This is a genomic window from Kitasatospora sp. NE20-6 (assembly GCF_045862635.1).
This window is the reverse complement of sequence record NZ_BPRL01000020.1, coordinates 113699-169437: the sequence shown is the minus strand read 5'-3', so window position 1 is coordinate 169437 and position 55739 is coordinate 113699. Positions and strand designations below refer to the sequence as shown.

The 55739-nt window shown below is 74.6% G+C and carries 53 protein-coding genes and 1 pseudogene (2 of these 54 running past the window's edge); 19 read left to right on the top strand and 35 right to left on the bottom strand.

Annotated elements, in window-relative coordinates:
- Positions 1–758, top strand: partial view of a hypothetical protein gene (locus SNE206_RS17965; RefSeq protein WP_407914392.1) — the 3' portion only. Its footprint begins 43 nt before the window's first position; 758 of the gene's 801 nt are visible here — the last part of the coding sequence; its start codon lies off the left edge, out of view; the stop codon is at positions 756–758.
- A gap of 12 nt (positions 759–770) precedes the next feature.
- Here the strand turns inward: SNE206_RS17965 and SNE206_RS17960 are convergent, their stop codons facing one another.
- The 3 genes from SNE206_RS17960 to SNE206_RS17950 form a co-directional block, all read right to left on the bottom strand.
- Entirely contained in the window at positions 771–1418 is a 648-nt protein-coding gene (locus SNE206_RS17960; protein ID WP_407914391.1) for a response regulator, read from the bottom strand.
- Positions 1411–2562: a GAF domain-containing sensor histidine kinase gene (locus SNE206_RS17955; RefSeq protein ID WP_407914390.1), complete on the bottom strand. Its 1152-nt coding sequence runs from the start codon at positions 2560–2562 to the stop codon at positions 1411–1413. Before SNE206_RS17955 ends, SNE206_RS17960 begins: the two co-directional genes overlap by 8 nt.
- Before the next feature lie 155 nt (positions 2563–2717).
- The gene (locus SNE206_RS17950) at positions 2718–5255 is read right to left on the bottom strand and encodes an FHA domain-containing protein (RefSeq protein WP_407914389.1); all 2538 of its coding nucleotides are present in this window, start codon (positions 5253–5255) and stop codon (positions 2718–2720) included.
- 230 nt (positions 5256–5485) lie between these two features.
- Between SNE206_RS17950 and serB the strand changes: the two genes are divergently transcribed.
- Positions 5486–6751 carry a phosphoserine phosphatase SerB gene (gene serB / locus SNE206_RS17945; RefSeq protein WP_407914388.1) on the top strand — a complete coding sequence of 422 codons (1266 nt, stop codon included), beginning with the start codon at positions 5486–5488 and terminating at the stop codon, positions 6749–6751.
- Positions 6752–6818: 67 nt separating this feature from the next.
- Here serB and SNE206_RS17940 read toward each other — a convergent pair whose 3' ends face one another.
- The 3 genes from SNE206_RS17940 to SNE206_RS17930 all read right to left on the bottom strand — a co-directional run bounded on the left by SNE206_RS17940 (position 6819) and on the right by SNE206_RS17930 (position 8899).
- On the bottom strand, positions 6819–7346 hold the full coding sequence (locus SNE206_RS17940; RefSeq protein WP_407914387.1) for a SixA phosphatase family protein: 528 nt from the start codon (positions 7344–7346) through the stop codon (positions 6819–6821).
- A gap of 87 nt (positions 7347–7433) precedes the next feature.
- Positions 7434–7556 (bottom strand): SGM_5486 family transporter-associated protein, encoded by a 123-nt coding sequence (locus SNE206_RS17935; protein ID WP_407914386.1) that lies wholly within the window; start codon positions 7554–7556, stop codon positions 7434–7436.
- A gap of 77 nt (positions 7557–7633) precedes the next feature.
- Entirely contained in the window at positions 7634–8899 is a 1266-nt protein-coding gene (locus SNE206_RS17930; protein WP_407914385.1) for an MFS transporter, read from the bottom strand.
- Positions 8900–9009: 110 nt separating this feature from the next.
- On the opposite strand from SNE206_RS17930, the gene SNE206_RS17925 reads away from it, so the two are divergent.
- Entirely contained in the window at positions 9010–9690 is a 681-nt protein-coding gene (locus SNE206_RS17925; protein WP_407914384.1) for a FadR/GntR family transcriptional regulator, read from the top strand.
- Between the two features lie 112 nt (positions 9691–9802).
- Here SNE206_RS17925 and fabI read toward each other — a convergent pair whose 3' ends face one another.
- Together fabI and fabG are read right to left on the bottom strand one after the other, a co-directional pair.
- Positions 9803–10570, bottom strand: coding sequence for an enoyl-ACP reductase FabI (fabI, locus tag SNE206_RS17920; protein ID WP_407914383.1), 768 nt, complete (start codon positions 10568–10570; stop codon positions 9803–9805).
- A 2-nt stretch (positions 10571–10572) separates the two neighbouring features.
- Positions 10573–11292 carry a 3-oxoacyl-[acyl-carrier-protein] reductase gene (fabG, locus tag SNE206_RS17915; protein ID WP_405011061.1) on the bottom strand — a complete coding sequence of 240 codons (720 nt, stop codon included), beginning with the start codon at positions 11290–11292 and terminating at the stop codon, positions 10573–10575.
- Positions 11293–11585: 293 nt separating this feature from the next.
- On the opposite strand from fabG, the gene SNE206_RS17910 reads away from it, so the two are divergent.
- The 7 genes from SNE206_RS17910 to SNE206_RS17880 all read left to right on the top strand — a co-directional run bounded on the left by SNE206_RS17910 (position 11586) and on the right by SNE206_RS17880 (position 17633).
- Entirely contained in the window at positions 11586–12731 is a 1146-nt protein-coding gene (locus tag SNE206_RS17910; RefSeq protein WP_407914382.1) for an MBL fold metallo-hydrolase, read from the top strand.
- Positions 12713–12946 carry a hypothetical protein gene (locus tag SNE206_RS17905; protein WP_407914381.1) on the top strand — a complete coding sequence of 78 codons (234 nt, stop codon included), beginning with the start codon at positions 12713–12715 and terminating at the stop codon, positions 12944–12946. Before SNE206_RS17910 ends, SNE206_RS17905 begins: the two co-directional genes overlap by 19 nt.
- Before the next feature lie 111 nt (positions 12947–13057).
- Positions 13058–14590, top strand: coding sequence for a TldD/PmbA family protein (locus SNE206_RS17900; protein WP_407914380.1), 1533 nt, complete (start codon positions 13058–13060; stop codon positions 14588–14590).
- The gene (locus tag SNE206_RS17895) at positions 14590–15987 is read left to right on the top strand and encodes a metallopeptidase TldD-related protein (RefSeq protein WP_407914379.1); all 1398 of its coding nucleotides are present in this window, start codon (positions 14590–14592) and stop codon (positions 15985–15987) included. Before SNE206_RS17900 ends, SNE206_RS17895 begins: the two co-directional genes overlap by 1 nt.
- A gap of 32 nt (positions 15988–16019) precedes the next feature.
- Positions 16020–16565: an RNA 2'-phosphotransferase gene (locus SNE206_RS17890; protein ID WP_407914378.1), complete on the top strand. Its 546-nt coding sequence runs from the start codon at positions 16020–16022 to the stop codon at positions 16563–16565.
- A 91-nt stretch (positions 16566–16656) separates the two neighbouring features.
- Positions 16657–17106 (top strand): DUF3099 domain-containing protein, encoded by a 450-nt coding sequence (locus SNE206_RS17885; RefSeq protein WP_407914377.1) that lies wholly within the window; start codon positions 16657–16659, stop codon positions 17104–17106.
- A 281-nt stretch (positions 17107–17387) separates the two neighbouring features.
- Positions 17388–17633: a hypothetical protein gene (locus SNE206_RS17880; RefSeq protein WP_407914376.1), complete on the top strand. Its 246-nt coding sequence runs from the start codon at positions 17388–17390 to the stop codon at positions 17631–17633.
- A gap of 88 nt (positions 17634–17721) precedes the next feature.
- Here SNE206_RS17880 and moaA read toward each other — a convergent pair whose 3' ends face one another.
- From moaA to SNE206_RS17860, 4 genes are all read right to left on the bottom strand, one after another.
- Positions 17722–18711: a GTP 3',8-cyclase MoaA gene (moaA, locus tag SNE206_RS17875; protein ID WP_407914375.1), complete on the bottom strand. Its 990-nt coding sequence runs from the start codon at positions 18709–18711 to the stop codon at positions 17722–17724.
- A 99-nt stretch (positions 18712–18810) separates the two neighbouring features.
- Entirely contained in the window at positions 18811–20421 is a 1611-nt protein-coding gene (locus SNE206_RS17870) for a cation acetate symporter (protein WP_407914374.1), read from the bottom strand.
- Positions 20418–20834: a DUF485 domain-containing protein gene (locus SNE206_RS17865; protein WP_407914373.1), complete on the bottom strand. Its 417-nt coding sequence runs from the start codon at positions 20832–20834 to the stop codon at positions 20418–20420. The genes SNE206_RS17870 and SNE206_RS17865 overlap by 4 nt, the downstream gene beginning before the upstream one ends.
- Before the next feature lie 283 nt (positions 20835–21117).
- Positions 21118–22161: a zinc-dependent alcohol dehydrogenase family protein gene (locus tag SNE206_RS17860; RefSeq protein ID WP_407914372.1), complete on the bottom strand. Its 1044-nt coding sequence runs from the start codon at positions 22159–22161 to the stop codon at positions 21118–21120.
- A 166-nt stretch (positions 22162–22327) separates the two neighbouring features.
- Here SNE206_RS17860 and SNE206_RS17855 point away from each other — a divergent pair, with 166 nt between their 5' ends.
- The 4 genes and pseudogenes from SNE206_RS17855 (at position 22328) to SNE206_RS17840 (ending at position 25816) form a co-directional block, all read left to right on the top strand.
- Positions 22328–23338, top strand: coding sequence for a DEDDh family exonuclease (locus SNE206_RS17855; protein WP_407914371.1), 1011 nt, complete (start codon positions 22328–22330; stop codon positions 23336–23338).
- A gap of 17 nt (positions 23339–23355) precedes the next feature.
- Positions 23356–24153: an SURF1 family protein gene (locus SNE206_RS17850; RefSeq protein ID WP_407914370.1), complete on the top strand. Its 798-nt coding sequence runs from the start codon at positions 23356–23358 to the stop codon at positions 24151–24153.
- Positions 24154–24313: 160 nt separating this feature from the next.
- Positions 24314–24748, top strand: a pseudogene (locus SNE206_RS17845) (carbohydrate binding domain-containing protein); the annotation flags it as partial.
- Positions 24749–24802: 54 nt separating this feature from the next.
- Complete coding sequence (locus SNE206_RS17840) at positions 24803–25816, top strand: right-handed parallel beta-helix repeat-containing protein (protein ID WP_407914407.1); 1014 nt, start codon at positions 24803–24805, stop codon at positions 25814–25816.
- A gap of 20 nt (positions 25817–25836) precedes the next feature.
- Here the strand turns inward: SNE206_RS17840 and SNE206_RS17835 are convergent, their stop codons facing one another.
- Entirely contained in the window at positions 25837–26382 is a 546-nt protein-coding gene (locus tag SNE206_RS17835) for a hypothetical protein (RefSeq protein WP_407914369.1), read from the bottom strand.
- Between the two features lie 131 nt (positions 26383–26513).
- Between SNE206_RS17835 and SNE206_RS17830 the strand changes: the two genes are divergently transcribed.
- On the top strand, positions 26514–27275 hold the full coding sequence (locus tag SNE206_RS17830; protein ID WP_407914368.1) for an SDR family oxidoreductase: 762 nt from the start codon (positions 26514–26516) through the stop codon (positions 27273–27275).
- Between the two features lie 7 nt (positions 27276–27282).
- On the opposite strand, the gene SNE206_RS17825 is transcribed toward SNE206_RS17830, so the two are convergent.
- From SNE206_RS17825 to SNE206_RS17785, 9 genes are all read right to left on the bottom strand, one after another.
- The gene (locus SNE206_RS17825) at positions 27283–27906 is read right to left on the bottom strand and encodes an alkaline shock response membrane anchor protein AmaP (protein ID WP_407914367.1); all 624 of its coding nucleotides are present in this window, start codon (positions 27904–27906) and stop codon (positions 27283–27285) included.
- A complete protein-coding gene (locus tag SNE206_RS17820) occupies positions 27903–28406 on the bottom strand; it encodes a DUF6286 domain-containing protein (protein WP_407914366.1) in 504 nt (167 codons plus the stop codon). Before SNE206_RS17820 ends, SNE206_RS17825 begins: the two co-directional genes overlap by 4 nt.
- Positions 28407–28642: 236 nt before the next feature.
- Positions 28643–28978, bottom strand: coding sequence for a hypothetical protein (locus tag SNE206_RS17815; protein ID WP_407914365.1), 336 nt, complete (start codon positions 28976–28978; stop codon positions 28643–28645).
- Positions 28978–29169: a hypothetical protein gene (locus SNE206_RS17810; protein ID WP_407914364.1), complete on the bottom strand. Its 192-nt coding sequence runs from the start codon at positions 29167–29169 to the stop codon at positions 28978–28980. The genes SNE206_RS17815 and SNE206_RS17810 overlap by 1 nt, the downstream gene beginning before the upstream one ends.
- Before the next feature lie 107 nt (positions 29170–29276).
- Positions 29277–29744, bottom strand: coding sequence for an Asp23/Gls24 family envelope stress response protein (locus tag SNE206_RS17805; protein WP_405011080.1), 468 nt, complete (start codon positions 29742–29744; stop codon positions 29277–29279).
- Between the two features lie 183 nt (positions 29745–29927).
- The gene (locus tag SNE206_RS17800) at positions 29928–30734 is read right to left on the bottom strand and encodes an enoyl-CoA hydratase/isomerase family protein (RefSeq protein WP_407914363.1); all 807 of its coding nucleotides are present in this window, start codon (positions 30732–30734) and stop codon (positions 29928–29930) included.
- Between the two features lie 240 nt (positions 30735–30974).
- A complete protein-coding gene (locus SNE206_RS17795) occupies positions 30975–31208 on the bottom strand; it encodes a helix-turn-helix domain-containing protein (protein WP_407914362.1) in 234 nt (77 codons plus the stop codon).
- Positions 31209–31528: 320 nt separating this feature from the next.
- Positions 31529–33127: a ribosomal protection-like ABC-F family protein gene (abc-f, locus tag SNE206_RS17790; RefSeq protein WP_407914361.1), complete on the bottom strand. Its 1599-nt coding sequence runs from the start codon at positions 33125–33127 to the stop codon at positions 31529–31531.
- A 199-nt stretch (positions 33128–33326) separates the two neighbouring features.
- On the bottom strand, positions 33327–34247 hold the full coding sequence (locus SNE206_RS17785; protein ID WP_407914360.1) for a hypothetical protein: 921 nt from the start codon (positions 34245–34247) through the stop codon (positions 33327–33329).
- A 315-nt stretch (positions 34248–34562) separates the two neighbouring features.
- On the opposite strand from SNE206_RS17785, the gene SNE206_RS17780 reads away from it, so the two are divergent.
- Positions 34563–34820: a neutral zinc metallopeptidase gene (locus SNE206_RS17780; protein WP_407914359.1), complete on the top strand. Its 258-nt coding sequence runs from the start codon at positions 34563–34565 to the stop codon at positions 34818–34820.
- Between the two features lie 68 nt (positions 34821–34888).
- Entirely contained in the window at positions 34889–35980 is a 1092-nt protein-coding gene (locus tag SNE206_RS17775) for a glycoside hydrolase family 26 protein (protein ID WP_407914358.1), read from the top strand.
- On the opposite strand, the gene SNE206_RS17770 is transcribed toward SNE206_RS17775, so the two are convergent.
- The 9 genes from SNE206_RS17770 to SNE206_RS17730 form a co-directional block, all read right to left on the bottom strand.
- A complete protein-coding gene (locus tag SNE206_RS17770) occupies positions 35957–37111 on the bottom strand; it encodes a GNAT family N-acetyltransferase (RefSeq protein ID WP_407914357.1) in 1155 nt (384 codons plus the stop codon). The genes SNE206_RS17775 and SNE206_RS17770 overlap by 24 nt on opposite strands.
- Positions 37108–37743, bottom strand: a complete 636-nt coding sequence (locus SNE206_RS17765) for a lipopolysaccharide biosynthesis protein (RefSeq protein WP_407914356.1) — start codon at positions 37741–37743, stop codon at positions 37108–37110. The genes SNE206_RS17770 and SNE206_RS17765 overlap by 4 nt, the downstream gene beginning before the upstream one ends.
- 33 nt (positions 37744–37776) lie before the next feature.
- A complete protein-coding gene (locus SNE206_RS17760; protein WP_407914355.1) occupies positions 37777–38919 on the bottom strand; it encodes a glycosyltransferase in 1143 nt (380 codons plus the stop codon).
- Positions 38916–39713 carry a polysaccharide deacetylase family protein gene (locus tag SNE206_RS17755; protein ID WP_407914354.1) on the bottom strand — a complete coding sequence of 266 codons (798 nt, stop codon included), beginning with the start codon at positions 39711–39713 and terminating at the stop codon, positions 38916–38918. The genes SNE206_RS17760 and SNE206_RS17755 overlap by 4 nt, the downstream gene beginning before the upstream one ends.
- The gene (locus SNE206_RS17750) at positions 39703–41412 is read right to left on the bottom strand and encodes a lipid II flippase MurJ (RefSeq protein WP_407914353.1); all 1710 of its coding nucleotides are present in this window, start codon (positions 41410–41412) and stop codon (positions 39703–39705) included. Before SNE206_RS17750 ends, SNE206_RS17755 begins: the two co-directional genes overlap by 11 nt.
- Positions 41409–42722 (bottom strand): O-antigen ligase family protein, encoded by a 1314-nt coding sequence (locus SNE206_RS17745; protein ID WP_407914352.1) that lies wholly within the window; start codon positions 42720–42722, stop codon positions 41409–41411. The genes SNE206_RS17750 and SNE206_RS17745 overlap by 4 nt, the downstream gene beginning before the upstream one ends.
- Before the next feature lie 2 nt (positions 42723–42724).
- On the bottom strand, positions 42725–44215 hold the full coding sequence (locus tag SNE206_RS17740) for an exopolysaccharide biosynthesis polyprenyl glycosylphosphotransferase (protein ID WP_407914351.1): 1491 nt from the start codon (positions 44213–44215) through the stop codon (positions 42725–42727).
- 279 nt (positions 44216–44494) lie between these two features.
- The gene (locus SNE206_RS17735; RefSeq protein WP_407914406.1) at positions 44495–45652 is read right to left on the bottom strand and encodes a glycosyltransferase; all 1158 of its coding nucleotides are present in this window, start codon (positions 45650–45652) and stop codon (positions 44495–44497) included.
- Positions 45653–45781: 129 nt separating this feature from the next.
- A complete protein-coding gene (locus tag SNE206_RS17730) occupies positions 45782–46222 on the bottom strand; it encodes an SRPBCC family protein (RefSeq protein ID WP_407914350.1) in 441 nt (146 codons plus the stop codon).
- Between the two features lie 128 nt (positions 46223–46350).
- Between SNE206_RS17730 and SNE206_RS17725 the strand changes: the two genes are divergently transcribed.
- Entirely contained in the window at positions 46351–47244 is an 894-nt protein-coding gene (locus tag SNE206_RS17725) for a HipA family kinase (RefSeq protein WP_407914349.1), read from the top strand.
- A gap of 145 nt (positions 47245–47389) precedes the next feature.
- On the opposite strand, the gene SNE206_RS17720 is transcribed toward SNE206_RS17725, so the two are convergent.
- Both SNE206_RS17720 and SNE206_RS17715 read right to left on the bottom strand, forming a co-directional pair.
- On the bottom strand, positions 47390–48880 hold the full coding sequence (locus SNE206_RS17720; RefSeq protein ID WP_407914348.1) for a S8 family peptidase: 1491 nt from the start codon (positions 48878–48880) through the stop codon (positions 47390–47392).
- A gap of 183 nt (positions 48881–49063) precedes the next feature.
- Positions 49064–51985, bottom strand: coding sequence for a glycoside hydrolase family 48 protein (locus tag SNE206_RS17715; RefSeq protein ID WP_407914347.1), 2922 nt, complete (start codon positions 51983–51985; stop codon positions 49064–49066).
- Positions 51986–52205: 220 nt separating this feature from the next.
- Here SNE206_RS17715 and SNE206_RS17710 point away from each other — a divergent pair, with 220 nt between their 5' ends.
- On the top strand, positions 52206–53786 hold the full coding sequence (locus SNE206_RS17710; RefSeq protein ID WP_407914346.1) for a cellulase family glycosylhydrolase: 1581 nt from the start codon (positions 52206–52208) through the stop codon (positions 53784–53786).
- A gap of 20 nt (positions 53787–53806) precedes the next feature.
- Here SNE206_RS17710 and SNE206_RS17705 read toward each other — a convergent pair whose 3' ends face one another.
- On the bottom strand, positions 53807–54883 hold the full coding sequence (locus SNE206_RS17705) for an amidohydrolase family protein (protein ID WP_407914345.1): 1077 nt from the start codon (positions 54881–54883) through the stop codon (positions 53807–53809).
- 3 nt (positions 54884–54886) lie between these two features.
- Positions 54887–55739: the 3' portion of a glutamine synthetase gene (locus tag SNE206_RS17700; protein ID WP_407914405.1), read on the bottom strand. It continues 596 nt past the right edge of the window; only the last 853 of its 1449 coding nucleotides appear in the window; its start codon lies off the right edge, out of view; it ends in the stop codon at positions 54887–54889.

Sequence of the window (55739 nt, the reverse complement as noted above, 5' to 3'; positions counted from 1 at the left end):
CGGCCCGGCTCACCGCCTGGGGCAACGCCCTCCTCGCCGGTGCCGCGTCACCGGACGACGCCGCGACGGCCGTGCTCGGCCACGACGACTCGCACCGTGTCACCGGGCTGCCCGGCGACGCCGACGGCGAGCTCCACGCGCTGACCTGGGCCATGGGCCGGCTCCGGGTGATGGGCGTGAAGGGCCTGCGGCTGGCCCTGCCGGCCGCGGGGCACCCGCTGGGACTCACCGGCCCGGCGGCCTTCAACGCGGCGGCGCTGGTGGCCGGGGAGGCGGTGCTCGCGGTGGGGGCGCCGATCGGGTTCGTGCCCGAGGTCACGGAGTTCGGCCCGGCCGGGGACCGCTCGGCGACGGTGCTGTGGCGCTGCTCGGCGGTCGGTGACGGTCCGCCCGCCGACGTGCCGTCGCTGGACGAGGCCGAGCGGGAACTCGCGGAGGGGCTGCGGCAGGCCACCGTGCTGCTCGCCCGGCTGGACGTGGCGGGCGCCGGACCGGAGGCGCTGCGGGCGCTGGAGGCGTACCGGCGGCGGGGTCACGACGAACTGCTGGCACCCGGCTACCCGCCGCGGGCGGTGCGGGTGCTGCAGTCGGCGCGGCAGGTCGGGGCGCTGCTGTCGATCGCCGCGGGCGGGCACGGCGCCGCCGTGTCGGCGTCCGAGATGGCGGCCCGCCGGGAGGTGCTGGCGCCGCTGGAGCGGACCGCGCGCCGGGCCCAGACGGCGGCGTACAACGCGCTGGTCGACGAGGAGCGGCGCTGAGCGCGGCGGGGCTCAGGCCTCGCCGTTGCGGACCGCCCACAGGGCGGCCTGGGTGCGGTCCGCCAGGTCGAGTTTCATGAGGATGTTCGAGACGTGCGTCTTCACCGTCTTCTCCGACAGGTGCAGGCTGCGGGCGATCTCCCGGTTGGAGCGGCCGTCGGCGATGTGGCCGAGCACCTCGCGCTCGCGCTCGGTGAGGGTGCCGCCGCGGCCCTGGGCGGGCCGCGGGCCGTCGTCGGAGAGCAGGGCTTCGGCGAGCTCGGGCTGGAGCAGCACGTGCCCGGCGTGGACTGAGCGGATCGCCCCCGCCAGCGCCTCCGGGTCGACGTCCTTGTAGACGTAGCCGGCGGCGCCCGCGCGCAGGGCGGGCACGACGGTGCGGTGCTCGGTGAAGCTGGTGACGATCAGCACGCGGGCGCGGGAGCCCTGGTCGCGCAGCATCCGCAGGGCCTCGATGCCGTCGACGCCGGGCATCTTGAGGTCCATCAGCACGACGTCCGGGGCGAGCTCCTGGGCGCGGGCGACGCCGTCGGCGCCGTCGGCGGCCTCGCCGACCACCTCGATGTCGTCCTGCACCTCCAGGAAGGTGCGCAGTCCGCGCCGCACCACCTGGTGGTCGTCGACGAGCAGCACCCGGATCGGTGCGGAGCCGTCAGGCACCGGGAACCTCCATCTCCACGACCGTCCCGCTGCCGGGGGCCGACTCCAGTGTGAGGGTGCCGCCGACGGACGCCGCGCGGTCGCGCATCGAGACCAGGCCCAGGTGGCGGCCGGCCCGCCGGACGGTGTCCGGGTCGAAGCCGTGCCCGTCGTCGGCGACCCGCAGCACCGCGCCGCGGGCGGGGGTGCCGGTGAGCGACACCTCGACGCGCTGCGCGCCGGAGTGCCGCAGCGCGTTGTGCAGCGCCTCCTGGGCGACCCTCAGCACCGCCGCCTCCTGGGCGGCGGGCAGCGCCCGGACGTGCTGCGCGCCGAACGTGACGGCGGCGGTGTGCGCCCGGTCGAGCACCTGCACCTGGGAGGCGAGGGTGGCGGTGAGGCCGTCCTCCTCCAGGGCTGCGGGGCGCAGCTCCACGACGACGGCGCGCAGTTCGTCGGCGGCCTCGGCGGCGAGCCGGGCGACCTCGGCGAGTTCGGCGCGGGCCCGGGCGGGGTCGCGGTCGACGAGGGTGGCGGCGGCCTTGGCGGTGAGGCGCAGCGAGAAGAGCTTCTGCGAGACGGCGTCGTGCAGGTCGTGGGCGATCCTGGCGCGTTCGCCGGCGAGGGTGAGTTCGCGGCTGCGCTCGTACAGGCGGGCGTTGGCGAGGGCGAGGGCGGCGTGCGCGGCGAGGATGCGCAGCAGTTCCTCGTCGTGGGCGGTGAAGCCGCCGGCCTTGTTGGCGAGGAAGACGGCGCCGAGGACCTCGCCGCCGTCGACGATGGGCATGCCGAGGAAGTCGGTCATGTCGGGGTGGGCGGCGGGCCAGCCCTCGAAGGCGGGGGCCTGCCGGACGTCGGCGAGCCGGGTGGGGGTGGTCTCGTGGAGCATGGTGGCGAGCACGCCGTGCTGGCGGGGCAGCGGGCCGATCGCGCGCCACTGCTCGTCGGTGACGCCGTCGACGACGAACTGGGCGAAGCCGCCGTGGTCGTCGGGCACGCCGAGGGCCGCGTACTCGGCGCCGAGCAGCGAGCGGGCGGAGGCGGTGATGCGCCGCAGGACCTCGCGGACCTCCAGGTGGCCGCTCATGGCGAGCACGGCGGTGCTGATGGCCTCGATCCCGCCGAGGCAGGGATCGCAGGCGGGGGCGGGTTCCTCGGGCGGCATGGTGCCCACGCTACCGCCGGGCGCGGGGGCGGGTCATGGGTCGGCGGGTGTAGGACCAGGGGTGTACGCCGACGGGCGGCACTCCCCCGTGCCGGGGGTGTGCCGCCCGTCGTGCCGCCCGTCGTGGCGGTGCGGTGGTGCGGTGCGGTGCCGGGTCAGCCCTTCTGCATGACCTCGGGCTCGTGGCGGCGCAGCAGGCGCTGGACGAGCAGGGCGAGGCCGGTGGAGATGACCATCAGGGCGAACCAGTTGAGGAAGAGGTGGCCGATCGAGTGCTCCCACAGGCCGTCGATCAGCGGCACCCGGTTGGTGTAGCTGACCGCGGAGGTGTGGGCCAGGTCGAGGGTGTTGCCGCTCGCGGCGAGGCCCCAGCGGCCGGGCATCAGCCAGGCGAACTGCTCCAGGCCGGGCTTGTCGAAGACCTGGAAGATCGAGCCGGTGAAGACCATCTGGACGATGGCGAACATCACCAGCAGCGGCATGGTCTTCTCGGAGGTCTTCACCAGGGCCGAGATGGTGAGGCCGACCATCATCGAGGTGAAGCTGAGCAGGATGACGCCGATGGCCATCTCGACCGCGGGGAAGTTCGTGAGCAGCAGGCCCTCGGCGGGCAGCTCGCGGACCTTGAAGGCGATCGCGGAGATGACGGCGCCCTGGACGAAGCTGACCAGGCCCAGCACGACGATCTTGGAGACCAGGTACGCCGACCGGGAGAGGCCGGTGGCGCGTTCCCGTTCGTAGATCGCGCGTTCCTTGATGAGTTCGCGGACGGAGTTCGCGGAGCCGGAGAGGCAGGCGCCGAACGCCACCACCAGGAGGATCATGCGGGCGATGTCGTTGCGGCCGTTGGCGCAGGCGACGAGCCCGCAGTCGCTGGGGATGAACGCCGAGACGCCGCCGAGCACCAGGGGCAGCAGCAGCGAGAGCAGCATGAAGCCCTTGTCGGAGGCGATCACCGCGAGGTAGCGGCGGATCAGCGTCCACAGCTGGGAGCCCCAGCTCTGCGGCTTCGGCGGGCGCACCTGGGCAGCGGGCACGCTCGGGGTGGCGTGGTGCACCGGGGCGTCGACGTCGGCCGAGTACTGCCGGTAGTGGACGGAGCCGCGGTAGCGGCCGGCCCAGTCGTGGTCGGGGTAGTTCTCGAACGCCTGGAAGACGTCGGCCCAGGTCTCGTAGCCGAAGAAGTGCAGGGCCTCGGACGGCGGGCCGAAGTAGGCCACCGAGCCGCCCGGCGCCATGACGAGCAGCCGGTCGCAGAGGGCGAGTTCGGCGACCGAGTGGGTGACCACGAGCACGGTGCGGCCGTCGTTGGCGAGGCCGCGCAGGGTCTGCATGACCTCGCGGTCCATGCCCGGGTCGAGGCCGGAGGTGGGCTCGTCGAGGAAGATCAGCGACGGCTTGGTGAGCAGTTCCAGGGCGACGGAGACGCGCTTCTGCTGGCCGCCGGAGAGGGCGGTGATGCGGTTGTCGGCGCGCTTGTCGAGGCGCAGCTCGTACAGCACCTCGTCGATGCGGCGCTCGCGCTCGGCGGCCTCGGTGTCGCCGGGGAAGCGCAGCCGGGCGGCGTACTTGAGGCCGCTGCGGACGGTGAGCTCCTTGTGCAGGATCTCCGACTGCGGCACCAGGCCGATGCGGGAGCGGAGCTCGGCGAACCGCTGGTAGAGGTTGTGGCCGTCGTAGAGCACCTCGCCGCGGTCGGCGGGGCGGTAGCCGGTGAGGGCGCGCAGCAGGGTCGACTTGCCGGAGCCGGAGGGGCCGATGACGGCGACGAGCGACTTCTCCGGCACGGAGAAGGAGACGTCGTTCAGCAGGACCTTCTTGCCGCCCTTGAAGTCGACCTCGACGGTCAGGTGGCGGGCGGAGAAGGTGACCTCGCCGGTGTCGACGAACTCCTGCAGCTGGTCGCCGACGAGCACGAAGCTGGAGTGGCCGACGGTCAGGCGGTCCTGCGGGCCCATCAGCTGGCGCTGCACCGGCTGGCCGTTGAGGAAGATGCCGTTGTGGCTGCCGAGGTCGACGATCTCCCAGCGGCCGTCGGCGAGCTGCCGCAGCTCGGCGTGGTGGCGGGAGACCTGCAGGTCGGAGACGACCACGTCGTTGTCGAGCGCGCGGCCGATGCGGATGGTGCGCATGCCCGCGGTGAGGTTGCGCACCACGGTGGGGTTGCCGAGCCCGCCGGGCACGGACGGCTGCTGGGCCTGCGGCGGCACGTGCGGCTGCTGGGCGAAGGGCTGCTGCGGGGCGAAGGGCTGCTGCGGCACGGCGGGCTGCGGGGCCGGGGTGTTCCACTCCTGGTGGACCGGCGGCTCCTGCGGGGCCCACGGCTGCTGGGCGAGCTGCCCGGGCTGGGCGCGGCTGGTGGCGGCGGAGTGCAGGTCGGCGGCGTGCGGCTGGGCCGCGACGGGCGCCGAGAAGGCGAGCCGGGGCCCGTTCTGGGCGTTGCCGAGGTGGACGACGGCGCCCGGCGCGAGCGGCACGTGCTGGGTGCGGGCGCCGGCGGTGTAGGTGCCGTTGGTGGAGCCGTGGTCGACCAGCTGCCACGCGGTGCCGTCGAACGAGATGGTGGCGTGACGCCAGGAGACCCGCGCGTCGTCGAACGGGAAGTCCGAGGCCGGGTCGCGTCCGATGGTGTACGCGCGGCCCGGATCCAGCACGCGCTGCTGCCCGTTGAGCTCCAGTACGAGTTGCGGCACTGTCCGCTGCCCCGCTCTCTCGGTCCCCCGATTGGCTCCCCGCCCGGGGAGTCGTGCCTGTGATCTGACGGGGGAATCATTCCAGCCCCGCCGCCGTACCTGAAAGTCACCCGGGCCTGTTGTGACCGGCCGGCAACGAAACCGGGCCGCCGGGCGGACCTGCGCCGTCGTCCCACCGTGCGGACGCGGGACGTGGCGCCCGGGACGGGCCCGGTAGCGTGGGAGGCACCATGAACGTGACTGATCCGGCCGCAGAGCCCCTCCCCGCCCCGCAGCCGCGGACCGACGACGAGCGCACCCTGCTGGTCAAGGTGTTCGGCAAGGACCGCCCCGGCATCACCGCGGGCCTGTTCGCGACGCTCGCCGGGTTCGGCGTCGACGTGATCGACATCGAGCAGGTCGTCACCCGTGGCCGGATAACGCTGTGCGTCCTGGTGACGCCGCCGGACTCGCCGGGCGCCGAGGGCGGGCTGCGGGTGACCGTGCACCGCTGGGCGGAGTCGCTGAAGCTCCAGGCCGAGGTCATCTCCGGCACGGGGGACAACCGGCCCCGCCGTGAGGGCCGCTCGCACGTGACCGTGCTCGGCCACCCGCTGACCGCGGAGGCGGTGGCCGCGCTGGCGGGCCGCATCAGTGAGGCGGGCGGCAACATCGACCGGGTGTTCCGGCTCGCGAAGTACCCGGTGACCGCGGTGGAGCTGGCCGTCTCCGGCCTGCCGACCGAGCAGCTGCGGGCCGGGCTGGCCCCGGCGGCGTCCGCGCTGGGCGTCGACATCGCCGTGGTCGGCGCGGGCCTGCACCGCCGGGCGAAGCGCCTGGTCGTGATGGACGTCGACTCGACGCTGATCCAGGACGAGGTGATCGAGCTCTTCGCCGCGCACGCGGGCTGCGAGCAGAAGGTCGCCGAGGTGACGGCCGCGGCGATGGCCGGCGAGCTGGACTTCGCCGAGTCGCTGCGGGCCCGGGTGGCGCTGCTGGCCGGGCTGGACGCCGACGTGGTGGAGAAGGTCCGCTCCGAGGTCCGGCTGACCCCGGGCGCCCGCACGCTGATCCGCACGCTGAAGCGGCTCGGCTACCAGGTGGCGATCGTCTCCGGCGGGTTCACCCAGGTCACCGACCACCTGGTGGAGCAGCTGGGGCTGGACTTCGCGGCGGCCAACACCCTGGAGGTCGCGGACGGGAAGTTCACCGGGCGCGTCACCGGGGAGATCGTGGACCGGGCGGGCAAGGCCCGCTGGCTGGCGAGGTTCGCCGAGCAGGCCGGGGTGCCGCTGGCGCAGACGGTCGCGATCGGCGACGGCGCCAACGACCTCGACATGCTGAACGCGGCCGGCCTGGGCGTGGCCTTCAACGCCAAGCCCGTGGTCCGCGAGGCGGCGCACACCGCGGTGAACGTGCCGTTCCTCGACACCGTGCTCTACCTGCTGGGCATCACCCGTGACGAGGTCGAGGCCGCCGACGAGCTGGACGGCGGCACCGCACCGTCCGGCGACTGACGCACCCGGCGGCGCGGGGGCGGCGGGGGCCGGAGCTCTCCCGCCGCCCCCCGCGCCTCCGCCGCGGTCAGTCCTGCGGCGTGTGGTACGACTCCAGCTTGGCGACCCCCGGCTCGACGGACTTCCACGGGCCCGCGAAGCTCAGCACCGCCACGGCGGACGTCGGGAAGCTGGTGAGGCGCAGCCGGTTGAGCGCGTCGCGGTCCCCCTCGTCCCCGGCGAGGACCTGGGTGAGACCGAGCACGCCGGGGTTGTGGCCGACCAGGATCAGGTCGGCGAACTCGTCCGGGGTCTCCTGGATCACCGCGATGATCTCCCCGGGGGCGGCCTCGTAGACGCGGTCCTCGTAGACCGTGCGCCGGGCCCGCTTGGGCAGTTCGTGCGCGGCGAGCTTCCAGGTCTCGCGGGTGCGCAACGAGGAGGAGCAGAGCACGTAGTCGGGGTTGATGCCGGAGTCGGCGAGCCAGCGGCCCGCTTCCGGCGCCTGGTGGCGGCCGCGGTCGGCCAGCGGCCGGTCGTGGTCGGGCACCTGGTTCGGCCAGTCGGCCTTGGCGTGACGGAAGACGATGATCCTTCGGGGTGTGTCGGCGCTCATACCCCTAGAGCTTTGCAGAAAATGCGCCGCCGGGCGCGTGGTCCCGGTCGGCGCCACCCGCGGGTGTGCCGCCGGGCCCGGCGGCGGTCAGCCGATCCGGGCGGCGACCATCGCGACGACGGCGACGAGCACGACCACGCCGGCGATCACCCCCATGAGCTGGAGGAGCTTCTTCTGGCCGTCCTGCGGATCCGGTTCGAGCACTGGCATGGGCCGAGTGTCGCATCCGGACGGCTGCGCGCCGGAACCGGGGTCGGGCTCAGGGCGGGGTCGGGCCGGGACCGGGCTCAGGCCGGGACGGCGGCGGCCGGCACCTCGTCCTCGACGTGGCGGTCGCGGCCCGCGCGGCTGCCGACGAGCATCTGCGGGAGCAGCAGCAGGGCGAGCAGGCCGAGGGGCAGGTACCACCGGCCGGTGGCCTGGTAGAGGCCGCCGACCAGGATCGGGCCGGGGATGGAGATGAGGTAGCCGACGCCCTGCGCGAAGGCGGAGAGCTGGGCGACGCCGCCGGGGGTGCGGGCGCGCAGGCCGATCATGGTGAGTGCCAGCGGGAAGGCGCACATGGACAGGCCGATCAGGCAGGCCCACAGCCAGGACGCCGTGCCCGCGGCGAGGGCGAGGCCGGTGTAGCCGGCGATGCCGCACAGGCCGAGCACGACGACGAACAGCCGCTGGTCGCCGCGGCGGACGGCGAGGCTGGGCAGGACGAAGGAGGCGGGCACGCTGACGGCCATCACGAGGGCGAGGAGGATGCCCGAGGTCGCGTCGGGGACGCCGGCGTCCTGGTAGATCTTGGGGAGCCAGCCCATCGTGGCGTACGCGCCGGTCGACTGGAGGCCGAGGAAGACGGCGAGCGCCCAGGCGGTGCCGGAGCGGGCGATCGGCAGTCGGCGGGCCCGGGCCTGACCGGCGCTCTCGCCGCCCTCGCGGTGGCGCAGGGCGAGGGCGAGCCAGAGGACGAGGGCCGCGGCGGCGAGCACGCTCCAGAGGCCGAGGCCGGCCCGCCAGCTGCCGCCGAGGGCGCCGGTGAGCGGCACGGTGGCGGCGGCCGCGACGGCGGTGCCGACCGACAGGGCCATCGAGTAGAGGCCGATCATCGGGCCGACCCGGTCGGGGAAGTAGCGCTTGATGACGACCGGGAGCAGCACGTTGGCCAGCGCGACGCCGGCCAGGGCGACGGCGGTGAGGAGCAGGAAGGCCGCGGTGCCGCCGGCGAAGGCGCGGGCGGCCACGCCGACGGTGACGGCCCCGGTGCCGGCGGCGATCGCGGCGATCGGGCCGATCCGGCGGGCGAGGCCGGGGGCGGCGAGGCCGAAGACGGCGAAGCAGAGCGGGGGGACCGCGGTGAGCAGGCCGGCGACGCCCGCGCTCATGCCGAGGTCGGCCCGGACGTCGTCGAGGAGCGGGCCGAGGCTGGTGACCACGGGCCGCAGGTTGACCGCGGCGAGGGCGACGGCGGCGGCGAGGAGCCAGCCGAGGAGCCGGGGGCGGGCGGGCGCGGACGGCGGGGCCTCGGCGCGGGTGGGGGCGGCAGGCCCTGCTGCGGTCGACATGGGCCCATCATAGAATGATGGGATGAATTGGTGCACCCGGTTCGGCGGAACACGGCCGAAGCCCGGAACGGCTAGGGTCTGAGGCCCCCGACACAGAATCAGGAGTCCCCGTGGCACTGTCGACCACCCGCCGCACACCGCTGTCCGATCAGGTGATCGCACAGCTGCGCGCCCAGATCACCTCGGGCGAGTGGCCGGTCGGCTCCCGCATCCCCACCGAGGCCGAACTGGTCGAACAGCTCGGGGTCGCCCGCAACACCGTCCGCGAGGCCGTCCGCGCCCTCGCGCACAACGGCCTGCTCGACATCCGGCAGGGCTCCGGCACGTACGTGCAGGCCACCAGCGAACTCGCCGGCGTGATGCACCGCCGCTTCGCCGACGCCGCGCAGGAGCAGGTCGCCGAACTCCGCGCCAGCCTGGAGATGTCCGCCGCCGGGCTCGCCGCCGCCCGGCGCACCGCCGCCGACCTGGAGCTGCTCTCCGGCGCCCTCGACCGGCGCGACCGGGCCTGGGGGTCCGGCGACCCCGAGGCGTTCGTCCAGGCCGACGCCGCCTTCCACCAGGCCGTGGTGGCCGCCGCGCACAACGACGTGATCGCCGCCGTCTACGCCGACCTCGGCGAGGTCATGCGCGCCCACCTGCGGCGCGACGTCGGCCCCGAGCTGGTCCCCGAGCGGTACGTCCCCCACGACGGCATCCTCGACGCCGTCCGCGCCGGGGACGCCGTCCGCGCCTCCGCCGAGGCGGGCCGGGCCATCGGTGCCTGCGGCGCCCTCGACACCACCGGCTGACCGCGCCGCTCCCCCGGGCCCCCGCCGCCCCCGCCGCCCCCGGACACGCGAACGGCGGCGCGGGGAGCCGGGCTCCCCGCGCCGCCGTGGCCGCCCCCGCGGGCGGCGGACGTCAGGCGCCGATGGCGTGCAGGCCGCCGTCGACGTGCACGATCTCGCCGGTGGTCTTCGGGAACCAGTCCGACAGCAGGGCGACGACGCCGCGGCCGGCCGGCTCCGGGTCGTTGAGGTCCCACTTCAGCGGCGAGCGCTGGTTCCAGGTGTCGGCCAGCTCGCCGAAGCCCGGGATGGACTTCGCGGCCATCGACCCGATCGGGCCGGCCGAGATCAGGTTGCAGCGGATGTTCCGCTCCCCGAGGTCACGCGCCAGGTAGCGGTTGGTCGCCTCCAGCGCGGCCTTCGCCGGGCCCATCCAGTCGTACTTCGGCCACGCGAACTGCGCGTCGAAGGTCAGGCCGACCACCGAGCCGCCGTCCTGCATCAGCGGCAGCAGCGCCATGGTCAGCGACTTCAGCGAGAACGCCGAAACCTGCATCGCGGTCGCGACCGACTCCCACGGGGTGTTCAGGAAGTTGCCGCCGAGCGCGTCCTGCGGCGCGAAGCCGATCGAGTGGACGACGCCGTCGAGGGTCGGCAGGTGCTCGCGGACCTGCTCCGCGATGCCCGCCAGCTGCTCGTCGCTGGACACGTCCAGCTCCAGCACCTTCACGGGCTTCGGCAGCTTCCTCGCGATGCGCTCGGTCAGGCTCGGCCGCGGGAACGCGGTGAGGATGATCTCGGCACCCTGCTCCTGGGCCAGCTTCGCGGTGTGGAACGCGATGGACGACTCCATCAGCACACCCGTGATCAGGATGCGCTTGCCCTCAAGGATTCCACTCATGGTCAGTGCCCCATGCCCAATCCGCCGTCGACGGGAACGACGGCTCCGGTGATGTATGCGGCCTCGTCGGAGGCGAGGAAGCGGACCGCGGAGGCCACCTCGGCGGGCTGGGCGTAGCGGCCCAGCGGCACCCCGGCGACGATCTCCTTGCGGCGCTCGTCGCTGAGCACCGCGGTCATGTCGGTGTCGACGAAGCCGGGCGCGACCACGTTGATCGTGATGTTGCGCGAACCCAGCTCGCGGGAGAGCGAGCGGGCGAAGCCCACCAGGCCGGCCTTGGAGGCCGCGTAGTTCGCCTGGCCGGGCGAGCCGGTGAGGCCCACCACCGAGGAGATCAGCACGACGCGGCCCTTGCGGGCGCGCAGCATCTTCGCGGCCGCGCGCTTGACCACGCGGAAGGTGCCGGTGAGGTTGGTGTCGACGACGGAGGTGAAGTCCTCCTCGGACATCCGCAGGAGCAGCGTGTCCTTGGTGATGCCGGCGTTGGCGACCAGCACCTCGACCGCGCCGTGCTTCTCCTCGATCTCCGCGAAGGCCGCGTCGACCTGGGCGGCATCGGTGATGTCGCACTTGACGGCGATCACCTCGTGGGCGGCGAGCTCCGCCGGGACGTCGCCCGAACGGCTGGTGATGGCGACCTTGTCGCCTGCCTCCGCGAAGGCGCGGGCGATCGCGAGGCCGATGCCCCGGTTGCCTCCGGTGACGAGAACCGAGCGGCTCAACGATCCACCTCTCTCCCTGGTTGGCTGGGCCCGTCGGGAGGCGGCCGGTGGCCGCCGGGCCGCTGCGGTACGCCGTGACGCGTACGCACTGTGACGCTATCGGTCCCCGTCGGCCCGCGACGAATCGACGTCCCACAGGTCCGTCCGGCGGGAACTGTGACATCCCGACAATGGCTCCCCCGTGCGGGAACAACCGACACCGCCGTACCCGTTGCCCTCTGGGCGTACGCATCACGCGCGGCGCGCGGAGCGAGGCCCGGCACACGGTCGGTGACAAGGAAGCGGGAGCACGGATGACCGAGGCACAGCCCCCCAGGACGACCGGGCGGCGCGGCCGCCTGCTGACGCTCACCGCCCTCGCCGCGGCCGTGGGGGCCGCCGCATGGGCCCTGCGCGACCTGCCCGCGGCATTCGGCGGACGCCCCGACGGCGCCCGCGAGGAGCGCATCGGCCGCTCCCCGCAGTACCGCGACGGCGTCTTCCACAACGCCCCGTCCGAGGTGGCCGGCGCGGCCGCCCCCGGCACGCCCAGCTCGGAGACCGTGCGCCGGATGCTCTTCGACCGCGAGGGCCGGGTGCCCGCGCTGCCGGTGCCGACCGTCCGCCCGCAGCACGGCGCCGCGGCCGCCGAGGGCGTCGAGATCGTCTGGTACGGGCACGCCTCGGTGCTCGTCGAGATCCAGGGCAGCCGGGTGCTGCTCGACCCGATCTGGAGCGACCGCTGCTCGCCCTCCGCGCACGTCGGCCCGAAGCGCCTGCACCCCGTGCCGTCCGACCTGGCCGAGGTGCCGCCGGTCGACGCCGTGCTGATCTCGCACGACCACTACGACCACCTCGACATGGCCACCGTGAAGCGCCTGGTCACCCTGCAGTCGGCGCCGTTCCTGGTGCCGCTCGGCATCGGCAGCCACCTGCGGCGCTGGGGCGTGCCCGAGCACCGGATCATCGAGCTCGACTGGGACGAGACCTGCACCCTGGGCGACCTCACCCTCACGCTCACCTCGGCGCACCACTTCTCCGGCCGCGGCACCACCCGCAACACCACCCTCTGGGGCTCGTGGGTGATCGCCGGCCCGAGCCGCAAGGTCTACTACACCGGTGACTCCGGCTACTTCGAGGGCTACGCGGCGATCGGCGAGCAGCACGGCCCGTTCGACGCCGCACTGGTGCAGATCGGCGCGTACGACGAGGCCTGGGCCGACATCCACATGACGCCGGAGGACGCCGTCCGCGCCCACCGGGAGCTGCGCGCGGGCCTGCTGGTGCCGGTGCACTGGTGCACCTTCAACCTCGGCCTGCACCCGTGGTCCGAGCCGGTCGAGCGGCTGCTCGTCGAGGCCAAGGCGCAGGCGGTGCCGCTCGTCGTGCCACGGCCCGGCGAGCGGGTCGACGTCGACCAGCCGCAGGAGCTCGACGGCTGGTGGGAGACGATCGCCTGACGTCCCGCCACTGGTTCCCCGGGGCGACGGCCCGGGGCGGCGGCCCGGGGCGGCGGCCCGGGGCGGGGCGGTCGCGGCCCGCCGGGGTGGGCAAGGGCATCGGCACGTTCTGCGGCGGCTCCCGCCCCGCGCCCGAGCGGTTCCGCGTACGGATGGTGCACGGGCCGCGGCCGGTGCCGCACGACGGCATCGGCGCCCCGCCGAACCCGGGCTGACACGCCGTGTGGTAATCCGCTGGCCCGCAAACCCCGCGACGGGCCATGATGCGATCGGGTGCCCCTGCGCGGGGCACCCGACGACCCCGACCGTACGACCCAGGGAGCCCGATGCCGCCCACACCCCGCGCCGTCGACCCGCTGTTCCTCGGCTATCCGCTGCGCACGCTCGCCGACGCCGCGCTCGGCCGGGCCCGAGAACTCGGCGTCACCCACGCCGACTTCCGGCTGGAACGGGTGCGCAGCGCCGCCTGGCGGCTGCGTGACGCCCGGCCCTCCGGCACCTCGGACACCGTGCAGCTGGGCTTCGCCGTCCGGGTGCTGCTCGACGGGGCCTGGGGCTTCGCCGCCGGTGTCGACCTGACCGTCGACGCCGCCGCGCGGGTCGCCGAGCAGGCCGTCGCGGTGGCCCGCCTCTCCGGGGGGATCAGCCGTGCGGCCGGCTCGCACGACGTCGTGGAGCTCGCCGACGAGCCCGTCCACGCGGACGCGGTGTGGCTGTCCTCGTACGAGGTCAACCCCTTCGACGTGCCGGACGCGGAGAAGACCGCGCTGCTCGCCGACTGGAGCAGCCGGCTCCTCGCCGCCGACGGCGTCTCGCACGTGACGGCGGCCCTGCTGACGGTGCAGGAGAACAAGTTCTACGCCGACACCGCGGGCACCGTCACCACCCAGCAGCGCGTGCGGCTGCACCCGTGGCTGGAGGCGACCTCCGTCGACGAGCGCACCGGCGCCTTCGACTCGATGCGCACCATCGCCCCGCCGGCCGGCCGCGGCTTCGAGTACCTGCGCGGCACCGGCTGGGACTGGGACGCCGAACTCGCCGAGCTGCCCACGCTGCTCGCCGAGAAGATGAAGGCCCCGACCGTCGACGCGGGCCGCTACGACCTCGTGGTCGACCCGTCCAACCTGTGGCTGACCATCCACGAGTCGATCGGCCACGCCACCGAGCTGGACCGTGCCCTCGGCTACGAGGCGGCCTACGCGGGCACCTCCTTCGCGACGTTCGACAAGCTCGGCTCGCTCGCGTACGGCTCCGGCCTGATGCACGTCACCGGTGACCGCACCGCCGAGCACGGCCTCGCCACCATCGGCTACGACGACGAGGGCGTCGCCACGCAGTCCTGGGACCTCGTCAGGGACGGCACCCTGGTCGGCTACCAGCTCGACCGCGCCATGGCGAAGCTCAAGGGCCTCGGCCGCTCCAACGGCTGCGCGTTCGCCGACTCCCCCGCGCACGTGCCGGTGCAGCGGATGGCCAACGTCTCCCTGCAGCCCGACGCCGGCGGCCCGGACACCGAGGGGCTGATCTCCCAGGTCGAGAACGGCCTCTACATCGTCGGCGACCGCTCCTGGTCGATCGACATGCAGCGCTACAACTTCCAGTTCACCGGGCAGCGCGCCTACGCGATCCGCGGCGGCCGCCTCGCCGGGCAGGTCAAGGACTTCGCCTACCAGGCCACCACCACCGACTTCTGGGGCTCGATGAGCGCCGTCGGCGGCCCGCAGACGTACGTGCTCGGCGGCGCCTTCAACTGCGGCAAGGCCCAGCCCGGGCAGGTCGCCGCGGTCAGCCACGGCTGCCCGTCCGCTCTCTTCCGCAACGTCAACGTGCTCAACACGCAGCAGGAGGCCGGTCACTGATGAGCGGGATCAAGCCCCACGAGCTGGTCGAGCGCGCCCTGGAGCTCTCCCGGGCGGACGGCACCGTCGTCATCGCCGACGAGGACTCCACCGCGAACCTCCGCTGGGCCGGCAACGGCCTCACCACCAACGGCGTCACCCGGGGGCGCCGCCTCACCGTGATCGCCACCGTCGACGGCGCCGAGGGCACCGCCTCCGGCGTGGTCTCCCGGGAGGCCGTCACCCTCGACGAGGTCGAGGGCCTGGTGCGCGCCGCCGAGGACGCCGCCCGTTCCGCCGGACCCGCCGAGGACGCCAAGCCGCTGATCCCGGCACGGCCGGCCTCCGCGGACTTCACGGCGCCGCCCGCCGAGACCTCCGCCGAGGTGTTCTCCGCGTTCGCCCCCGCCCTCGGCGAGGCGTTCGCCCGGGCCCGCGCCAACGGCGAACTCCTCTACGGCTTCGCCCGGCACGAGGTCACCAGCAGCTACCTCGGCACGTCCACCGGCCTGCGGCTGCGCCACGACCAGCCCACCGGCACGGTCGAGCTGAACGCCAAGACCGCCGACCTCACCGGCTCCGCCTGGGCCGGCGCCGCCACCCGCGACTTCACCGACGTCGACGTCACCGCCATGCACGCCGGCCTCACCCGCCGGCTCGGCTGGGGCGCCAAGCGGGTCGACCTTCCCGCCGGCCGCTACGAGGCGCTGCTGCCGCCGTCCGCCGTCGCCGACCTGCTGGTCTACCTCAGCTGGTCGTCCGGCGGCCGGGACGCGGTCGAGGGCCGCACGGTCTTCTCCAAGGCCGGCGGCGGCACCCGGATCGGCGAGCGGCTCAGCCCGCTGCCGCTGACCCTGCGCTCCGACCCGGCCGAGCCCGGCATCGAGGCCTCGCCGTTCGTCCTCGCGCACGCCTCGGGCGACAGCGACTCGGTGTTCGACAACGGCCACCCGCTGACCCCCACCGACTGGATCCGCGACGGCGAGCTGGTCAACCTCCTCACCACCCGGCACTCCGCGGCCCTCACCGGCCTGCCGCTGCACCCGCCGGTCGACAACCTCGTGCTGGAGACCGCCGACCAGGCCGCGGCGCCCACCCTCGACGAGATGATCGCCCGCACCGAGCGCGGCCTGCTGCTCACCTGCCTCTGGTACATCCGCGAGGTCGACCCGGCCACCCTGCTGCTCACCGGCCTCACCCGGGACGGCGTCTACCTGGTGGAGAACGGCGAAGTGGTGGGCGCCGTCAACAACTTCCGGTTCAACGAGTCGCCGGTCGACATCCTCGGGCGGATCACCGAGGTCGGCCGCACCGAGCGCTGCCTGCCCCGCGAGTGGGGCGACTGGTTCACGCGCGCCGCGATGCCGCCGGTGCGGGTCGCGGGCTTCAACATGAGTTCGGTCAGCCAGGCCTCGTAGGAGGTCCGGCCCGCGGAGGGGGAACGGAAGAAGTGGACGAGAAGCAGACGGTCAGGATCTCCAAACGGCTGTCCCGCATCCTGCGGCACGATCCGGCGTCCGTCGGCATCACGCTCGACGACGCCGGGTGGGTCGGGGTGGAGACCCTGCTCGCCGCCCTGGCACGGCACGGCGCACGGGTCGGCCGGGCCGAGCTGGACCACGTCGTGGCGACGAACAACAAGCGGCGCTTCGCGTTCTCCGAGGACGGCCTCTCCATCCGGGCCAGCCAGGGGCACTCCGTCGAGGTCGACCTCGGCCTGCCCCCCTCCGACCCGCCCGCGGTGCTGTACCACGGCACCACCGGGCGGGTCCTGGAGGCGGTCCTCCGCGAGGGGCTCCGTCCGATGGGCCGCCGGGACGTCCACCTGTCGGTGGACACCGAGACCGCGGTGCGGGTCGGCTCGCGCCACGGGCGCCCGGTGGTGCTGGTGGTGGACGCCGCCGCGATGGCCGCCGACGGCCACGAGTTCCGCGTCAGCGCGAACGGTGTCTGGCTCGCCGACGCGGTGCCCGCGCAGTACCTCCGCACGGTCTGAGCCCCCGGACCCCGGTGCGGCCCCGGCACGGCGTACCGTGAACGGGGCCGCACCCGTGGGAGGGTACGCGCACGGACGAAGGCGGTTGGAGATGGCGAAGAGCCCCGGCAACGGACAGGTCTTCCGGATCACCGGAGCACGCAGCAGCCTCACCGAGGACGTGCGCGGGCGGCAGCGGCGGTACGTGATCTCCATGCTCGTCCGCACCGTGTGCGTGCTGCTGGCGGTGGTGCTGTGGGACGTCCAGCGCTTCGTGGCGTTCGCGGCGCTGGGCGCGGCCGTGCTGATGCCGTACTTCGCGGTGCTGATCGCCAACGCCGGCCGCGAGCGCGCGCCGGGACTGCCGAGCACGTTCGACGTGTCGCCGCAGACCCCGCTGATGCTCGGCCCCGGCGGCCGGGGCGGCGGCGGACGGCCCGAGGGCGCCGGCTCCGCCCGCCCCGCGGACGCCCCGGACGCGGACGGCACGGGCGGAGCGCCCGGCGGCCCCGGCGGCACAACCGGCACGACCGGCACCGACGGCGACGTCCGGACCGACTGAGTCGCACCCGGAGCGATCACCCGTTACGTCCTGTTCTGCCGCGGTTCGCCCGGCAGAAGGCTCAGTGGAAGCTCAGATTAATCATGAAAGACCTAGCCACGCGGGGGTTGGGCCGTGACATACTGCGTACGCGCTCCGCATCCCCCGTCGGAGCGACAGACCGACGCCGGGCGGCTCCCCCCGTGGCTGCCCGGCGTCGTCATGTCCGCGTACGGGCGGCTGCCCGGCGGGTGCGAGACTGGCCGTGAACACTCCGGCAGCACCCGACAGGACGGCATCGCATGAACACCCCTCCGCTCGGCCTCTTCGGCGGCACCGACGGCCCCGACGGCCCGCCGGCCTGCTCCGGCAAGGGGTGCCGCAGCGCGGCGGTGTGGGTGCTGGTGTGGAACAACCCCAAGCTCCACACGCCGGACCGCCGCAAGACCTGGCTGGCCTGCGACGAGCACCGCGAGCACCTCACGCAGTTCCTGGGGGTGCGCGGCTTCCTCAAGGAGGTCGTCCCGCTGGACGGCTTCACCGGCTGAGGACGCCCGGCCCCGGCACCGGCCCTGCCGGCGGACGGCGGCGTGCCCCGACGACCCTCCGGCGGCAGGGAATCACCGTCCGGGCCGGTCAGCCGCCGATCGCGGACATCGGGCGGTCGGGCTGGAGGAACTCCGGGTCGTCGATGCCCGCCCCGGCCTTCTTGCCCCACATCGCCGCACGCCACAGGGCACCGATCCGCTCGTCGGGGGCGCCGGAGCGCAGCGCCTCGCGCAGGTCGGTCTCTCCGGTGGCGAAGAGGCAGTTGCGCACCTGTCCGTCGGCGGTGAGCCGGGTGCGGTCGCAGGCCCGGCAGAACGGCCGGGTGACGGAGGCGATCACGCCGACCCGGGCGGGCCCGCCGTCGACCAGCCAGCGTTCGGCGGGGGCGGCGGCGCGGGCGGCGGCCGGCTCGGGGGTGAGCGCGAAGCGGGTGCGGAGCAGGTCGAGGATCTCCTCGGCGGTGACCATCTGCGAGCGGTCCCAGCCGTGCTGGGCGTCGAGCGGCATCTGCTCGATGAAGCGCAGCTCGTAGCCGTGCTCGATGCACCAGGCGAGCAGGTCGGCGGCCTCGTGGTCGTTGACCCCGCGCATGAGCACGGCGTTGAGCTTGACCGGGCTGAGGCCGGCGGCCTCCGCGGCGGCCAGGCCCGCGAGGACGTCGTGGTGGCGGCGGCGCCGGGTGAGGGTGTGGAAGACGTCCTCGTCGAGGGTGTCGAGCGAGACGTTGACCCGGTCGAGGCCGGCCCGCTTCAGGGTGTCGGCGGTCCGGGCGAGGCCGATGCCGTTGGTGGTGAGCGACAGCTCGGGGCGGGGTTCGAGCGCGGCGCAGGCCTCGACGATGCCGACCAGGCCGGGGCGCAGCATCGGTTCGCCGCCGGTGAAGCGGACCTCCCGCACGCCGAGGTCGCGCACCGCGATGCCGACCAGGCGGATGATCTCCTCGTCGGTCAGCAGGTCGGGCTTGGCCAGCCACTGCAGGCCCTCCTCGGGCATGCAGTACGTGCAGCGGAGGTTGCAGCGGTCGGTGAGGGAGACGCGCAGGTCGACGGCCTGACGGCCGAAGGTGTCGAGCAGCATGGCGGCGCCCTTCCCCTGAAAGCCGGGTGGCCCGGCCGCCTGTGCGGGCGGGCCGGGCCAGTCTAACGATGCGGCGGTGTCCGTCCGGGGGCCGTCCGGTCAGTGGGCTCCGAGCCCGGTGAGCGAACGCACCTCCAGTTCAGCGTACTTCTCCGGGTCGGCGGGCTCCTTGGAGAGGAGGGTGCCGATCCAGCCGGCGAGGAAGCCGATCGGGATGGAGACCAGGCCGGGGTTCTCCAGCGGGAACCAGTGGAAGTCGCTGTGCGGGAAGAGCGAGTTCTTGCCGCCGGAGACGACGGTGGAGAAAATCACCAGGGTGACCGAGCTGATCAGGCCCGCGTAGACGGAGCTGACCGCGCCGGCGGTGGTGAAGCGCTTCCAGAACAGCGAGTAGAGCAGGGTCGGCAGGTTGGCCGAGGCGGCGACGGCGAACGCGAGCGCCACCAGGGCGGCGGCGTTCAGCTTGTCGGCGAACAGCGCCAGCACGATGGCGACCGCGCCGATCGCCACGGCGGCGAGCTTGGCGGAGCGCACCTCCTCCTTCTCGGAGGCCTTGCCGCGCCGGATCACGTTGGCCCACAGGTCGTGGGCGAAGGACGCCGACGAGGCGAGGGTGAGCCCGGCGACCACGGCGAGGATGGTGGCGAAGGCCACCGCGGAGATCACCGCCAGCAGGATGGCGCCGCCGGTGGAGCCCGCGCCGCCGCCGAGTTCCTGGGCGAGCAGCGGGGCGGCGGTGTTGCCGGCCGCGTTGGAGGCCTTGATGGCCGTCGGGCCGACGATGGCTGCGGCGCCGAAGCCGAGGGCGAGGGTCATCAGGTAGAAGCCGCCGATGATGCCGATCGCCCAGAGCACGGACTTCCGTGCGGCCTTGGCGGTGGGCACGGTGTAGAAGCGCACGAGGATGTGCGGCAGGCCCGCGGTGCCCAGCACGAGCGCGAGGCCGAGGCTGAGGAAGTCGAGCTTGGTGGTGCCGGTGGTGCCGTACTTCAGCCCGGGTTCGAGGAAGGCCGCACCCTTGCCGCTGGCCTCGGAGGCCGCCCCGAGGAGGGTGGAGAGGTTGAAGTGGTACTTGGCGAGCACGAGGACGGTCATCAGCGCGGTGCCGGCGATCAGCAGCACGGCCTTGACGATCTGCACCCAGGTGGTGCCCTTCATGCCGCCGACCGCGACGTAGATCACCATGAGGGCGCCGACCGCGACGATCGTCCAGCGCTTGGCCCCGTCGCCGCTGACGCCGAGCAGCAGGGCGACGAGCGAGCCCGCGCCGACCATCTGGGCCAGCAGGTAGAAGATCGACACGACGATGGTGGAGACGCCGGCCGCGGTGCGGACCGGACGCTGCTTCATCCGGAAGGCCAGCACGTCGGCCATGGTGTAGCGGCCGGAGTTGCGCAGCGGTTCGGCGACGAGCAGCAGGGCGACGAGCCAGGCCACCAGGAAGCCGATGGAGTAGAGGAAGCCGTCGTAGCCGAAGAGCGCGATGGCCCCGGCGATGCCGAGGAAGCTGGCGGCCGACATGTAGTCGCCGGAGATGGCGAGGCCGTTCTGGAAGCCGGTGAAGCCGCGGCCTCCGGCGTAGAAGTCGGCGGCGTCCTTGGTCTGCCGGCCGGCCCAGATCGTGATGCCGAGCGTGGCGAGCACGAACACGCCGAAGAGGGTCATGGTGATGCCGCGGTGGTCGCTCGCGGCGCTGGCCAGGGCGTTCATTCGGCGGCCTCCCGGGGCGCGTCGACGGCGGCGGGCGCATGGGCGGTACGGATGGCCTCGGACGGCGGGTCGAGCCGGCGGTCCGCGTAGCGGGCGTACCAGGCGGCGATCGCGAAGGTGGAGGCGAACTGCAGCAGGCCGAGCACCAGCGCCACGTTGATGTGGCCGATCACCTTGGTGGCCATGAAGGCGGGCGCGTAACTGGAGAGCAGCACGTAGAGCAGGTACCAGACGATGAATCCGGCGGTGACGGGGAAGGCGAAGCTGCGGAAGGCCGACCTGAGGCCGCGGAACTCCTCGCTCTCCTCGATGCGTCGGACCTCTGCGGCGGCCCCGGGGGCCGGTGGGGTGTCCACTCGGTGTCTCCTGACGTCTTCGGGTGCACGGGTGGATCGCTGGGGTGTGAGGGGCATCACAGGTGCGGTGCGGCTGCATGCTAGATCCACCGCGCGGGCGCGGGACAGCGTCTGCGCACGATCGGGTCCGGGCACCGCCCGATCTGGCCGAAAAGTGTCCGCGCACGACCGAGGGGCGGGCCCCCGCGGGCCGGGGCCCCCCCCCGGGCGGGCGGGGGGGGGGGGGGGGCGCCCCCCCCCCCCCGCGCGGGGGGGCCCCCGCCGCGCCGCCCCCCGCCCCTCGGTCCGGGCGTGGTGCGGCGCGCGGCGCGCCCCTTCCGGAGCGCGGTGCGCGCCCCTTTCAGAGCGCGATGCGCACCTTGAGCGCGGAGCGGTCGTCCATGGCGCGGTAGCCGTCCGGCACGCCGTCGAGGCCCACGGTGCGGTCGAAGACGAGGCCGGGGTCGATGGCGCCGGAGAGCACGTCGGGCAGCAGCTCGGGGATGTACGCGCGGGCCGGGGCGACCCCGCCGCACAACGACACGTTCCGGCCGAACATCTGGCCGAGGTCGACGCCGGCGCTGCCGCCGTGCGGCACGCCGACGTAGCCGACCGCGCCGCCGTCGCGGGCGATCGAGATCGCGGTGCGCATCGACTCGGCGGTGCCGACGGCCTCCAGGACGGCGTGCGCGCCCTGACCGCCGGTCAGCTCCTTCACGGCCTCGACGGCGGCGTCGCCGCGCTCGGCGACCACGTCGGTGGCGCCGAAGGCGCGGGCGATCGCGGTACGGGCCTCGTGCCGGCCCAGGGCGATGATCCGGCCGGCGCCGAGCCGCTGCGCGGCGAGCACGCCGCACAGGCCGACCGCGCCGTCGCCGACCACCGCGACGGTGGCGCCGGGCCGCACGCCCGCGGAGACCGCCGCGTGGTGGCCGGTGCTCATGACGTCCGAGAGCGCCAGCAGGCCGGGCAGCAGCTTCTCCTCGCCGGCCGTCTCCCGCGGCAGCTGCACGAGCGTGCCGTCGGCGTACGGCACGCGGACGGCCTCGCCCTGGCCGCCGTCCGAACCGACCTCGCCCCAGAACCCGCCCTCGGGGCAGGAGGTGTGCAGGCCGTCGCGGCAGTGGTCGCAGGTGCCGTCCGACCAGACGAACGGCGCCACGACGAAGTCGCCCGGCCGGAAGCCGGTCACCGCGGGGCCGACCTCCTCGACGACGCCGAGGAACTCGTGGCCGATCCGCTGGCCCGCCGCCCGGGCCGCCACACCGCGGTACGCCCACAGGTCGCTGCCGCAGATGCAGGCGTTGACCACCCGGACGATCGCGTCGGTGGGCTTGCGCAGCACCGGGTCCGGCACCTCCTCGATCCGGATGTCGTTGGGGCCGTGGATCACGGTGGCGCGCATGGGGTGTCCTTCACGGGAGGGGGGTCTCGTCGGGGTGCTGACGACCAGGGGCAGGTCGAGAGGTTGTACGACTGCTCCGACGACCACTCTATTCCCGCGCGGTGCGGGTCACCGCCCGCGGCGATCGGCCCTGGGCGGCGGCCGCCCGGCCTTAGAGTGGTGCACCATGCATGCGATCCAGTCCCCGTGGGACGGCCCGGCCGGGCCCACGCCGTTCCCGGCCCCCCGTCCCGCCGCCGAGTCCGACGCCGGGTTCGCCGTCGTCGACGTCGAGACCACGGGGCTCGGCCGCTCCGACCGGGTCGTGTCGGTGGGTGTGTACCAGCTGGACGCGCAGGGCGAGGTGACCGGGCACTGGTACACGCTGGTCAACCCGGACCGCGACCCGGGGCCGGTCTGGATCCACGGCCTGACCTCGGCGATGCTCGCGGACGCGCCGTCCTTCCCGGAGATCGCCGGCGAGCTCGCGGAGAAGCTCCGCGGCCGGGTGATGGTGGCGCACAACGCCCTCTTCGACTGGAACATGCTCTCGCGGGAGTTCTCCCGGGCCGGGCTGAGCGCCCCGGTCGACCAGCGGCTCTGCACCATGGTGCTCTCCCGCGACCTGGGCCTGCCGCTGCCGAACGGCAAGCTGTCCTCGCTGGTCGCGCACTTCGGCGTGCAGCAGCGCCAGGCGCACAACGCGCTCGACGACGCCCGGGTGCTGGCCGAGGCGTTCCGGCCGAGCCTGCAGCTGGCCCGGCAGGTGGGTCTGACGCTGCCGCTCACCACCTGTGTCGCGGTGACCGACCTCGGCGAGGGCGACCCGCCCGCGCCGGCCCGCGGCTCGTGGTCGGCCTCGTACCGTCCGAGCCGCAAGCGGCCGGCCTGCCCGTACCCGAACCCGGGGCGGTGGGCGGACGGCTCGCCGCTGGTGCAGGGCATGCGGGTGGCCATCACCGGCGACACCGCCACCGAGCGCGAGCTGCTGGAGGACCGCGCCGTCGAGGCCGGGCTGCACATCGCGACCTCGGTGAGCCGGCTCACCAGCCTGCTCGTCACCAACGAACCGGGCAGCTGGAGCGGCAAGGCCCGCAAGGCCCGGGACCTCGGCACCCCGGTGGTCGGCGAGGACGCCTTCCTCCAGTTGCTCCGCGAGGTCGCCCCCCACCCCGGTGTCCGGGCGGCGGACGTCTAGGGCGTAGCGTGCCGGGTGTGTACCGATTTCTGCTGTCCCGGCGATGGGCGGTCATCACGCTCGTCGCGCTGCTGCTGATCCCCGCGATGGTCCGGCTGGGATTCTGGCAGCTGCACCGGCACGAGGCGCGGGTGGCCCGCAACGCGCTGATCGCCCACAACCTGAAGGCGCCGCCGGTCGCGTTCGACTCGCTCTCCACGCCGGGCTTCACGGTGCCGGGCGACCTCACCTGGCGCAGGGTGACGGCGGTGGGCACGTACGACACCGCGCACGAGTTCGTGATCCGCGGGCGCACCGAGCCCGGCGGCAGCAGCATCGGGTACTTCGTCGTGACGCCGCTGGTGCTGGCCGACGGCCGCGGCTCGGTGCTGGTGAACCGCGGCTGGGTGGAGTCCGGCGCCGACGCCACCAGCTACCCGGTGGTGGCCGCGCCGCCGGCCGGCCGGGTCACGGCGACCGGGTGGATGCGGGCGGACGAGACCACGGCGAGCAGCGGCATCCGCGACCGCGGCGGCCTGCCGGACCGGCAGTTCAAGCTGATCGACAGCACCAAGCAGGCCGGGCGCACCGGCGCCACCGTGCTGGGCGGCTACCTGGAGCTGGCCTCCTCGGTGCCGGCCGCCGGCGACTCGCCGACCCTGCTCGCGGAGCCGAACCACTCCGACATCGGCCCGCACATGGCGTACGCCGTGCAGTGGTGGCTCTTCGCCGCCCTGGTGCCGGTCGGCCTGGTCGTGCTGGCCCGCCGCGAGGAGAAGGAGCGGGCGGCGGCGCTCGCGGCGGCGGCGCCCGTCGAGGAGCTCGCCGCGGCCTGACCGGGCCGGCGGGCAACGGGCCCGGCACGGACGGGGGTTGGCGGGAGCGCTGACCTGGACCGGCGGGGGCCGACGGGGTTGACGGCCTTAATGGTCTAGTCCAAAGTGTGGGGCGACCGTTCTTCCGGCACGCTCTCACCCCCTCACACGGAGCGCCCCCATGACGCAGCACCGGTCCCTGCGCGTCCGCGGCCTCGCCGCGGCCGCCCCCCTGCTCCTCGCCGCCGGCGCGCTCGCGCTGCTGCCCGACCGCGCGGGCGCCGCCGCCGCCGAACTCCTCACCAACGGCGGCTTCGAGGCCGGCTCGCTCACCGGCTGGACCTGCTCCGGCACCTCGAAGGCCGACTCCGCCGCACCGCACGGCGGCGGATGGGCCCTCGTCGCCACCCCGGGCGCCGGCGACCTCGCGCCGTGCACGCAGACCGTCACCCTGCAGCCGAACACCGCCTACACGCTGGCCGCGTGGGTGAAGGGCCCGTACGTCACGCTGGCCGCCTCCGGCTCCGGCGTCTCCGCCTCCACCTGGACCGGCGGCACCGCCTGGACCAGGCTCACCCGCACCTTCACCACCGGCGCCTCGGCCGGCCCGGTGACCGTCACGGTGAGCGGCTGGTACGGCTCGGGCGCCTACGCCGTGGACGACGTCTCGCTGACCGGCGGCGATCCGGGCACACCGACCCCGACCCCCACCGCGACGCCGACCGCCACCCCGACGCCCACGCCCACGCCCACGACCACGCCCACGACCACGGCGACCCCGACGGCGACGCCGACCGGCGGTTCCACCGTCGACGTGTCCACCGGCAAGGAGCTCCAGGCCGCGCTGACCGCCGCCGTGCCCGGCCGGACGATCCGGCTCGCCGACGGCACCTACACCGGCAACTTCAAGGCCACCGTCCCGGGCACCGCCACCGCACGGATCACGATCACCGGCTCGCCGAACGCGGTGCTCACCACCTCCACCGGCGGCGGCTACGGCCTGCACCTCGACGGGGCCGCGTACTGGACGGTGCACGGCGTCACCGTCACCGGCGCCCAGAAGGGGATCATGGTGGACGCGGCCGACCACGTCGAGCTGGACGCGGTCACCGTGCACCACACCACCATGGAGGGCGTGCACTTCCGCACGTCGAGCAGCTACGGCGTGCTGCGCGGCTCGACCGTCCACGACACCGGCACGGCCCACGACGGCAAGGGCGAGGGCGTGTACGTCGGCACCGCCAACACGCTGACCGACCACAGCGACCACGTGCAGATCATCGGCAACACGATCGGCCCCGACATCGGCGGCGAGAACATCGACCTCAAGGAGGGCACGACCGGCGGCCTGGTGTCGGGCAACACCTTCGACGGCAACGGCCTCACCGGCGTGAACTACGACGACTCGTGGGTCGACGTGAAGGGCAACGGCTACGTCGTCGAGCACAACACGGGCACCCGCACCACCAACGACGGCTACCAGACGCACAGCCAGTACGCGGGCTGGGGCTGCGGCACCGTCTTCCGGGCCAACCGCTCCGACCTGACCGGCGCGTCCGGCACCGGCCGCTACGCCTTCGACCTCACGAACTACGCGGCGGGCTCCTGCCCGGCCACGATCACCGCGGACAACACCGTGACCGGCGGCGACGGCCTGGCGAACCCGGGCGTGCCGGTGGGCTGACGTGCCGCGCGGGCGGCGGCTCAGTGCCGGGTGTTCCAGAACCCGATGCCCAGCGCACCCCACCAGCCGATCTGGGAGACCAGGGCGGAGCACGCACCGCGGACGAGCAGCCGCCGCGGCGGGCGGGCTCCGCCCTGCTCCTGCAGCCGCCGGTGCAGGGTGCCGGCCTGGACGCCGTTGAGGGCGATCAGCAGCACCAGGACGAGTTTCACCTGGGTGAGGCCGGACTCCAGCCGGGGCTCCAGCAGGATGCCGCTCGCGGTCAGGCCGGCCAGCCCGGCCCAGACCGGCACGTGCAGGGGCGCGGTGGCCTCGACGACCTGCCGGAGCGTCCGGCGGCCGAGCAGCCACAGCGCGCCCAGGTAGTCGATGGCGAGCACCGCGCCGAAGCCGGCGACCAGGGAGACCAGGTGCACGAAGAGGGCGACGGTGTGCAGGGCCGGCCGGACGTGCACCTGCCCGGCCGTCCAGGCGCTCCCGGCCCACAGCGCGCACAGGCCGGCGGAGACCGCTGCGCAGCGGGCCGCCGGCCCGAGCGGAGGGAGGAGCCGGTCGGTCTGGGCCATGGCACTGCTCCGAACACGAGAGGAACCTTCGATTCCGGTTAGGTTTGCCTATCCTTCCCTTCCGCGTCAACCCGGCGCCGACAGGTGGGACCGACCCCACGCCCGGGCCGCCGACCGGGCAGGATGACCCCATGGATCTCGGACTTCAGCAGAAGGTGTACGTCACGACCGGTGCGACCCGCGGCCTGGGCCTCGCCTCGGCCCGCGAGCTCGTCGCCGACGGCGCCCGGGTGGTGGTCAGCGGGCGGACGAAGGAGTCGGTCGAGGCGGCCGTCGCCGAACTCGGCGGCCCCGGGCACGCCCACGGCGTGGTGGCCGACAACAGCGACCCGGCGACCGCGGCCGCCCTGGTCGAGGCGGCCCAGGAGCGGTTCGGCCGCCTCGACGGGGTGCTGATCAGCGTCGGCGGCCCGGCCGCCGGACCGGTGCTCGGCGCGGGCGACGACGCCTGGCGGGGCGCCTTCGAGTCGGTGTTCCTCGGCGCGCTGCGGATCGCCCGGGTCGCCGCGGAGGCCCTCACCGAGGGCGGTGTGATCGGCTTCGTCCTGTCGGGGTCGGTCCGCGAGCCGATCTCCGGCCTCGGCATGTCGAACGGCCTGCGGCCCGGCCTCGCCATGGCCGCGAAGTCGCTCGCGGACGAGCTGGGCCCGCGCGGCATCCGCGTCGTGGGCCTGCTGCCCGCCCGGATCGACACCGACCGCGTCCGGGAGCTGGACGCGCTGAGCGGCGACGCGGCCGCCGCCCGCACCCGGGCGAGCGCGGCGATCCCGCTCGGCCGGTACGGCACCCCGGAGGAGTTCGGCAAGGTCGCCGCCTTCCTGCTCTCCCCCGCCGCCTCCTACCTCACCGGCGTGATGGTGCCGGTCGACGGCGGCGCCCTGCGCGGACTCTGACGAGTCGTCAGACCACCCGGGGAGGCTTCGGCCCGGCGCGCCTGCGCCGGGCCGACACCTTGAGCCGCAGCTCGGCCGGCAGGGCGTCGAGCCCGAGGCTGGTGCGGGCGTTCTCCAGCGGCCCGGCGTCGAGCGCGTCCACGACGTCGCCCACGCCGCCGCCGGGCACCAGCCGCAGGGCCGCGCGCACCGACGGCCGGCGCGCCGTACCGACCACCGTCACGGAGACCTTCTCGACGTCCGGCAGCGCGACGGCCTCGGTCTCGACGGCGTCCGCGAGCGCCCGGGTGCGCAGTCGCAGCGCCGTGCCGTCGCCGTCGGGCACCGGTACGGTGACGGTGCCCGGCCCGGTGCGGCGCAGCTGGGTGTAAAGCCACCAGAGGGCTCCGGCCACGACCAGGGCGGGCACGGCGATCGCCACCGGCCACCACCAGTCCCGGTCCGACCAGTTGTGGCGTTCGGCGTCGCTGAGCACCGGCTGGTAGGTCTTGGTGAGCGGCCAGCCGTGCGGCATCGTGACGTCGAGCCGGTGGTAGAGGTCGAGGCCGCCGGCGAGCACCGCCAGCCCGCCGACGAGCAGCGCGAGGCCGGTGACGGCCAGGATCGTCCGGTTGACCGCGGACCTGCTCATCGGGGCGCCTCCTGCGCGAGCCGCCGGTGCCCGTGCCGCCGGCCGTCCGGGTCGGCGGGGCGTGACAGCCGGTGGCGGACGTCCAGCCGGTACGGGCCGGCGAGGTGGACACGGGCCAGCTCCTCCCGCAACTCGCGCTGCACGAAGGCCGGTTCGGCGATGCCGGTGACAGTGGCGCGGGCCTTGCTGCGGCCCGCCTTGACGGTGCAGCGCTCCACCCCGGGCAGCTCGGTGGCCCGCGCCGCGATCAGGGCCTCGACCCCGGCCCGGTGGACGGCCGCGCCCGGCCGCCGCAGCGGCAGCCAGTGGCGCAGGCCCGGCGCAAACGCCAGCACCCAGAGGAGGATGCCGAGCACCACGGCCCCGCCCGCCACGCCGAGCGCCCAGGGGTCGTCGACCCGGCGGTCCGCCAGGTCCCGGGTGACGTCCGTCCGCCACTGCCCGCCCGTGTGACCGGTGCGGACGGCCACGGCGTCGTACAGCAGTGCCCCGGCGAGCACGAGCAGGCAGGTGACGACGGTCGCGGTGGCGACGGTCCGCGCGGCCCGGGGCCGCCGGGACGGGCCGGGCGGCGCGGTCGGCCGCGGCCGGTCGTCCTCCGGCAGCGGCTCGGGCCCGTACGCGGACTGCGCTCCGGGATCCGGCAGCGGCTCGGGGCCCGGCTGCGGCTCGGGGCCCGATTGTGGCTCGGGGCCAGGCTGCGGGTCCGGCCCGGGCCCCGGGAGCGGCGGGCCGCTCACCGCAGGGCCGCCGGTGCAAGGCGTTCGACGAGCACGGAGACCTCCACCACCGGGGTGCCGGTGAGCGCCACGACCTGGTCGGCCGCCGCGTGGCGGGCCTTGCGGGACAGCTCGGCGAGGTCCGCGGGGTAGGGAAGCTCCAGGTGCAGGGTGATCCGCGCGGTGCCGCCGACCACCAGCACGGTGGCCCTGGGCGGCACGCCCCGGACGGCACGCGCCGCCCAGGTCTCCGCGAGCGCCTGCCGGACGGCCTGCTCGGCGAGCCGGGCGTAGACCCGGTCGGCCATCCGCAGGCGGCCCCGACGGGGCCCGGCGGTAGCGGCGGCCGCCATCAGCGGCGCCGGTCCCGGCCTCGCAGGAGATCGCCCAGGTCGCCGAGGTCGAGGTCGCCCTCCAGCAGGCGGCCGACGACGAATCCGACCGCCCCCAGCACGGCGACGAGCAGGAAGGCGGCGAAACCGCCGAAGTACCCGGCGAATCCCAGGGCCATGCCGGCCAGCAGGCCGACCAGGGCCAGGCTCATCCACTTCTCCTCGCGTTGCGGCGACAGGTGCTGCGACAGGTACGGCGGTGTACGACAGGTACGGCGATGTGCGGCGGCGGCCCCGGGTCGGGGGCCGCCGCGGTGCGCTACTGGACGCGGCCCTTGCGGGGCTCCTCCTCGTCCTCCTCGTCGGGCTCGTCGGGCAGGTGGACGTCGTTGACGGAGATGTTCACCTCGACGACCTCCAGCCCGGTCATCCGCTCGACGGCGTGGATGATGTTCTCCCGCACCTCGGAGGCGAGTTTCGGGATGACCACGCCGTACTCCACGACGAGGGCGATGTCGATGGCGGTCTGGCGCTCGCCGACCTCGGCCTTGATGCCGCGGCCGACACCGGCCTTGGATCCGGGCACGCGGTCGCGCATGGCGCCGAAGGTGCGGGAGAAGCCGGAGCCGAGGGCGTGGATGCCCGAGACCTCGCGGGCCGCCATTCCGGCGATCTTCTCGACGACGCCGACGGCGAGGGCGGTGCGGCCGCGTTCGGACGCGTCGGTGGCGGCGTCGGGCGCGTGGGCGGACTTCTGCAGGTCGGCGGGGGTCGGGGTCTGCGGCATGGCGGGGTCTCCTGTGGTTGCGTCTCCAGCTATATCGCAAATCAGCTCAACTCTGACATTCCGCCACACAAGCCGCGCGCCGGAGCCGGTCGCTCCCGGCCCGGAACGGCCCGGAACGGCCCGGAACGCGCGAGGGCCCGGACCACCCCGTGGTCCGGGCCCTGCGGAGGAGCAGGCGAACGCTCAGTCGCCGATGCCGGCGAGGTCGCGCATCCGGCGGTGCTGCGCGGCCCGCTCGGCCGCACGCTGCTCGTCGTACGTGCGGTCGGCGGCGCCCTGCAGCAGCGCCTTGGTCTCGATGACGGCGTTGCGCGGGGCGGCGAGCAGTGCGGAGGCGAGGTCGCGGGCGGCCTCCTCCAGCTCGGCGGCGGGCACGGCGAGGTTGGCCAGGCCGATGGCCGCGGCCTCCTCCGCGCCGACCCACCGGCCGGTCGCGCAGATCTCCAGCGCCCGCGCGTAGCCGACCAGCGCGGTGAGCGGCTTGGTGCCGCCCAGGTCGGGGACGAGCCCGAGGGCGGTCTCCTTCATGGCGAACTGCACGTCGTCGGCGACCACCCGCAGGTCGCAGCCGAGCGCGAGCTGGAAGCCCGCCCCCACGGCGTGGCCCTGCACGGCGGCGATCGTGACGACGTCGGGGCGGCGCCACCAGGTGAAGGCCTCCTGGTAGCCGGCGATGGCGGCGTCCGTCTCGGCGTCCGGGGCCGCCGCGAGCTCGGGGAAGGTGCGCTCGCCGGGGATGCCCTCGGGCGTGAACATCTGGCGGTCCAGGCCGGCCGAGAAGGAGACGCCCTCGGCGCGCAGCAGGACGACCCGCACCGTGCCGGGCAGGGTGGAGCCGATCGCGGCGAGCGCGCGCCACAGGGCGGGGCTCTGGGCGTTGCGGCGCTCGGGGTTACACAGCGTCACCACGGCGAGTTCACCCTCGACGTCGAGGCGGACGCCCGTCTTCTCCCGGTCCTGCGGGTCGGTGCCGACGGCGGGAGCGGTCATGAGGGTACCTCCAGTGCGGGACAGCAGGGCTACTGGAGAGTAACAAAACCGGGTGCGGCCGAAAAGTGCCGCCCGGAAACAGCGAACGGCGGCCCGGGAATCCCGGCCGCCGTACCGTCCTTCGCTGTCGGCCGCGTCACGCACCGCGCGGTCCGGCGCAGCTGTTCCGCCCCGGACCGCCGCGCACCCGCCGCTCCGGGACTGCCCGCCCGGCGCGGAGCCGAATTGTCTGATGAACCGTCAGGAACTCGCTGCAGCAGTCGCCTTGTTCTTGCCGCGCGTCGCACCGCCACGGCCCCGGAGGATCACTCCGGACTCGCTGAGCATGCGGTGCACGAAGCCGTAGGAACGACCGGTCTCCTCCGCCAGCGCGCGAATGCTCGCCCCGGAGTCGTATTTCCTCTTGAGATCGGCCGCGAGCTTCTCACGCGCGGCACCTGTTACCCGGCTGCCCTTTTTCAGAGTCTCGGCCACCCGTGCCTCCTCGTAGCTGTGCTCGGTCAGATTCCCATGATCACCCATAGCCAGTCTCCTGGCCACCCATTCGACAAGGTCGATACCGGGAAAGCGCAGTCTGCCGGTGGTGTCCCGACGGCACAAGGGCGCTCACCCTCGGTGCACGCGCCCCCGGGGCCGGCCGCCGCGCCGGGTGAATGGGCTGATCAGAACGGACGGCCCCACCGCGTACAGGCGGTGGGGCCGTCGTCAACAGAACCAGGGGGACCGGAATTCCCGGACACGCCCGCGGACCGGTCTTTCTACGACAGAGAGCTGACCCGGTGTCTACTCGCCGGTCAGGCCAGCGAGACGAGGTCGACGTAGGCCGGGCTCCAGAGGTCCTCGACGCCGTCCGGCAGCAGGATGATCCGCTCCGGCTGGAGCGCGTCGACCGCTCCCTCGTCGTGGGTGACGAGCACGACCGCGCCGCTGAAGGAGCGCAGCGCCCCGAGGATCTCCTCGCGGCTGGCCGGGTCGAGGTTGTTGGTGGGCTCGTCGAGCAGCAGCACGTTGGCGCTGGACACGACCAGGGTGGCCAGGGCCAGACGGGTCTTCTCGCCGCCGGAGAGCACACCGGCCGGCTTGTCGACGTCGTCGCCGGAGAAGAGGAACGATCCGAGGATCTTGCGGATCTGCACCAGGTCGGTGTCCGGCGCGGAGGACCGCATGTTCTCCAGCACCGTGCGCTCAGGGTCGAGCGTCTCGTGCTCCTGCGCGTAGTAGCCGACCTTCAGGCCGTGGCCGGGGATGACCTCACCGGTGTCCGGCTTCTCCACGCCCGCCAGCATCCGCAGCAGGGTGGTCTTGCCGGCGCCGTTGAGGCCCAGCACGACCACCTTCGAGCCGCGGTCGATCGCCAGGTCGACGTCGGTGAAGATCTCCAGCGAGCCGTACGACTTGGAGAGGCCGGCCGCGGTCATCGGCGTCTTGCCGCAGGGGGCCGGGTCGGGGAAGCGCAGCTTGGCGACCTTGTCGGAGACCCGGGCCTGCTCCAGGCCGGAGAGCAGCTTCTCGGCGCGGCGCGCCATGTTCTGCGCGGCGACCGTCTTCGTCGCCTTGGCGCGCATCTTGTCGGCCTGCGCGTTGAGGGTCGCGGCCTTCTTCTCCGCGTTGGCGCGCTCGCGCTTGCGGCGCTTCTCGTCGTCCTCGCGCTGCTGCTGGTACTGCCGCCAGCCCATGTTGTAGACGTCGATCGCGGCGCGGTTGGCGTCCAGGTAGAACACCTTGTTGACGACCGTGTCGACGAGCTCGACATCGTGGGAGATCACGATGAAGCCGCCCTTGTACGTCTTGAGGAAGTCGCGCAGCCAGGCGATCGAGTCGGCGTCGAGGTGGTTGGTCGGCTCGTCGAGCAGCAGGATGTCGGCGTCGGAGAAGAGGATCCGGGCGAGCTCGACCCGGCGGCGCTGACCGCCCGAGAGGGTGTGCAGCTGCTGCCCGAGGATGCGGTCGGGCAGGCCGAGCGCGGCCGCGATGGTGGCGGCCTCGGCCTCGGCGGCGTACCCGCCCTTGGTGAGGAACTCGGTCTCCAGACTCGAGTACTTCTTCATCGCCTTCTCGCGGGTGGCGCCCTTGCCGGTGGCCATCCGCTCCTCGTTCTCGCGCATCTTCCTGAGCACGGTGTCGAGGCCGCGGGCGGAGAGGATGCGGTCGCGGGCCAGCACGTCGAGGTCGCCGGTGCGCGGGTCCTGCGGCAGGTAGCCGACCTCGCCCGACCTCGTCACGGTGCCGCCGGCGGGCAGTCCCTCGCCGGCCAGCACCTTGGTGAGGGTGGTCTTGCCGGCGCCGTTGCGCCCGACCAGGCCGATGCGGTCGCCGGGGGCGACACGGAAGGAGGCGGATTCGATCAGGACGCGGGCGCCGGCGCGCAGCTCCAGGGCGTTCGCGGAAATCACGGCTGGGTCTCTCCAGGGACGGGGGCGGGGCACGGCGGCCGGGCATGGTGCAGGCGGGGGCGGGGATGCAGGCGTGAAGCCGGGGCGGCGGAGCTTCGCGAGTCCGCCGGCCGGCGCCTACTGCCCGGGGAACACAGCCATACGGCCCAGTCTACCGGGCGCCCGGAGGTTGCCTCCGGGCGTGCGCCGCCGGCCGCGCTCAGACCGGCGGACAGCCCTCCACCGGGGGGACCGCGGCGAACGGCAGCTGTGCGGCGGAGCACAGCGTCTCGGGCGCACCGCGGCGGGTGTCGTACACCCGGCTGCGGAGGACCGGGCCGTCCTCCACGACGACCCGGTGACCGTCGAGCCGGCGCAGGACGGCCTGCGGGCCGGCGTTCATCTGCCAGCCGCGGCCGGACAGCCGGAAGCCGTTGACGCCGCCGGGCAGCAGCTTGGCCGTGGTGCCCGCGGACGGGCAGGCCCGCGGCACCAGCACCGCGTCGTCGGTGTGCACCGCGCGCAGCGGGTCGTACGAGCAGCCCTGCGGCGGGCGGGAGTTGAAGCGGAGGTCGCCGTCGCGGTCGCGGAAGCCCATGGTGAGGGACGGGGTGACCACGGCCACCCACGGCTCGTCCTCCACCGCGGTCTGCAGGGCGGCGGCGGCCCGCTGCGCGGCGGCGGCCCGCTCCTGCTCCTCGGTGCGCTCGTCCGCCCCGGGCTCGCCCTCGGCGCGCAGCCAGTCGGCCAGGCCCGGCACGGCCCGGTGCCAGCGCACCTGGTGGTCGCTCGGGCGGACGGAGGTGACCAGGCCGTCGTCCCAGACGACCACGGCGTTCTCCCCCGCCATCGCCAGGTGCAGCGCGGTGGCGCCCTCCCGGCGGTACGACCAGGCGTGACCGCCGGTGACCCGGTCGTACGCCTCCAGGCCGGGACCGACCTTCAGGTCCAGCGAGCCGGTGGTGAGTGCCTGGGCGCCGACGGGGCCGGCGACGGCCGCGCCGGGCTCCGCGACGACCCGGTCCCCGAAGGGCACCGGGCGGTTCGCGTGCGCGGCGGCACCGGCTCCGAGCACCAGCAGCACGGCCAGCGCGGGGAGCACGGAGCGGCGGGTCAGGCTTCGCAGCGGCTTCCAGGACACGGGCGGAGCGTACCCGCCGTACGCGTGTACGTCAGCCGGAATACGGGCCACCCGGGGACGTGCGCTTCGTCACGCCGCCGCCGGGCACGGGTCCGCCGACCTGCGGTGTCAGGAGGCCGGGAACGGGGCACGCGGCCACGGTGGCCGGGCAGCGGCCGGGACGGACTGTTACAGAGGTGGTACAGGATGCAGTTCGACGATCAGGGCGGCCTCGACACCTCGCAGGCCGACGACCGGTGGGGCCTCTCCGGCGGCAAGGTCGCCCTCGGCGGCGGCGGGCGGGGCTGATCGTGCTGCTGCCGGCCGTCTTCCCCGGTGTCGGCCCGAGCACGCTCGGCCTCTCCGGCGGCACCTCGGCGAGCGCCGGGCCGAGCACCGCGGCGCAGGTGCAGCAGCCGTGCCGGACGGATCGACCCGGAGCGCCGGACCCACGGCTCCGCGGAGCAGCGCAAGGCGTGGTTCACCGCGGGCCACCGCGGCGGCGACCCGGACCGGTGCGACACCTTCGCGCAGGGCCGACCGCCGCACCGCCCGGCGGCCGCCCGTACGAACTGCCACGTTCGGGTGATATGAGGTGTTTCTGACGGCCTGTGGGCTTTACTGGCGGAGCGAACGCCCCACCGTCCACCCCTGGAGTGCCCATGCGACTCGGCCGTCTCGCGCTGGCCGCCGGCGCGCTGCTGCTGCTGGTGACCACCGCGAGCGTGCCCGACGGCACACCGCTCGGCCAGACCGAGCGGCACGACCCGTTCTCCTCCGACGCCGCACGCGGGGTCCGGCCGCGCGGCGCCGCACCGGACCCGGCGGTCGTGCGGCCGCCGCACGAGGTGCCGTTCGGGGCGTTCGTCGGCTCCTGGGACGACTACATCCCGCAGATCGCGAAGTTCTCCGCCTGGCTGGGCGGGGCCCGGGTGCAGGTCGGACACACCTACCTGGCCGGCAACGGCTGGGCCGACGTCGAGGGCGAGAACCAGGTGCTCGGCCTGTGGTCGCAGTGGAAGCTCAGCCGGCCCGACCGCGGCCTGGTGCTCGGCGTGCCGATGCTGGTGCCCAACGAGGGCAACCTCTCCGACGGCGCGGTGGTGAAGCTGCTCGCCCGCGGCAACCGGGGCGAGTTCGACCGGCACTTCCTCAAACTCGCCCGCAAGCTCGTCGCGTTCGGCGGCGGCGACACCGTGGTCACCCTCGGCTGGGAGATGAACGGCACCACCTACACCTCCCGCTGCCGGCCCGACCCGGCCGCCTGGAAGGCGTACTGGCGGCGGATCGTCACCGTCATGCGCTCGGTTCCCGGACAGCGCTTCCGCTTCGACTTCACCCCCACCCGCGGCCTCGACGCCATCCCGTGGACCCGCTGCTACCCGGGCGACGACGTGGTCGACATCGTCGGCATGGACGCCTACGACATGCCCGCCGGCGCGACCTTCGACGACATGGTCGCGGAGCCCTACGGCCTGCAGGACCAGGTGGAGTTCGCGGCGAAGCGCGGCAAGCCGGTCTCCTACCCGGAGTGGGGGCTGTTCCGCAACGGCGACAACCCGGAGTACGTGCGGCGCATGACCGAGTGGATGCGCACCCACGACACCGCCTACCAGACCGTCACCGACTACTGCCCGCACGGCTTCTGGGGCTGCACCCGCAACCCCCGCTCCACCACCGTGTACAAGCAGCTGATGACGGGCTCCGCCGGCGCGCCCGGCGGGCTCGGCTCAGGACAGCCGGCGCGCCGTTAGCGCCGCCTTCAGCCGCGGCAGCCGGACGGTCAGCACGCCCACCACCGCCTGCCGGGCCCGCACCCGCAGCGCCCGTACGGCCGCGGCCGGTGCCGGGCCGGGCGGCGCCGCCACCAGCCGCTCGTTGCGGAACGCGTCCGGACGCCAGCGCTGCTTGTACGGCTCCTGGCCGCGCAGCAGGCCGAGCAGCGGGATGCCCGCCGCACGGACCTCGTCCAGGGCGGCGCCGAAGAGCAGGCCCGCGATGTCCAGGCGGTCCCGCAGCTTCGGGTGCGCGCCGTAGAGGTAGAGGCCGCCGAAGGACGGGCAGAGCACCACGATGTTGACCGCGACGAACTCGCCGTCCAGCCGGAAGCGGTGCACCGCGGCACGGCCGCACGCCACCATGGCGGTCGTCGACTCGGTGAGGTGCGCCGCGAAGCGGGCCGTGCGGTGCTCGGGGGTGACCCCGCGCTCCTGCCACTGCAGCACGTGCAGCCTCAGCAGCTCCGCGACCGCCTCCGGCACCTCCTCCGGCGGCGCGGCGTCGACCACGACGCCCGACGCGGCGATCCGGCGCAGCTTGACCCGGCTGCGCTGCGCGGTCTTGCCGGGCAGCCTGCGCAGCAGCTCGTCCATCGACAGGGCGGGCAGCGTCTGGCAGAACGAGTCCGGGTAGCGCCGGACGGTGCCGCGGTGGCAGGCCAGCACCCGGTGGACCGCCGCCTCCGGGGGCACCTCGCGCAGCTCCAGGCTGTGCCAGGGGCGGCCCAGCGGCAGGGCGGCGGCAAGCTCGGCGGCGGCCTCGTCCGCGCAGTCGTCGTCGAGCAGCACGTCGGTGAAGTCGGCGAGGGCGCCGCCCAGGTTGGTGAGACCGCCGAACGGGCCGCGGCGGCGCAGCGCGGCCGCGGCCACCGCCCGGCCGTCACGGCGCACCAGGACGAGCACCAGCGTGCCCGGGCGGCCGTACTGCCGCCACCAGGAACGCAGCCAACTGCCGTGCTGGAACGGCGTGGTGGTGCGGCAGCGGGCGGCGAGGGCGTCCCACTCCCCGGCGAACCGGTCGAGCGCGTCGTCGGTGCGGTGCACCTCGGCCGTCCACACCGGGCGTGCCGTCGCCCGCACCGCTGCCGGGGTGTCGGTGGTGCTCATCGGACGGCCCCGGCCGGTTGCTGCACCCGCGGCTGCGCCGGTACGGGCGGCGCCCCCGCGTCGGCCTCCGGCTCCGCGCCGGGCCGGCGCCGGGCCATCACCGCCAGCGCCCCCACGAGGACGCCTGCCGCGGCGCCGACCGCGGTGTCCAGCGCCGCGGACGGCGACGACGGGGCGTCCGGCGAGGCCGCCCGGGCCAGCGGGACGAGCTTCACGCCGGTGTCGGAGGCGCTGGTGCCGGCGAACGCGATCAGCGAGGCGGCGACCGCGTCGGCGGCCTTCACCGCGTCGGCCGCGGCGGGGCCGGTGCCGGTGATCTCGATCACCGGGGCGTCCGGCGAGGTGGTGCCGCGCACCGCGGACTCCAGGGCGGAGACCGTGCGGCCGGTCTTCGCCGCCGCGGCGGCGAGCACCTGCGGCTGCCCGGCGAGCCGCCCGTACGCCTGGGCGAAGTTGACCGCGGCGCCGCCCTCCCCCGGGCTCTGGGCGACCACCACCACGTAGGAGTTGGCGGTGTAGACGACGGGTGCGACGGCGGCGTACCCGGCGCCCGCCGCCGCGCCCAGCGGCACGGCGAGGGCCAGCGGCCACCAGCGGCGCAGGGCGGGGGCGGATCGGCGCGGATCGGACATCGGTGACTCCTTGGCTCGTTCGGGGGTGGCGGGTCAGGCCCGGCGGGCGGGCGGCCGGAGCCCGGCCGGGGCGGGGCCGAGCCGGTCGTAGAGCTCCGCGAGCCCGGCGGCGATCCGCGTGATGTCGTAGTGGCCCACGGCGGGCGGCGGCGGCAGCCGGACGGGCCCGGCGGCCCGCACCTCGCGCAGCGAGGCGGTGTAGGCCGCCGCGGTGCAGGGCAGGGCGACGGCGCCGGGCGCCGCGTCGGGGCCGAGGCCCTCCAGTGCCGGACAGGACGTGTAGCGGACCGGCAGCCCGGCCGCGAGCGCCTCCAGCACGGTCAGCCCGAAGGTCTCCCCGATCGACGGGGCGGCCAGCACGTCCATGGCGGCGAGGAGTTCGGGGACGTCGTCGCGTTCGCCGGTGAGCAGCAGGCGGCCGGTGACGCCCCGCCGGGCGGCGAGCGCCTCCAGCGCCCGGCGCTCGGGGCCGGCGCCCACCAGCAGCAGCCGGGTGTCGCGGGCGCCCGGCCCGGCGGCGAGCCCGGCGAGGGCCTCCACCAGGACGTCGAACCGCTTGCCGGGCACCAGCCGGCCCACCGCCCCGACCACGAACGCGTCGGCGGGCAGGCCCAGGGCGGCCCGGGCGGTCGCGCGGGCCGACGCCGGGAGGACGTACCGGGCAGGCTCGATGCCGTTGGGCAGCAGGTGCACCCGGTGCGGCGGCACGCCCCAGTCGTGCAGGGCTGCGGCCACCTGCCCGGACACCGCGACGGTCGTGCTGCCGAGCCGCTCCGCGGCCAGGTACAGCGCGCGGACCCCGCGCCCGGTGGGGCGGCCCTCGATGAACCCGGGGTGCAGCGAGTGCTCGGTGGCGAGCACCGTGCGGACCCCGGCCAGCCGCGCCGCGAGGCGGCCGTACAGCCCGGCGCGGTAGAGGTGGGTGTGCACCGCGTCGTAGCGGCGGGACCGGACGAGCCGGGCGAGCCGGGGCAGCACCGCGAGGTCGCGGTTGCCCCGCATCCCGAGGTCGTGCACGGCGAAGCCGTCGGCGCGCAGCGCGTCGGCGACGGTGCCGGGGTTGGTGAGGACGGCCACCTCGCAGGCGTGGCGGTCCGGCAGGTGGCGCAGCAGCAGGTGGAGCTGGCGCTCCGCGCCGCCCGCGGCGAGCCCGGTGACGACGTGCAGGACCTTCACCGCACGGCCTCCCGCTCGGCCGCCTGCGGGCCGAGGACCCGCCGGCCGGTGACGGCGTCCCGCCAGTGGTGCCGGCCCTGCTTGGCGAGCAGCCGCAGACCGCCGTCCCGGTCGCCGACGTAGCAGCGCGGCAGCGCGAACCGGCCGGTGAGCTCGCTGTGGCCGATCGCGCAGGCGTACTGGTACCCGGCCTCGCGGACGGCCTCGGCGGCGGCGCGGTCGACGGCACCGTACGGGTAGCAGAAGCCGGTGACCGGACCGCCGACCAGGTGCTCCAGCGCCCGCCGGCTGCCCTGCGCCTGCTCGGCGAGCTCTGCGGCGGAGAGGCCGGGGAGCGCCGTGTGCGACAGCCCGTGGGAGCCGATCTCCCAGCCGGCGGCGGCGAGTTCGACGACCTCGTCGGCGGTGAGCAGCGGCTTGCGCGGCCCGTCGGGATCCCAGCCGTTGTGCCCGCCGAGCAGGTCGGGCACCACGTACGCGCTCGCGGTGAAGCCGTACCGGCGCAGCACCGGCACGGCGTGCCGGGCGAAGTCGGCGTAGCCGTCGTCGAAGGTGAGGCCGACCAGGCGGGCGGCCCGGCCCGCGGCCCGGGCCCGCAGCAGCTCCCGCACGCCGACGCCGCGCCGGCCGCTCCGGGCCAGCCAGGCCATCTGGGCGGCGAAGCGCTCCGGGCTCACGGTCAGCAGGTACGGGTCGTGTTGCTCGTAGGTGACCGAGTGGTACATCAGGATCCACGGCGCCGTCCTGGCGGCGTCGGCGGGCAGGCCCCGGCGGAGGGCGGGTTCAGCGTCCATGCGGCTTCCTCTCAGCAGCCTGGGTGACCGGGACCGCGGCCCGGAGGAGGGTGCGCACGGGGCCGCGGACCTCGGGGGCGCCGAGAACCGTGCCGAGCCCGGCGAAGACGAGGGCGACGGTCAGGCCGCCCAGCAGGGTGGCGGCCGGCGGCGCCGGCAGCCGGGCGGCGACGAGCGCGCCCGCGGCGGCGGCGCCGCCGGCCGCCGCCAGCAGCCGCGCCTGGCCGGCGAGCACCGGCCGCAGCCGCAGGGCGATGCCGCGCAGCAGCAGCCCCCGCATCAGCAGGACGGCCGTGACGGTGATGCCCGCCGCGTTGCCCGCGGCCAGGCCGGGCGCGCCGAAGCGGGCGGTGGCGGCGAGCCCCACCCCGGCGGTGACGAGCAGGCCCACGGCCATCGCGGCCACCGGGTACCAGTCGAGCAGCCGGCCGCGGGAGCCGGCGGGCGGCACGTCGCCGGCCCGGCGGACCACCGGGCGGACGGAGAAGTACGGCCGCACCACCACGCCGATCATCGCCTGGGCGGGCAGCCCGATGCTGTACACCCGGATGACCTGGGCGGTGGCCGCGGTGTCGTGCGGGCCGAACGCGCCGCGCTGGAAGAGCAGGGCGACCACCGCCGGTGCGCAGGCCAGCAGGAAGGCGGTGCCCAGCAGCACGACGGCGGAGGCCTGGCCGAGGTCCTTCTCGACCCGGTCGCGGGCGGCCCGCAGGTCGCCGGCGGCGAGCGCCCGCGCGACCAGCGGGAAGGTCACCGTGACGATCAGGATGCCCGCGGTCATGGCCAGCTGGGAGACCTTGGCGGCGTAGTTGAGGTGCGAGATCGTGCCCGGCGGCAGGCCCGAGCCGAGGTAGCGCTCGATGAAGACCTGGGCCTGCCGGGTGAGGGTGAACGCGGCGACGGGCAGTATCGCCGACGGGATCAGCACCAGCCCGCCGCCGATCGCCCCGGCCGTCCGCAGGGCCGCCGGGGCGGCCCGCAGCCGCCGTAGCGCGGGCCCCGCGAGCAGGCCCGCCATCAGCAGGCCGCCCAGGGCGACGCCGACCGCGGCCGAGCCGACGCCGAGCCAGGCGTGGCCGCCCAGCAGCACGGCCAGGATGCCGAGGTTGTAGGCGACGTAGATGCCGGCCGGGGCGGTGAACACGTGGTGCGCGCGCAGCATCGAGCAGAGGTAGCCGACGACGCCGAACGGCAGCACGGTGAGCGCGGTGATCCGGGTGAGCCGGACGGCGAGCGCCGGGTCGGCGAGGCCGGGGGCGAGCAGGCCGACCAGCGGGCCCGCGCCGAGTGCCGTGCCGAGGCCGAGCGCGCACAGCCCGAGCAGCAGCCAGGGCAGCGTGGCGCGCACCAGCTCCCGTACCGGGTCGGGGCCGTGGCGGCGCTCCTCGCGGAGCACGAGGGCCAGGCTGAACGCGGGCACCATGAGGAAGGACATCGCGTCCTCGATGAGCAGCGGCGCGGCGGTCTCCGGCACCGTCCAGGCGACGAGGAAGGCGTCGGTGCCCTGGTCGGCGCCGAAGTAGCGGGCCAGCAGCAGGTCGCGGAGCAGGCCGAGGCCCGAACCCGCCGCGCTCAGCACCGCGGTGATGCCGAACGCGCGCGCCAGGAACCCGCCGCGCCGGGGGCCCGCGGCGTGCCGGGGCCCGGGTACGGCTCCGGCCGCCGGACGCCCGGCCAGCCGCGACCGTCCCCCGCTCACCGGGTCTCCCCGTCGTCGGGGCCGGGGAAGGCGGTACGGGCGGCGAGGCCCAGCAGCACCGAGGTCAGCACGGTGGTGGTGCCGCCGATGTCGGCGTAGAGGAAGTCGACGAGCACCCAGACCAGCAGGCCCAGCGCGGCGAGCCCGGCGCCGGCGGCGCGGCGCAGACAGCCTCCCAGCAGGGCGAGGAACAGCCCGGCGTAGGCGACGATCCCGAGCAGGCCCTGCTCGCTGAGCACCAGGAAGTACATGTTGTGCGGGGAGAGCAGGGGTTCGCGCTGGAAGCCGATGGAGGAGTCCTCGGCGTCGCTGCCGGAGGAGAGCCGCAGCGGCGCGTGGCCGTCGCGCAGCTGCTGGAACACCTTCGGGCCGGCGCCGGTCAGCGGGTGGTCCTGCCAGATGCGGGTCGCCGTCGACCACAGGTCGTACCGGTCGGTGACGGACTGGTCGGGGGCCGCCTGCACGGCGCCGATGCTGCCGAGCCGGTCGGTGACGCCGGACGCGCCGAGGCCCAGGCCGCCGACCAGCACGACGGCGGCCGCCGCGGCGAGCACGGCGCCGCGGACGGCCAGCCGGGCGTCGGCGCGCAGCAGCAGGACGGCGGCCGCGCAGCCGCAGGCGATCCAGCTGCCGCGGCTGAAGGACACCGCCAGCGGGAAGGTGAGGAACGCGGCGGCCGCGTACAGGCCGCGGCGCAGCGCCGGGCGGCCGTGCGGGCCGCGTTCGGCGAGGGCGAGGGCCAGGGCGGCGAGCAGGCCGAAGCTGACCACGCTCGACATCGCCATGATGTCGAGCGCACCGAACGTGCCGACCGCGCGGATCGGCCGGCCGGTGTAGGAGGCACCGGTGCCGGTCAGGTACTGGTGGGCGCCGACCGCGCCCTCGACGAGCGCCACGGCGACGAGCGAGCCGAGCACCAGGTGCAGGTCGCGGCGGTCCCGGACGGCGCAGGCGACGGCGGCGGGCACCAGCACGAAGACCTGCACCAGCCGCACGAAGCCGGTGATGCTGGCGGCCGGGTCGACGGAGTGCAGGGTCGCCGCGGCGGCGGCGAGGACGATGCCGGCGAGCAGCAGGCAGACCCGGCGGCCGGGTCCGGCCGTGCGGCCGCGCAGCAGGTCGGCGCCGACCAGTGTGACGAGCAGCATCGACGCGAGGTCGGCCGGGGTGACGTGCACCGCCGCGGCGACGTCCTTCTCGCCGGTGGGCACGCACACCAGCAGCACGGTGGCCGCGGCGGCGTGGCCGGTGCGGAGGCGGAGCCGGCGGAGCACCGGCAGGGGCGCGGCGGCGCGGAGCGGGAGGGCCACCGTCAGCTCCCGTCCGGGTGGAGCATGAGGGCGGCGGTCCGCAGGAGGATCTTGGTGTCCTGCCAGAGGCTCCAGCTCTCGATGTAGCGGTTGTCGAAGCGGGCCCGGTCCTCGATGGAGGTGTCGCCGCGCAGGCCGTTGACCTGGGCGAGGCCGGTGAGGCCGACGGGCACCCGGTGGCGGTCCTGGTACTCGGGGTAGGCCTGGCCGAACCGCATGACGAAGTACGGGCGTTCGGGCCGGGGGCCGACGAGGCTCATGTCGCCGCGGACGACGTTCCACAGCTGCGGCAGCTCGTCCAGCGAGGTGCGGCGCAGCAGGCGGCCGACGGGGCCCATCCGGTGGTCGTGCGAGATGTTCCAGCGGGTCGCCGACTCGTGCTCGTTGCCGGGGCGCAGCGTACGGAACTTGAGGAGGGTGAAGACCTGGCCGTCGAGGCCGGTGCGCTGCTGGCGGAAGAGCACGCCGGGGCCGGTGTCGCAGCGGACGGCCAGGGCGACGGCGGCGAGCAGCGGGGAGAGCAGCAGGAGCCCGAGGCCGGCGGCGGAGACGTCGACGGCGCGCTTGGCGAGCCAGCCGGGCCGGTGCAGGGCCGGGCGGGCGAGGGCCAGGCAGGGGAAGCCCCACAGCTGGTCGGTGCCGCGGCGGCCGAGGGCCGCGTACTCGCGCAGCTGCGGCACGACCCAGACCCGGCAGCCGAGCCGGACGGCGGTGCGCAGGGCGGCCGCGGTCGTGGCGTCGTCGGCGGTGCCCTCGGTGGCGATGACGTGCCGGATGCGCTTGCGGCGGATCTGGCTCTCCACGGCGTCGTGGCCGCCGAGGATGCGCAGGGGGGCGTCGGGGGCGAGCAGGGCGGGCCCGGAGTCGAGGTAGCCGACGGGCCGCAGGCCGTACTCGCGGTGGTCGAGGAGGGCGGCGGCGATCCGCTGGGCGGTCTGGCCGGCGCCGAGGACGAGGGTGGGGCTCGGCCGGCGGCGGCGGGCGCGGCGCAGCCGGCGGTAGACAACGGCGCGCGCGAGGCAGGCCAGCAGGGTGTGGGCGGCGAGGAGGGCGGCGAGGCGCAGGGCGGACCCGGTGCCGGCCGGGTGGCGGGAGCCGAGGCAGGCGTCGAGGGTCACGGCGAAAGCCGCGGCGACGGCGGCGCGGGTGGCGAGGGCGGGCAGGTCGTCGAGGGCGGAGACGGTGAGGCGGGTGCGGTAGAGGCCGGCGGCGGCGTAGAGCGGGAGCAGGGCGGTGAGGAGGACCGCGGCGGCGGCCGGCGGGCGGGCCCCGGCGGTGAGGGCGACGGCGGCGGTGAGGGCGAGGACGTCGGAGCCGAGCAGGGCGGCCGGGAGGCCGGCCCGGGAGCGGAGGGGCCGCCGGTGGCGGCCGAGGGGCGCCGCCGGACGGGCCCGGGTGGCGGCGGCGGGACGTTCGAGCAGCTCCGTGCCGAGCTGCCGCCGGGCGGACAGGGGCCCGCCCGGCCGTGGCACGCTCTCGTGGTCAATGGTCATCGGTGCGCGAACTCCCCTGCTGTGCAGCCGCCGTCGCGGGGCGGCCGGCCGGCTCGCACCGGCCCGGCGCGGGCACGGCACGGCCCAACCCTCCGAACAGGTACGAAACAGGCAAAATCAGACATTAGCGATCGTCGTTGTCAGGACGGCGAGTTGGCGCGCCGTGTCGTTCCACCTGCTCATTCGTCGGACTGTCGGACGACCGGTGCACGGCTCCCCCGCCGGCCGCCGGCCCCGACCGGCCCGCCCCGCGGAAAGCACGCACAGTCGGATAAACGATCAGGCCCCCTGGGGGACACGGGAATCGGACCGTCCGGCCGAGCCCGCCGGCAGCAGGGCGCGGTACACCGCCTCGACCTGCGCCACCACCGTCCGCACGTCGTGCCGGCGGGCGACGTGCGCCCGGGCCAGCTCCCCGTACCGGGCGCAGCCGGCCGGATCGGCCAGCGAACCGGCCAGTCGTCCGGCCAGCGCCGCCGGGTCGCCGGCCGGCACCGGCACCTGCCCGGCGGGCAGGCACTCCCGGGCTCCGGGCACGTCGGTGAGCAGCACCGGCCGGGCCGCCGCCATCGCCTCCAGCGGCGCCAGCGCCATGCCCTCCCACCGGGAGGGCAGCACGACCAGGTCGGCCGCGGCCAGCCAGGGCCGCGGGTCGGCGACGCCGCCCGTCAGGTGCACCCGGGGCAGCGCGCGGGCCCGCGCCGCCAGGGCCGCCGCGTCGGGGCCGCCGCCGACCAGCACGAGTCCGGCGCCGGGCACCGCCCGGGCCACCTGCGGCCAGGCGTCGAGCAGCACGTCCTGGCCCTTCTGCCGGCACAGCCGCCCCAGGCAGACGGCGAGCGGCGCGTCCGGGTCGAGGCCCGGGGCGGCGGGCAGCAGCGCGGCCCGGGCGGCCCGGCGCTCGGCGGCGCCGGCCGGGCCGTGGCGGACCAGGTCGACACCGTTCGGCACCACCCGCCAGGCGGCGTCGACACCCGCGGACACCCCGTCGGCACGCTCCTGCTCGCTGACGCACAGCAGCGCCCCCGCCCACCGGGCGGCGAACCGCTCCCAGCGGACCCCGGCGGCGGCGAGCCGGCCCTCGACGGCGGCGAACGACCAGGCGTGCGGCTGGAAGACCGTCGGCACGGTGCCGTGCACGGCGAGCCGGCCCGCCAGGCCGGCCTTCGCGCTGTGCAGGTGCAGCACGTCGGGCGCGGCCGCGCGGACGATCCGCCGCAGCCGCAGCGCCTCGCCCGCGGTGGAGGGGCCCGGGGACCGGCCGGCGGGCCAGTCGAGGAGTTCGGCACCGGCGGCGGCCGCCTCCGGGCCGAGGCGGCCGCCGGGCGGACACGCCACCAGCACGCGGTGGCCCGCCGCGCGCTGGCCGCGGACGAGGTCCACCACCACGCGGGCGACGCCCCCCTCGACCGGCTGGGATGCATGAAGGATCGTCAGATGCACGGCGGTGAGCCTAGGTTGGGGCCCCCGGCGCGGACCCCGGCGTCACCCGTCCCGGTGAAAAGCACCACCCGTACGGCGTGCCGCACCGTACGGGTGTTCCCGCGTTCGTCCGTTCCGGCGGACCTACTCGACCTCCTCCGCGAGGCGGGCGAGCAGCGCGCCGTGGATGCGGTTCAGGCCCTTGGGGGCGAAGGTGCGCTCGAAGAAGCCGCCGACGCCGCCGGCCCCCTGCCAGGACGCGTCGACCACGACCCGGGCCGTGCCCTCGCCGGCCGCGGTGACCGTCCAGGTGATCACCATGCTGGAGTTGGCGTCGGTCTCGACGAGCGTCTCCGGACGCGGCTCGGTCACGGTGAACAGGCAGTCGCGGACGCGCTTCTCCGTCGCCTGCAGCCGCCAGTGCACCACGGTGCCCGCGCCCGTACCACCCTCGCGGACCTCGAACCCGCTGTACTGCTCGGGCAGCAGCCGGGGCCGGACGGTGGCGTAGTCGGCCAGCGCCTCGTACACCCGCTTCGGGGAGGCCTGGTAGACCCGCTCGGTGGTGGCCTGGACCTTGCCCATGGGGGCTCTCCTTCGGTGGACTTCGCCGCCGTCCTCCCGCGGAGGGCGGCCGATCGCGCCCAAGCCAACCACACCGGCCCGGCCGCTCCCGAGGCTCACCCCCGGCGGGCCGGGTTAGGCTGGCCGGTGTGCTCGATCAGGTGACCGCCCTCCGCTACGTCGACCCGCTCCGCGCCGGGGGCTCGGTGCCCGGGGTCGTGGAGACCGACGACCTGGGCACGTACGTGGTGAAGTTCACCGGCGCCGCGCAGGGCCGCAAGGCGCTGGTGGCCGAGGTGGTCGTGGGCGAGCTGGCCCGGAGGCTGGGCCTGCGGGTGCCGCCGCTGGTGCTCGTCGACTTCGACCCGGCGGTCGCCGCGCACGAACCGGACCCGGAGATCCAGGACATCCTGCGGGGCAGCCCCGGGCTCAACCTCGGCATGGACCTCCTGCCCGGCGCCCGGGACTTCACCCCGGGCAGCCTGCCGGTGGACGCCGCGGAGGCCGGCCGGGTGGTCTGGCTCGACGCCCTGACCGGCAACGTCGACCGCACCGTGCACAACCCCAACCTCATGGTCTGGCACGGCCGGCTGTGGCTGATCGACAACGGCGCCGGCCTGATCTTCCACCACCGCTGGTCGGGTGCGGCCGCGTCGGTGCTCAAGCCGTACCCGATGAGCGCGCACGCGCTCGGCGCGTACCGGCCCGCCGTCGCCGACGCCGACGCCGAACTCGCGCCCCGGGTCACCGGGGAACTGCTGCGCGAGGTCGTCGGGCTCGTGCCGGACGCCTGGCTCGCGGGCGAGCCGGGCTTCGACTCGCCGGCCGCGGTGCGGGCGGCGTACGTCGCCCACCTGGCGGAGCGGGCGGCCGGCTCCGCCGCGTGGCTGCCCGCGGAGTTCGCCACCGCGGAGGAGCTGCGGGAGGCGGAGGCGCGCCGCGCGGCGGCCACCCTGGCGGCCCGTCCGGACTGGCTCAAGCAGGTGCCGAACCGCCACGGGAAGGCGCAGGTCGAGGCCGACTGGAGCCGGCACGTCGGCTGACGCACCGTCACCCTACGGCCCCGGGAACCACCCGGCCCGGAAGCCACCCGGCCCCGGGAACCACGCCGCCCCTGGAACCACGCTGCCCCGCCCGGGCGCGACGTCCCGGACGGGGCAGGTGTCCTCACCTAGCCGTGGTGACGGCTCACAGGCGCCACCACTGGGCGGCCGCGGCGGCGTCCACGACGCCCGCCCCGTAGAAGCCGTTGTCGTGCAGGCCGCCCTCGCAGACGGCGGACCAGGCGCCGTCGCCGCTCGGGTCGTAGGGCGCGGTCGGGCAGGCGTGCTCGGAGGCCTGGTGCAGCAGCATGGCACGCAGCTGGTCCGGGCCGGCCCACGGGTGGGTGCTGGCGAGCAGGGCGGCGACGCCGGCGGCGTGCGGGGACGCCATCGAGGTGCCCTGCATGTAGGCGTACCGGTTGCCGCGCACGGTCGAGAGCACCCGGCCGTTCTTGTCCGGGGTGTCCGGCAGCTGGTAGCGGGAGTCGCCGCCGGGGGCCGCGACGGCGACCTTGCCGAAGCCGTACGTGGAGTAGAAGGACTTGTCGCCCTTCACGCCGACGGACGAGGTGGCGACGATGCCGGGCAGCTCGGTGGGCAGCGAGAGGCAGGAGCCGTCGACCGGGCGGGGCACCGGCGTGGTGTCGTCCGGGCTGGTGGTGTCGGTGGTCTTGTGCGCGAGGTCGATGTTCTCGTTGCCCGCGGCGGCGACGCTGAGCACGCCCTTGCGCTGCGAGAAGGCGACCGCCCGCTTGACGGCGGTGGTGATGGCGGCCTGGTCGGGGTCGTTCTTGCAGGTGAACAGCCACGGGTCGATGTAGTAGCTGTTGTTGGTCACCTGGAAGTGGTGCTCACCGGCCCAGACGAAGCCGCAGATCGCGTACTCGGGGTAGATGAAGCCGCCGTCGTCGACGACCTTGACCGCGGCGAGGCGGACGCCGGGGGCGATGCCCTCGATGCCCTTGCCGTTCTTGGCGGCCGCGACGGTGCCGGCGACGTGGGTGCCGTGGTCGCTGGTGGTGGGCTGCCAGGACTGCCAGGAGGTGTCGGCCTTGCCGCCGTTGATGCAGGAGGCGGAGAGCGAGGCGTCGACGTTGGCGGCGAGGTCCTCGTGGGTGGCGTCGATGCCGGAGTCGAGGATGCCGACGACGACGCGGCGGCTGCCGAGCGTGGTGGCGTGGGCCTTGTCGACGCCGATCTGGCGCATGTCCCACTGGTTGGCCCAGAGCGGCTCGGAGCCGTCGGCCGGGGCCGCCGCGGGCACGGTCGCCGGTTCGGCCACCTCCACGTCGTTGGCCTGCACGATGCCGGCGGTGCGGCTGGCACCGACCGACTCGACGGCCTTCGACTTCCGGAGCTCGGTGGCGAACTGCGCGTCCGTCGAACGGGCGACGACGACGCCGATCTGCTCGTAGGAGACCACCACGGTGCCGCCGAGTGCGGCGATCTCGCGTTCGGCCTTCTTCACGTGGCCGTGGTCGGCCCTGGTGTTGACGACGTAGCTGAGCAGCGGGCCGGGCGCTTCCGCGGAGCCGGCTGCCGATGCGGTGGCGGACGGCAGGGCGAGGGTGCCCGCCGCGGCGAGGGCGATGCCCAGCGCCACCGACCTGGTCCGGCGTATCCGGGGAACACTCATAGGGGTTGACCCTCCCGAGTTTCGTGGTGTGCACGCCGTGTTCGACGGCGGGCACGTGAGTGTTCGGACGCTATTGAAAGATCACGGTCACGCGCAAGAGGCAGGCGTACACGGAATGCACACACGGAAACGGCGGTGCCCGGCCCGCTGTCAGTCGGGCCGGGCACCTGTCCTGTCGGTGCGTCAGGAGTTGAACAGCTCACCGTACGTCGCGAGCGCGGTGGCGATGTCCGCCTGCGCCCAGAAGCGGTGGTAGGTGAACGTCGGCGCGGCGCCGCCGTTCAGGTAGGTCTGGACCTTGGCGAAGTCCGGGTCGTTCTTGAGGAAGGAGCGGATGGAGAGGAAGGTGGACGACGAGTTGATCGGGTCACCGTTGGGCATGGTGCCCGTCCAGCCCGAGGGCACCGAGACGGAGTCGTTGAACCGGCTGTAGTCCGTCCGGGTCTCCGGCACCGAGACGCCGAGGGCGTCCTGGTTGTTGGCCCACATGCCGTCGAGCAGCTTCTGCGCGGCGGTCTTCGCCGCGGCGTTGCCGGACTTCTTGGCGTAGTACGCCAGGAGCTTGGCGTAGGAGCCCGCGACGCCGACGTCCTGGGTGTAGTCGACGACGCTCACGTGGAGGCCGGTGTTGGCACCCGGGGTGGTGGCGTTCCAGGTGTCGGGCTTGCCGGTCCAGGCCAGCGTGGACGGGATCTTGAAGGTGCCGTTCGCGTTGAACGTGGTGTTCGCGAGCGCCCAGGTGACCCACTTGTCGAGCACGGCCTTGGCCTTGGCGTCACCGCTCGCGTAGTAGTACTCCGCGAGGCGCTCGACGCCCCAGGCCTGGAAGCCGAACCACTGGTTGGACGGCGGGTCGTGGTAGACCGGTGCCTCTTCGTACGACATGCCGTAGAAGGTCGGGGTGCCGGCCGGCGGGGTGCCGTAGGCACCGTCCCAGCTGTTGGTGGCACCGCCGGCGATCGCGCCCTCGCTGGACTGCAGCCACTGCAGGAACTCGACCTGGCGGCCGAGGCTGGTGGTCCAGTCGGTCTTGCCGGTGGCCGACTTGGGGGCCAGGGCGGCGTTGTTCACCAGGGCGTACGCGGCCATCGGGTTCTGGTAGCCGCCGTGCGCGGAGCTGTCACCGATGCGCCAGGACCAGCCGGCGCTGCTGTCGGTGGCGCCGCCCCAGGCGTAGTACCAGGAGAGCAGGTAGTGCTCGCTGGTCTTGCCGTTGCCCGCGGGGCAGGCGGTCGGGCTGGTGCAGTTGCCGATCTGCTTGAAGTACTTGTCGAAGAACGAGTACCGCAGGTAGTCGCCCATCTTGCCGGCCTTGGCGACGGTGGTCGCGACCTGCGTGCCGTTGCCCTGGGCCTTGGCCCACGTGTCGGCCCAGTAGGCGGCCTGGATGGCGCGCGCGTCGGCGTCCGGGGCGTCGGTGTACTTCCACTGCTTGGCGTAGCTCGTGTCCTTGATGAACAGGTCGAGGTAGCCGTTCTTGCCGCCGTAGGTGAACTTGTCGCAGGTCGGCTGGGGAATGGTCTCCCAGACGGACTCCTGCGGGCCGCGCTGGTAGGTGTTGATGTAGGACGGACCGGTGTCGGTCGGGCCCGCCTCGCACTTGCCGGGCGAGTTGCCGTAGCCGTACACGTTGTCGACGTCCTGCAGCCAGTGCATGCCGTAGATGTCGTCGGTGCCGTAGGCGCTCTTCAGCTCGGCCGCGATCGGGTCGTTGCCCGGCGTGACCGCACTGTCCATCTGCGACGGGTAGTCGCTCGGCAGCGGGTGCTCGGGGGCGTAGGTGGCCGGCTTGCTCGCGTTGTAGAACGAGTTCGTCGGCTGATCAGCGTGCGTGGGGATCATGTAGGTTTCCATGAGCGTCCACGCCGAGTTGAACTTCGTCCAGTCCTTGGTGACCCGGCCGTACTGCGCCTCCAGCCACAGCAGGTAGCTGTAGGCCTCGGAGGTGGTCTCGTGGCCCTGGTCGGGCGCCTCGACGAGCAGGGTCTCCACCGAGTGGTACGGGATGCCCTCGGGCGAGAAGTACCCGTTGGCCGGAGCCTTGATCTTGTTGTAGAGCTGCAGGAACCGGTCGTCGTAGACGCCGGTGCCGGCCGCGAGCTCGGTCACCGTGACGACGGAGCTGGTGTAGCCCGTGGCCGCCGAGGTGAAGGTCGCCGAACCGGTGGAGGCGGCGTCGGCCGTCAGCGTGACGGTCTGCGCGGTCGACCAGTTGGACGGGGTGAAGGTCAGCGTCGCGCCGCCGCTGACGGCGAGCCCGGTGTTGCCCGCGGTGCGGGTGGTGGTGACGGTGACGTTCGCGGTGGGCTGCGAGGACAGCTTGAGCGCGAAGGTGCCGGTCTTGCCCTGGGTCACGGACAGCGTGGTCGGCACCGCGGTGATCGACGGCCCGGCCGCGACGGTGACGCCCGCCGGGGTCGACTCCCTGGTGGCACCCAGGCTGTCGTACGCCTTCGCGTAGACGGAGTGGCTGCCGGAGGCGGCGCCCGTCCAGCTGAAGGTGTAGGGCGCGCTGGTGGCGGTGCCGAGCAGCGTGGTGTTGTCGTAGAACTCCACCTTGCTGATGGTGGCGCCGTCGGCCGCGCTCGCGCTCGCGGCCAGCGGGATGGTCGCGCCCGCGGCGTAACTCGCCCCGGCCGTGGGGCTGGTGAGCGCGACGGTGGGCGCGGTGTGGGCACCGTTGCAGGCAAGGCCGTTGACGGCGAAGGCGGTCGGCGCGGTGTTGGTGCCGCTGTAGGCGAAGTTGGCGCCGGCCGTCGCGTTGCCGCCCGCCGGGATGGTGGCGGCGTACGACGGGTTGACGACGGTGACGTTCTTGCCGGACTGCGACCAGACGCCGTTCCAGCCGGTGCCGGAGAGCGTCTGGTTGCCGGCGTAGGAGTAGGTCAGCGACCAGCCGTTGAGCGCGGCGGTGCCGACGTTGTTGATCTTGACGTTGGCAGTGAAACCACTGCCCCAGTCGTTGACGGAGTAGTCGACGGAACACTGGACCGCGGCGGCCACGGCGGGGTTCGCGACCATCGTGGTGAGACCGGCTGCGAGCACGGCGAGGGAGACGCCGAGCGTGGACAGCCTGGTGGTCCGGGAAGGGGTGGGGGGTGCCATTCACGGCTCCTGCGGGTGGGGGAATTCGACGGCGAGGCGGCGATGCACACGCGCTCGATTCGGTACAGGTTCTGTGGGAGCGCTCCCAAGGATGAGGAAGCGCCAAGGGCGTGTCAAGAGATTGCGCAGCGGAGAGGCTTGGCAACTCCCTTGCCGCTGGCTATGTTTCTGGGCGGGCCTGTGGGAGCGCGCCCACAATGCACTCTCACGAGGAGCGGAAATGTCCCTCCGCAGCACCGCCCTGGCCCTCGGGTCCGCGCTCGTCGCGACCGCCGCCGCCGGGCTGGCCGTCATCAGCCCCGGCACCGCGTCGGCCGCCACCACGGCCTGTACGGTCGACTACACCGTCAACGACTGGGGCAGTGGTTTCACTGCCAACGTCAAGATCAACAACGTCGGCACCGCCGCGCTCAACGGCTGGTCGCTGACCTACTCCTACGCCGGCAACCAGACGCTCTCCGGCACCGGCTGGAACGGCGTCTGGTCGCAGTCCGGCAAGAACGTCACCGTCGTCAACCCCTCGTACGCCGCCACCATCCCGGCGGGCGGCAACGCGACGGCCGGCGCCAACTTCGCCTACAGCGGCACCAACACCGCGCCGACCGCCTTCGCCGTCAACGGCCTTGCCTGCAACGGCGCTTCGCCCACGTCGGCCAGCCCGTCGCCGTCGCCGTCCGCCTCGGCCTCGCCCAGCGCGTCCGCCTCGCCCAGCACCTCGGCCTCCCCCAGCGCCTCGGCCAGCACCTCGGCCTCGCCCAGCGCGTCCGCCTCCCCCAGCGGCGGCACCGGCACGGCGCCCGCCCTGCACGTCTCGGGCAACAAGCTGGTCGACGCCTCGGGCGCGGCCGTCACGCTGCACGGCGTCAACCGTTCCGGCACCGAGTTCATGTGCGTCCAGGGCTACGGCTTCTTCGACGGCCCGGTGGACACCGCCGCGATCAACGCCATCAAGAGCTGGCACGTCAACGCCGTGCGCGTCCCGCTCAACGAGGACTGCTGGCTCGGCACCTCCAACGTCAACGCGGCCTACGGCGGCGCCAACTACCGTACGGCGATCAAGGGATGGGTCGACGCCCTGCGCGGCGCAGGCCTCACCCCGATCGTCGAGATGCACTGGAGCCGCGGCCAGTACACCGGCAACTCGTCCGGCTGCTCCGACGTGAACGCCACCTGCCAGAAGCCGATGCCGGGCGCCAACGCGGTGCCGTTCTGGACCTCCGTGGCCGACACCTTCAAGGGCTCCACCCAGATCGTCTTCGACCTGTTCAACGAGCCCTACCCGGACCGCTCCGAGTCGTCCACCACCCAGGGCTGGCTCTGCTGGCGCGACGGCGGCAGCGCCTGCCCCGGCATCTCCTACCCGGTCAGCGGTTTCCAGACGCTGGTCAACACCGTCCGCGCGACCGGCGCCCAGAACGTCATCCTGCTCGGCGGCCTCGCCTACTCGAACGACCTCGGCCAGTGGCTGACCTACAAGCCGACCGACTCCACCGGCAACCTCGCCGCGGCCTGGCACGTGTACAACTTCAACACCTGCTCCACCGCGTCCTGCTGGGACTCGACGCTCTCCCCGGTCGCGGCCCAGGTGCCGCTGGTGGCCGGTGAGATCGGCGAGAACACCTGCAGTCACGGCTTCATCGACCAGGTGATGGCCTGGTTCGACGCCAAGAAGCTGAGCTACCTCGGCTGGACGTGGAACACCTGGGACTGCGGCTCCGGCCCGTCGCTGATCAGCAACTACGACGGCACGCCGACCAACTTCGGCGTCGGCCTGCGCAACCACTTCCTCGCGATCGGCTGATCCACCCCGCCCGCCGGCTGTCAGATCCCGTACAGCCGGCGGGCGTTGCCGCAGGACAGCAGCCCGGTGATCCGCGCCGCGTCGGCCTCCGTGCAGGCGCCGTCGGCGAGCCAGCCGTCCAGCACCGCGGCGAGCGCGTGCCGGAACTGCCCCGCACCGACCGCGTACAGCTCCGGCAGGCCGTAAGCGTCGGTGGAGAACACCACCTTGCCGAACGGGGCGAGTTCGAGCACCTCGCCGAGCACCGCCGCGGCCCGCGGCCCGGCGTACGACAGCGTGAGGCCGACGTCCGCGTACACGTGCGGGAACGCCTGCGCGAGCCACGCCGCCTGCCGGTGGTACGGGTAGCCGTGCAGCAGCACCAGCGGCACCCCGGACGGCTCGACCGCGCGCACGAAATCCACCAGCAGCGCCGGATCGGCCCGGTGCAGCCGCAGGTCCGGGTCGCCGAAGCCGGTGTGCAGCTGCACCGGCAGCCCCGTGGCGACCCCCTGCCACAGCAGGTGGCGCAGCAGCACCGGGTCGGTGACCGGCCCGTCCGTGCGGGCCCCGGCCGCCCGCACCACCTCGGCCCGGGTCGGCGGGGCCGCCGGGACGTCCAGCCCCCAGCGGTACGCCAGCACCGACTTCACCGCGACGGCCCCCGCGCACGCCGCGGCGAGCGCCTCGCCGACCGCCTCCGGCCACGCCGGGGCGGCGCAGCGGACGGTCGCCGCGACCGACTCCAGCCGCACCACCTCGTGCACCCGGGCGCCGGCGAGCGCCGCGAGCCCGTCCGGCGGGAGCAGCGGCAGGCCGCCCGCCTCGGTCAGGCCGGTGTCGACCAGCAGGTCGGTGAAGCCGGCGGCGGCCAGCATCCGGCGGGTCACGGAGTCCGCCCCGGCGGCCCGGCGGGCCTCCAGGTAGGCGGCGGATCCGGCGAGCGGGGGCAGTTCGAGCAGCGGCGGGCACCAGCGCCGCACCGCCAGCCCGATCGCGCTGTCGAAGGGGGAGGTGCCCGGCGCGGGCGGCCGGTCGGACTCGGTGATCAGTGCGCCGAACCCCGCCTCGTCGAGGTCGGCGACGGCCACGCCGTGGCAGTGCTGGTCGACGAGCACCGGTCAGTACCGCCGGCGGGTGGCGGCGATGACCTCCCGGTCGTCGCGCCCGTGGAACAGCGCCGTCTCGGCCGTGCGGACGGCCAGCACCGCCCGGTACAGCTCCTCCCCCATCGCGGCCCGGAGCGCGCCGTCGGCCCGGTAGGCGGCGAGGGCGGCCGCCTGGTCGTGCGGCAGCCGTTCGACGCCGTGCGCGAGCGCGGGGTCGCCGGGCACCTCCTCGGGCAGCCGCAGGCCCGCGTCGAGGCCGGCGAGGCCGGCCGCGAGCACACCGCCGACCGCGAGGTAGGGGTTGGCGGCCGCGTCGAAGCACTTGATCTCGGCGTTGGCCTGCTCCGGCGCCGAGCCGGTGATCAGGCGCAGCGCGGCCTCCCGGTTCTCCAGCCCCCAGCAGCGGTACGGGCCGGCCCAGCGCCCGGGGACGAGCCGCAGGCGGCTGGCGGGGCTGGGCGCGCCGAGCACCAGCAGGGCGGGCAGCGCCTCCAGCACCCCGGCGAGGAACGCCTCGGCCCGGGCGGTGAGGCCGTGGCGGCCCGGCCCGCCGCTGCCGAGGTTGCGGCCGTCCTGCCAGAGGCTGAGGTGCAGGTGGCAGCCGTTGCCGACGCCGCCCTCGGCCACCACCGGGGCGAAGGAGGCCCGCAGCCCGTGCCGCGCCGAGACGGCCCGGACGGTCTGGCGGACGAGCAGCGCGGTGTCGGCGGCCCGGACGGGGGTGTCGGGCGCGACCGTCACCTCGAACTGGCCGGGTGCGTACTCGGGGTGGATCTGCAGCACGTCGAGCCGCTGCGCGGTGAGTGCGCGGAGCACGGCGCGGAGGTAGTCGGAGCGGGCGACGAGGCGGTCCATGCCGTAGGCG

Bases quoted from the DNA above. Each gene is read 5' to 3' on its own strand.
- SNE206_RS17865 (WP_407914373.1), bottom strand. From the start codon at position 20,834: ATGCCCCTCACACCCCAGCGATCCACCCGTGCACCCGAAGACGTCAGG.
- SNE206_RS17800 (WP_407914363.1), bottom strand. From the start codon at position 30,734: ATGACCGCTCCCGCCGTCGGCACCGACCCGCAGGACCGGGAGAAGACG.
- SNE206_RS17895 (WP_407914379.1), top strand. From the start codon at position 14,590: ATGAGCGGGATCAAGCCCCACGAGCTGGTCGAGCGCGCCCTGGAGCTC.
- SNE206_RS17885 (WP_407914377.1), top strand. From the start codon at position 16,657: ATGGCGAAGAGCCCCGGCAACGGACAGGTCTTCCGGATCACCGGAGCA.
- SNE206_RS17930 (WP_407914385.1), bottom strand. From the start codon at position 8,899: ATGTCGACCGCAGCAGGGCCTGCCGCCCCCACCCGCGCCGAGGCCCCG.
- SNE206_RS17730 (WP_407914350.1), bottom strand. From the start codon at position 46,222: ATGGGCAAGGTCCAGGCCACCACCGAGCGGGTCTACCAGGCCTCCCCG.
- fabI (WP_407914383.1), bottom strand. From the start codon at position 10,570: ATGAGTGGAATCCTTGAGGGCAAGCGCATCCTGATCACGGGTGTGCTG.
- SNE206_RS17805 (WP_405011080.1), bottom strand. From the start codon at position 29,744: ATGCCGCAGACCCCGACCCCCGCCGACCTGCAGAAGTCCGCCCACGCG.
- SNE206_RS17825 (WP_407914367.1), bottom strand. From the start codon at position 27,906: ATGAGCAGGTCCGCGGTCAACCGGACGATCCTGGCCGTCACCGGCCTC.
- SNE206_RS17830 (WP_407914368.1), top strand. From the start codon at position 26,514: ATGGATCTCGGACTTCAGCAGAAGGTGTACGTCACGACCGGTGCGACC.
- SNE206_RS17910 (WP_407914382.1), top strand. From the start codon at position 11,586: ATGACCGAGGCACAGCCCCCCAGGACGACCGGGCGGCGCGGCCGCCTG.
- SNE206_RS17870 (WP_407914374.1), bottom strand. From the start codon at position 20,421: ATGAACGCCCTGGCCAGCGCCGCGAGCGACCACCGCGGCATCACCATG.
- SNE206_RS17815 (WP_407914365.1), bottom strand. From the start codon at position 28,978: ATGGCGGCCGCCGCTACCGCCGGGCCCCGTCGGGGCCGCCTGCGGATG.
- SNE206_RS17740 (WP_407914351.1), bottom strand. From the start codon at position 44,215: ATGACCATTGACCACGAGAGCGTGCCACGGCCGGGCGGGCCCCTGTCC.
- SNE206_RS17900 (WP_407914380.1), top strand. From the start codon at position 13,058: ATGCCGCCCACACCCCGCGCCGTCGACCCGCTGTTCCTCGGCTATCCG.
- SNE206_RS17860 (WP_407914372.1), bottom strand. From the start codon at position 22,161: ATGCGCGCCACCGTGATCCACGGCCCCAACGACATCCGGATCGAGGAG.
- SNE206_RS17810 (WP_407914364.1), bottom strand. From the start codon at position 29,169: ATGAGCCTGGCCCTGGTCGGCCTGCTGGCCGGCATGGCCCTGGGATTC.
- moaA (WP_407914375.1), bottom strand. From the start codon at position 18,711: ATGCTGCTCGACACCTTCGGCCGTCAGGCCGTCGACCTGCGCGTCTCC.
- SNE206_RS17775 (WP_407914358.1), top strand. From the start codon at position 34,889: ATGCGACTCGGCCGTCTCGCGCTGGCCGCCGGCGCGCTGCTGCTGCTG.
- serB (WP_407914388.1), top strand. From the start codon at position 5,486: ATGAACGTGACTGATCCGGCCGCAGAGCCCCTCCCCGCCCCGCAGCCG.
- SNE206_RS17765 (WP_407914356.1), bottom strand. From the start codon at position 37,743: ATGTCCGATCCGCGCCGATCCGCCCCCGCCCTGCGCCGCTGGTGGCCG.
- SNE206_RS17710 (WP_407914346.1), top strand. From the start codon at position 52,206: ATGTCCCTCCGCAGCACCGCCCTGGCCCTCGGGTCCGCGCTCGTCGCG.
- SNE206_RS17880 (WP_407914376.1), top strand. From the start codon at position 17,388: ATGAACACCCCTCCGCTCGGCCTCTTCGGCGGCACCGACGGCCCCGAC.
- SNE206_RS17935 (WP_407914386.1), bottom strand. From the start codon at position 7,556: ATGCCAGTGCTCGAACCGGATCCGCAGGACGGCCAGAAGAAGCTCCTC.
- SNE206_RS17715 (WP_407914347.1), bottom strand. From the start codon at position 51,985: ATGGCACCCCCCACCCCTTCCCGGACCACCAGGCTGTCCACGCTCGGC.
- SNE206_RS17755 (WP_407914354.1), bottom strand. From the start codon at position 39,713: ATGGACGCTGAACCCGCCCTCCGCCGGGGCCTGCCCGCCGACGCCGCC.
- SNE206_RS17855 (WP_407914371.1), top strand. From the start codon at position 22,328: ATGCATGCGATCCAGTCCCCGTGGGACGGCCCGGCCGGGCCCACGCCG.
- SNE206_RS17770 (WP_407914357.1), bottom strand. From the start codon at position 37,111: ATGAGCACCACCGACACCCCGGCAGCGGTGCGGGCGACGGCACGCCCG.
- SNE206_RS17940 (WP_407914387.1), bottom strand. From the start codon at position 7,346: ATGAGCGCCGACACACCCCGAAGGATCATCGTCTTCCGTCACGCCAAG.
- SNE206_RS17720 (WP_407914348.1), bottom strand. From the start codon at position 48,880: ATGAGTGTTCCCCGGATACGCCGGACCAGGTCGGTGGCGCTGGGCATC.
- SNE206_RS17955 (WP_407914390.1), bottom strand. From the start codon at position 2,562: ATGCCGCCCGAGGAACCCGCCCCCGCCTGCGATCCCTGCCTCGGCGGG.
- SNE206_RS17835 (WP_407914369.1), bottom strand. From the start codon at position 26,382: ATGGCCCAGACCGACCGGCTCCTCCCTCCGCTCGGGCCGGCGGCCCGC.